Origin of the sequence: Bacillus cereus group sp. MYBK79-1, assembly GCF_051915365.1 — a bacterium.
In the GTDB taxonomy this organism is placed as follows: domain Bacteria; phylum Bacillota; class Bacilli; order Bacillales; family Bacillaceae_G; genus Bacillus_A.
The window spans coordinates 57,672-114,398 of the sequence record NZ_JBQAEO010000011.1 but is presented as its reverse complement, the minus strand read 5'-3'; the positions used below and the strand labels follow the sequence as shown (position 1 = coordinate 114,398).

Here is a 56,727-nt window from a genome sequence, read left to right as displayed (position 1 = left end):
GATAAATTACGAACTGAAATTATTGTGTACCCGTCTCCTAAAGAAGTAGCAGGTTTGCAAGAACTTCAGCAACTTTTAACAGGATCTTATCGAACAAATTTTTCTTTTTACAATGATGAAACATCTATTATTGGTATAAAACGCTATGAACGTGAGTCTTTCCGTTCTATTCATTGGAAAGCATCTGCTAAAATGCAGGAATTACAGGCGAAGCAATATGAACCTGTAAAAAATTATAGTTGGACGATTTGTCTTTCATTAGCTGCTGATCGCGGGTTTGGTTGGAAAGATAATATAGAAAATCTTATTTCATTTGCAACATACATTTGTCAATACGCAACGAAGCATCAAATACCGTTTGAATTATTTATTAGTGTATTAGCTGAAGGTGGTCCTCTGCACTTACCATTAAACGAAGGGCAAACACATTACGGAATATCTTTAGAGGAATTAGCGCGTATTTCAGATGATAGTACGTTACTTCCTAAACAAGGATTTATTCATTATGTAACGAGAAAAAGAGAACGATCATCTACAATGATATACATTGGTTTACAGAGAAATGAACTCCCTCTTCTCTCTCAGCCTATGTTTCTCATTAATAACGAAGGGATGGTGGAAAAGCTTGAAAACTTGGCTCTATCACGTTAATGACTTTTTTCTGTTGCTCCTCCTTTCGTTATTAACGGAAAGGGATGAACTTGTTTCTGTTGCTATATTTTTAGCAACAGGATATGTAGGGATACTTCTTATCCATAAATTAATGAAGAAAAAAACAACAGGTTTTGTCATACTATTACTTACTCAAATAATCGGTTGTTCTATCTTTCTCTCTTTCTCTCTATTTGGCACAATTATGTTACCGCTTTTCTTCTTTATCGTACATGTAGTTGGACCTGGGTATCCAGTTCAAAAATCGTTAGGCGGTATTATATGGTTTGGTGTTTCAGCTATATTTTATGCGCCCTTTCCATCTTTGTGGAAACTATTACTATTAGTCTTACACATTATGATTACATTTTGGTTAACTGGAGCAAATCGTAATCAACAGTTATTACGTTTCGCTTCTCTTATTACGATTGGAATAATTAGTGCTTTTCTCATTCCTATTTTCCCATACATTCGGCTTCTTTTTTCTTACGCCGTACAAGTAGTTGCTTTAGGATTTGGATACGCCATTAATCCGTTATTTTCCGCAGCTGAATCAAAAGAAACAGACGATTTTTGGTCGAATAAAGGCAATCTAAAAGACCCTCAAATTAAGGATGAGTTTGGACAACGTGATTTTGATCCAACTCTCATAAATAGCATTACCATATTAGTTTGTACAGTCATTGCTATTTACGTCGTTTGGAAAATAATAAAAAAACGAAAACAATTCAGTTTACCAAATATGCCTGTCTTCGAATCTACTATCATTACTGATAAAGAAGGCATGAGCCAAAAACGTTTGAAACGAAACAAACCGCCTCATAATGAAATTCGAAAAGAAATTTTCAAACTTGAGAGTAAGTTAACTCCTCCTTTAAATAGAAAACGAGGAGAAACTGTTGAAGCATGGTTAGGAAGAATAAATAATGAAGAAAATATATATATTCAGAGTCATATTATTATAAATGCTTATAATACAGTGCGTTATTCAAATGAGGAAAACACCGTACTGTTACATGAATTTAAGGAAGAAATCCATAAACTCTATGCATATCAGAAGAGTTTGAAGAAAAGAAAAAAATAACACAACAAAAAGACTCCTATTTTTTATAGGAGTCTTTTTGTACTTCTACGTTACTTTTTAAATTGAAGCATTCTTCCCTGCTTCAATCTCTAATGATTCTTCATGCCACCAAAGTGTTTCTTCAGGATCTTCTTTAGCAATTTGGTGTGCTTCTTTTTTCGATTCTACTGTAGGATATGAACCTTTTAGCGCACGTCCTGATGTTGTAACGAATAATACACTAAATGCGACTAATCCAATAATACTTACACCTGTTAAATAAAATGCTGGTGCTAGCGGGTTACCAGTTGCATGAACTAAGTATGAACATACGAGCGGCGTTGTACCACCGAATATCGATACAGAAATATTAAATGAGATCGAAAGTGCTCGATAACGTACATCGGTGAAAAATAGTGATGGTAATAATGAAGGTAGCGTTCCTTCATATACACTTAGGAAAAATCCTAAAATGAAAATACCTGCAAATATAGCTGCAATATGTCCATTACCTATTAGTAAAAATGCTGGAATTGCAAATACTGTTAAACCAAGTAAACCAATTTGCACGACGCGTTTATTACCAATTTTATCACTTAATTTACCGAAATAAAGTGCCAGTGGAATCATAAGTGCCATCGTAATAGAAATAATTAATAAGCCAGTTGTTTCTTTGACTTTAAGTACTTGAGTTAGATAAGAAGGAATATACGAAAGAATCATATAATTTGTAATGTTAAAGAAGGCGACAATTACTGTGCTTAATAAGAAGTCTTTTTTGTGATATTTTAATATTTCCATAAATGAAAATTGTTCGTTGTCTTCAGATTCCTCTTGTGCTTTTTCCATCTCTTCAAAGATGGGAGATTCATCTAGATGACGGCGTAAATATAAACCGACCAAGCCAATTGGTGCAGCTATTAAGAAAGGAATACGCCAGCCCCAGCTGAGCATTTGCTCATCTGTTAACAATAACGTCAAAATGGTAACAATTACCGATGCAGCAATGTAACCTGAGAGTGTTCCAATTTCAAGACCACTACCGAGTATACCACGCTTTTTATCTGGAGAAGATTCTGCGATATAAACCATTGCTCCTGAATATTCGCCGCCTGTAGAGAAGCCTTGAATCATTCGGGCAACTAAAAGTAGTATTGGTGCCCATACACCAATTTGTTCATAGGTTGGTAGTAATGCGATGAATAATGTAGAAAGTGCCATTAAAATAATAGTAGTACTTAACACGATTTTTCGGCCGTACTTATCTCCTATTCTACCAAAGAATACACCTCCGATTGGTCGAACGAGAAAGGCTGCTGCAAATGTACCAAATGTAAGTACAAGTTGCAATCCACTATTATCAACACCTGAGAAGAATAATTGACTTAAAATTACCGCTAAATACGCGTATAATCCAAAGTCAAACCACTCCATTGCATTCCCGATACCAGTAGCAACTACTGCTTTCCTGGCTTGTTTAGGATTGACAATATTAACGTCTTGAGGTTCAAAATTTAAATCATTATTTTGTTGCATATAATAAAACAGCTCCTTATTTAATTTAACTTCTTTAAGCACACCTTCTCTTATTGAATAAAATAAATTCGAAGCACTTAAGGAAAATCAGCGTCTCCTTATCTGTTATTATTGTTTCACATAATTAATTATTTGTCCAATGAGATGCTTCCAAGGTTAAGTAATTTATTAAAATAAAAAAGCTGAAGAAGGCGCTATACGAGTACCTTTTTCAGCTTTTTATTTTAATATAAAAATTTATTTTTTTACCCCTATTTTCTTCTTATTTGAATTAAAAATAAGTTTCTTTTTTAAATACTTGTAGCTGCTAAACTATGTATACAAGAGATAAATTCATTAACAAATGTATCAATTTCTTCTTTTGTAATTATATATGGAGGAAGTAAACGAATGATGTTCCCTTGTGTAACATCAACTAATATCCCATTCTCCATTAGCTCTACCTGTAATTTCTTCACATTTTCATTTGTATCATTCAAACTAATTCCAAACATCATGCCAGCATGACGTACTTCCTGAATATAATAAGAATTTTCTTTCTGAATTTCTTGCAATTTATCATTTAAATATAGTGACGTTCCATACGCTTCTTGCATTAAACCATCGTCAATTAATGTGTTTAATACCGTTAATCCTAAAGCCGTTCCCATTGATGAATGAGCAAATGTTGTGCCGTGATCTCCTGGTGCAAATACATCACATAACTTTTCACCAACAATAATTCCGCCAAGCGGTATCCCGCCTCCTGCTCCTTTACCAATTTGAATAATATCCGGTGTAATATTGAAATTTTGATAAGCAAATAGTTTACCAGTTCTCCCCATACCACTTTGTACTTCATCAACGATAAGTAGTACATTATATTTCTCACATAAGTTTTGAACACCATGTAAATATTCACTTGATAAAGGGTATATCCCCCCACTTCCTAAAACCGGCTCTAGCATAATCGCAATCGGATTTTCATGAATTATTGTTTCTTCTAATTGCTCTATATTCTCGCGGTCTACTTCATATACCGGAATCGATGTTTTAGGGAAATTTTGATATACACTTTCTTGTCTCGTAAAATGTAGTGCTCCTAATGTTCGCCCGTGGAAACTATTTTTCAGCACTACAATTCCTTCACGTTCTTCATGCGTATTAAATCTATATTTATCAATTAATTTTAACGTTGTTTCTGTCGCTTCCGTACCAGAGTTTGTAAAAAAGACTTTTCCTTTTTTTAATGAGCAGTCAACTAATTTCTTTGCATATTCAATCGCAACTGGATTTAAAAAATGAAATGGAAGATGCAACGATTTTGTAACTTGCTCCATCGTCGTTTGCACGATTTTCGGGTGATTGTATCCCAATACGTTCACTCCGACACCAGAAAATAAATCTACATACTCTTTACCATCCACATCATAAAGCTTGCACCCTTCTCCTCTTTCTATTGCAACCTTCGTACGACAATACGTAGGCATCATATATTCTTTATCTAATTGAAACCAATCCGACATGTTAAATTCCTCCTAGTTATTTTCCCTGTTTATTTCTGTTTATTCTCTATAAAGTCATGTATAAATTCATTTTTAAGATTGTAATTTTAATAGTAATTTTCTTCTCGATATCCATTTTTCCATAATTTCTTCTATTTCAACAGGTCCACTACATACGCGTTTTTTTCATATAGCGGTCTGTTACTATTTTGAACTTTGCGTGTCATACATAATCAAGGCTATGAAATCATATTTAGTAACAATGGACAAAAAAGATTTGGAGGCAATATCGATGAATGAAAACTATGATAAACAGGAGCAATCTTTACTAGGGAAAGGCTTTAATGCAAATGAAGAACGTAATGAACAAGCTACACTTCACTCTCAAACAGTTGGTTCACGTGGACCTGTTCTAGAGCAAGATAGTGTACTTCACGAGACGTTACAACAATTTATTCACGAAAAAATTTTAGAAAGACCTGTTCATGTAAAAGGATTTGGTGCGTTCGGTTATTTTCAAACGATCTATCCAATGTCTGAACATACGAAACTAAATTTTTTACAACATTCTAATGAGAAAGTTCCTGTTATGGTGCGATTTTCATTAGCTGTTAGTACGAAAGGCACTCCTGACACTTCTAGAAATGTACGCGGTTTTTCTACAAAGTTTTATACAAAGGAAGGCATTTTCGATCTTTTATGTAATCACATCCCTGTCTTTTCCGTTCGTGATCCAATGCGATTTCCTGAAACGATTCAAGCATTGTTACCTTCACCTATAAATAACTTAATAGACCCTAATAGATTTTGGAGCTTCGTCGCTAAAGCACCTGAATCCATTCATTTCGTTGTCCATTTATATTCTGATGCTGGTACGGCCAAAAGTCTGCGCCACATCCCAGGACATAGTGTTAATACATATGTTTGGAGAAATACAGAAGGCAACCGCAAATATGTAAAGTATCATTGGTACCCATTCGAAGGTGTACAATACATTACTAGTGAGGAAGCGAATAAATTGGCTGCCGAAAACCCTGATTATAGTGGGAGAGATTTATATGATGCAATTGCAAATGGTAAACCAGTAGAATACGGATTATATGTCCAGCTCATGGATCCGAAAGATGAAGAACATCTTCCTTATGACCCTTTAGATGATACAAAAGTATGGGATGAAAATGTGTATCCTCTTATACCAGTAGGCAAAATGGTGTTAAATAAAAATCCTGAAAACTATATGGAACAAGTAGAAAAAGTCGCCTTCTCCCCTTCTAATTTACTAGACGGTGCAGAACTATCAGATGATAAAATGTTGCAAGGACGCGCTAACATTTATAGTGATTCTCAAAGAAGAAGAATTGGTCCCGAATTTCGTAAATTAGCGATTAACCAGCAACAAGATTGGACACCTGCTAAGCAAATAACGAGCAGTGACGGAAGATATGTTGAAGGTAAACTTGAAAGAACTTCTATAACGAAACAGGATGACTTTACGCAGCCTAGTGAATTTTATGCGAAGTTAAAGCCGATAGAAAAAGAACATCTTGCTGAAAACTTGGCTAGTGATTTGAAAGTTATCTCCGATGATATTAGGAAGGTTGTTTTAGGGTATTTTCATAAAGTGTCTGCTGATTTGGTGAAGAGGATTGAAAGTGCGATGCAAAAGCTTTAAGTATATAAAAAAACGTCATTTCAAAAATAAAAAATGACGTTTTTTCATGGCGAAATTACTAGGAATTTCTACCACTTCATTTGCAATTATTAACGAATTTTTCCTCACTTAAAATTCCTTTATTTCATTTTAGATTATGATATTCATTTCTCTTTTTCATATAATCTTTTTCACATTGCAACGGCTTGAATTTCACTTTTTTCCCTTTCTTCTTTTTCGTCTTTACAACGAGCCATTCCCCTTTTTCAACATCTAGTTTTAGGCGTTTCATTACATTGATATTATCTTTTTCTTTATAAAGTAAAAATGCTTCTTGAGCCCTCACAAATAAGCTGGGCTGCTCGCTAAATCCACCACTATCATAAACTTTAGTTAGCGAATTATAATAAGAATCATTTTCCTTTCCACCATACATCAAATGGGCCGCATCCAGGTCTCTTTTACTTACTTCCAAAAAACTATATTCATCAATTTTTAAATTAAATGTGGATTTAATATCACTTATTATATTCTTCACATGCTTGTCATCTCGAATTTTCCTTTTTTCAAGACAATCCGAAGCTAACTCTGGTGCATCCGTTTGAGAATGTACAACTTGTTGAATAGATACACATAATACAAATACGCTTAAAATGTATAATATTTTTTTCATACTTACGTTTCACCTCAAATAATTTAGATACTATATTATTTGAGGCTTATAATATTCTTATGCTAACAATGTGAAAAGCCCTATAAATTAGACTTTTATAGGACCTTTCATATTAATATTGCTTTATCAAATTCACTGGTGAGTCTAGTACTTTACTACTTTTTACGTCATATAGTCCTATAGGCGTTACCCGTATAAAAGGCAAGTGCGTTGCAGAAAAGAACAAAATGGTAAATACCGGATCGTCATACCCGTAGCCACGCTCTTGCAATAATTTCACCAACTGTTTCTCTTCCTGTATTAATTCAGTCATTTTTAACTTAGACATAATCCCGAGCAATGGTAATGCGATTTCGTGTAATACTTCATTCTTTTCAGCTATTACCATTCCCCCGCCAAGCTCTTTTACTCTATGAAAAGCTGTAAGCATATCTTCTTTATTCTTTCCAATCAGAATGATGTCGCCGGTACCAGAATATGAGCTAGCAAGACCACCTAGTTCTTTCGCAAACCCCTTTACAACTGTATTCACTCGCCACGTACCGTCACGAGCAATCATCATAAGAAAACACTCATCATGATCTAGTGAAAGTTCATCACTGTTTAAATCAATATCAGTCGTGTATGGTTTTGTTATAACGTTATTTAATAATTGTATGCCCATTTTATTAGTAAAAATCATATCCTCTTTTTCTATAGACCAGTCTAATAATAATGGAGTTACTTTGAATTTACTCCAGTCTATAAGTAAGGATTCATTTTTATTTATTCCGTCACGCTTCACCCATTTCCCCTTTGCAATTACACTTATTGGAACCGGATTTTCTTTACTTTCCAAAATATTAATATTAGCTATTCTACCTGTCGCAATTGAGCCATGTACATGTTCCATATTGTAATAACGAGCGATATTATAGCTTGCCATATGATAAGCATCTATTACTGGCACTCCTTGTTTTATCGCGGTAGATATCATTACGTTTGTCATTCCATTTTCATAAAACGAAGGATGTGAGCCGTCTGTAGTAAGAATAAATCTATCAAACTGTTTTACTCCTAGTTCAAGCAATTCTTTCAGTAACACTTCTAAATCTGGGCGGATTGAAGAATTTCTTAAGGAAACCGTGTAACCTTGCATAAGACGAGTGAAAGCTTCCTGCCCTGTCATCGCTTCATGATCACAATCTGTACCTAACAATTTTAACTTCGCTAAAGTCATTTCAGATGCTCCTGGAAAATGTCCTTCAACTTTTTTATGTAATCGTTTCGTTTCCTGCACCCAATGTAACATTTCATCATCGCCATGTAATAACTTTGGCCACGCTGTTAGCTCGCCACCTTGAAGAACTGCTTTACGCTTAAGCCACTCTATTATTTCTTCACGATTAAATAAAGATTCCCCGTTTTGCAATTCAGTCTGTCCATCAAAACGACACCACCAATACATACTTGCTGGAATCTTTTCAAATTCATCTAATAAACGAAATGCTTCTTCACGTTGTAATGTGAAAAATAAAGTTAAATTATCATTAATAAAAGTCGTCGTCCCAAACTGCATCGCATAATTTGCTAGCGTTTCAGGATTATATAATTGATACGGATGTGCATGCGGTTCTATGTAACTAGGAACTACATACTTTCCACCACAATCAATGATTTCACATTCATGTAGTTGTGCTGGCAGTTTTTCTCCTACATATACAATACGGTCATCATAGATCCAAATATTTGCTTGCACCCAATCGCGCATATAGGAATTTAAATACGTTGCATTCTTACATAAAACGTGCGGACTTCTTTTGCCATCTATTACTTCAACATGTTCTCTTAGTTGCTTGTTACTCCATCTAAACTGATTTTCTCCCAATGAATTTCACTCCAAATCATTTTACTTTTATTTATTAAAATAAAAACAATTAACAAACTAAAGTATTATCCATTCATAATTCCCCTGTATAACCCCTATACCCTTCATTATATGGAATGAATGAAAAAATAACAATTTTCAGAATTAAAAGCACACCTCTTTGATCCTCCATAAAAAAGGATGTCGTGTAACTGACATCCTTTTTTATACTAAACTATAAGATTAAATTACAATCGATGTCATACTATGAATGCTAATACTGACCTTTACAGCAGAATGCTATTCGCTTTCTTTTCATCTATTTATTAAATTCAACTTGCATCATTTTATCAAACTGTGTAAGAATATCAACAGGACCTAAAGAGTTAACATTGACAGCAAATGTATGCTTACCTCCAATTACTCCGCCTGCAAAAGTCATAAACCCAGGGATTGCTCCTCCGTGACCCCAAACTGAAACACCTTTTGGAAGTTTAGTCTCATAGATTCCAAGGCCATATCCATCACCAACACCTTCTCCCTCTGTAGGAACTGTAGTAAGCATTTCTTTTAGCTCACGTTCCTTCAGTAACTTACCACCGAGTAATGATGAAAAGAACTTATTTAAATCGTCCGCATTAGAAATCATATCTCCAGCTGAACTACCTATACTCGGATTATAATACGTTACATCTTTCAACTCACTCGTTCCGTCAATTTTCAAATACCCTCGAGCATGATTATTGCCTGGAATAACGGTTGAATTCCCTGGTAAAAATGTGTTTGCCAAGTCCAAAGGTTCAATAATTCTCTTTTCAATTTCTTCCGCATAACTATTTCCAGTTATTTTTTCAATAAGCATTCCTAGTATTACGTATCCTGTATTTGAATATGACCAACCCTTGCCTGGTGGAAAATCTTGTGGATAAGAAAGTCCAATTTTCACTAATTCTTCAGCTGTATACGATTTTCTTGTATTCGTAAAGTCCGCGTCTTTTGACTTTAAATATTCAGCTATACCACTCGTATGATTCAAAAGTTGACGTATCGTAATTTGATTGCCATCATATCCATTTCCTTGTACGAGACCCGGTAACCATTTTTCAATTGAATCGTCAAGTTGCACGCGATTTTCTCCTACTAATTGAAGAACAGTCGTAGCAGTAAACGTCTTCGTCACACTAGCAATCCGAAAGCGATAATCTGATTTCATCGATTTCTTTGTACTTAAATCCGCGACGCCAGCATTATAACTACTAATTTTTCCGTTATTATACGTCTTAACTAATACCCCTGGCGCTCCAACTTGGATTGTTTCTTGCATGACTCGTTTCCAGCCATTCCGATTCTTTTGATCATGTGCTTCTGACGAACTAGAAATATTTTGAGTAGACTCTGCTTTCACAGTAAAACCTGGTGTGAATAAAGTAGTACCCGCTAATAAGACTGCCAAACTCGCTAACTTAATTGAAGAACATTTTTTCATAAGGCTTTCTCTCCTCTATTCATATCGTATTGATTCAAGCTATACTTTCATCCTATAGGATAAAACTCTCTTTTTTCTTATCCATTCCTTACGAAATACTTACTTTCAAAATTAGACGAACAGATGGGAAAAAGTAATGTATGAGAATAAAAAAAGAACGTGTTTTCAATTTATCAAAACACGTTCTCTTACATACTTAAAACCCTATATCAAATTTTTAATTCATTCACTTTTACCATCCTGCACTAGCGTTCATACCATTTCCTATAATATTTAGAAGTAGTGGCCACAGTACCGGTGCTAACGTAAGAAATAGATTGAGCAGTATAAGTATTCTATATCTCCCAGGAATATTATAATTTTTACGATTAACAAATACTACAAAAACTAATAATATTATGGTCGTTACAAATAAAAGTAACACTAACAACCAATACCAAACCATTAAACTGAGACTCCATGGCTGTAATAGCTCGTGTACAATACCAAAGGTGATTCCCAATACTGCAAAACTAAAAGTAGTAACTGTTGCTTTGATAAACAATTTACTCGTTTTTTTATCGTATGTATACTTACAATATAAATCTATTAACGTGTATAAAGATAAAAATGCCATTAATACACCTACCCAAGACAATAACCAGTCTCCGCCCCCTCTAACTACCATAAACAGAAACCAACACATCCCTGCTGCAGAAAAAATAAAGGAAAGAAGTATGTTTTTCAATACCGGTTTCATTCTATTTTCACACCCTTACAAAAATTTAAAAATAAATTATAATTTTTTATTTACATGCTACCCATTAATTCTTTAACTCTAGTACATCACTGTTTCATTCTATACTAATGAAACAAACATAATCTCATAAAAAATTTAACGAGCAATACTCTACTAAGGTAACCTTTTCCATTGGTAGAGATATAAAAAAGTAAGTATACATTACCACGTAATTAAGTATAAGTAAATAAAATTAATTTACAGTTAATTTTATTTACTTATATTAATGTCACCCTTTCCTGTTCCTGGTACATCCTCTAATAAAATATGCCCTCTTGCTATTAGAGCTATAGCTGCAAGTCCTATCGATTCGTCTTTTCCTATAATAACTTTCGAAACATTGTTAGTGATTTTCTTTAATGTACTCATATATTTATCTCCCACCTTATTATTCTGAAAAATAAGAATAATAAATTCCCAAATTATAACACATCACGTTAGAAGTAAATATATTCCTATCAATTTAAAAAAGATGACCCTAGCACTATAGGCTACAGTCATCTTTTTCACCATATTATTTTACTACCTCTCCATTATAAGCTTTTATATCAAGAGGAGCAGTTAAAAACTGTGCTGCTTTACTAACGAAAGATGTGAAGTGTTCACTCGTATTATGATTCGCAACTGCTGCTTCATCTTTCCATACTTCTACCATCGTATATACATTTTCTTTTTCTGTATCTTTATAAAGGTCATACGAAACATTTCCACTTTCTTCTCTTGAATTATGAATTAGCGGACGAATTTCTTCTAAAAATGATTGTTGTTTTGCTGGATCTACTTGAAATATTGCGTGAATAATAATCATGGTGTTTCTCCTCTCATATCTCACTTATTTCTGTTTTTATAAAATTACTTCCACTCAGCAACTTTTTCAACTGGAAGACGAACCGATTGGTAACCACTGTCAGCAGCTTTTCCGATTGAAATTAACATTACTGGTACGTGACGTTCTTTATCTAATCCGAATGCTTCTGCGATTTGGTCTTTTTCAAATCCGCCAATTGGACAAGTGTCATAACCGTGAGCACGCGCTGCTAGCATAAATTGCATTGCTACAAGACCACCGTCAATTAGTACTGTATCTTTCATTACGTCTGGTGTAACCATTGAGAAGTAACCTGAAAGTTTTTTCATTTGATCTTCTTTTACTTCTGCTGGCATTAAACCACGCTCTACTGCTGTACCATAAATTTCTTCTGCGTTATCAAAGTTGTTTAAATCACCAAATACAGCGATCATCGCTGAAGATGTTTCTACTTGAGATTGGTTGAATTTCGCAAGTGGCGCAAGTGTCGCTTTCGCTTCGTCACTTTCAATTACTAAAAATCTCCATGGTTGCATGTTCACAGATGATGGTGCAAGTGTTGCTTCTGTAAGAATTTCTGTCATTTCTTCTTTGCTAATTTTCACTGAAGGATCGTACTTACGAATTGAACGGCGTCCTGTTAAAATTTCGTTAAAATCATTTGTTTTTACTGAGTTAGTCATAGTTGAATTCTCCCTTTTTTATAGTTCTTTTATATTTTCTTGAATGTGATTTAACATAGTTAAAAGATTATCGCGCTGTTCTTCACTTAATCCTTTAAATGCTGAAGCTGCAAAACGTTCTTTCTCCTCTTGAAACGCCTGAATTTTATTTCGTCCCTCTTCAGTAAGAGAAACTAACGTAATTCTGTTATCATCTGGATTTTTACGTCTTACAATCATTTCATTAGCCTCAAGCTGCTTTAAATGCCTCGTTATCGCAGCATTATCAATATTCACTTCTTGCTGAAGTGCTTTTTGACTAATTTCACCTACTTCATATAACTGAAGTATAAGCTCTAATCGAGACTGGCTCATACCCGTACAACCTTCGAACTTCGAACTTACTTCTTTATTTAGAAAGTGTAATTTATATAAAATAATCGCTTCTTTTGAGCATGAACTTGTCAAATTAACCCTCCTTCACAATCAAAATAAAAATGTTTGATATATCAATAGTTGATATGTCAATTAATATAATCTATATCGATTTAGAATGCAAGCATTTTGTTTTCATTTATATTTTTCCAAATTAAGGCGCTTTGTCGCGTTACAAAAAATGTTAATTGCACTATAATAGTACTAATTTAAATGACTGGAGAGTGATTGGAATGCGGCAATACACAAATAGAAATGAGGAATTAAAAATGGAAAATGAAATGAGGATATTCACATATGACAACAATAAATATAGGGATTGTCGCGCACGTAGACGCTGGCAAGACGAGTTTGACTGAGCGTATTCTTTATGAAACAAATGTAATTAAAGAAGTTGGCCGAGTTGATAGCGGAAGTACGCAAACTGACTCAATGGAATTAGAAAGACAGCGCGGAATTACAATTAAAGCTTCTGTTGTTTCTTTCTATATAAATGACTTAAAAGTAAATGTCATTGATACACCTGGACACGCGGATTTTATCGCTGAAGTGGAGCGATCATTCCGCGTTTTAGACGGTGCGATTTTAGTTATTTCTGCTGTTGAAGGTGTGCAAGCACAAACAAAAATTTTAATGCGAACATTACAGAAACTAAACATACCAACAATAATATTTGTAAATAAAATTGATCGTAGCGGTGCAAATACTGAAAAAGTTATGAAGCAAATAAAAGATGTTCTTTCAAATGAAGCCTTCCCCTTCTATTCTGCCCTAAACGAAGGAACGAAAGAAGCCCGTATCATTGAATACAAATCATATGACGACTGTATGGAACTGTTAGTACCATATAATGAATCATTACTTGAATCATATGTAAATGACGAAATCGTACCGGACATATTATTAAGAGAAGAACTCGAAAAACAAATACAACAAGCTAATGTGTACCCGATTTTTTTCGGCACAGCCATGACAGGCATGGGTGTAACTAAACTGCTCGAAAATATTTCAGACTTAATTCCCGCTAATAAGTCGGCAGAAAATGAAATATTATCCGGTGTTGTTTTTAAAATTGAACGTGAATCTTCTGGGGAAAAGATTGCATATGTAAGAGTTTTTTCTGGTCGTTTACATGTTAGAAAATATGTTCATATACAACGTAGTGAAGCTCTAGCATATAAAGAAAAGATTAAGAAATTATGTGTATTTCATAACGGAGATGCCGTTCAAACTTCTACCGTTCCTAGCGGAGAATTTTGCAAAGTATGGGGACTGAGTGATATTAAAATTGGTGATATTATCGGTGAACGGACTGATTATATAAAAGATATTCACTTTGCCGAACCACAAATGGAAGCTGCTATTGAAGCATTATCAAAAGAACGAATTCATGATCTTTACGCTGCACTTATGGAGCTATGTGAAGAAGATCCGCTCATTAAAGTGTGGAAAGATGATATTCATAATGAACTATATATTCGCCTTTTCGGTGAAGTACAAAAAGAGGTTATTGAAACAACACTTTTTGAAAAATACAATTTGCAGGTTACTTTCTCAAATACGCGTGTCGTATGTATTGAGAAACCTATTGGCGTAGGGAATAGCGTTGAAGTAATGGGCGAAAAAGCGAATCCATTTTACGCAACAATTGGTTTTAAACTCGAACGTGGTGAACTTAATTCTGGCATAACGTATAACTTAGGTGTTGAGCTTGGATCACTTCCATTAGCATTTCATAAAGCAATTGAAGATACTGTATTTCAAACGTTAAAACAAGGATTATACGGATGGGAAGTTACGGACATTATCGTCACGTTAACCCATACAGGTTATGCTAGTCCTGTTACAACAGCGAGTGACTTTAGAAATTTAACACCGCTCGTTTTAATGGATGCTTTAAAGCAAGCTGAAACTTGTGTATATGAACCAGTAAACGAGTTTGAATTGACTGTACCAGAGCAAGCAATTAGTACCGCAATGTATAAATTAGCTGCTATTCCAGCAACTTTTAGCGAGCCTATATTAAATAATGATTCTTACCAATTAACAGGTTCATTACCTGTTGCGAAAACAGAGAAGTTTAAACGAATGCTTCATTCATTTACAGAAGGTGAAGGTATCTTTACAACAAAACCAGGTGGTTTTACAAAACTAAAGGAGCCCTTTCCTACTCGTAAACGTGTTGATTATAATCCGCTGAACCGGAAAGATTATTTGCTTCATGTTTTGAAGGCTTATTAAATAAAAAAAGAGGTGCAAATTGCATCTCTTTTTACATGTATTGATAGGTTAGTTTATCCTAACAACTTTTTTAAGTTTTTCTATTACTTTTGCTATCGCTTCAATTGAATTCTCTGTTTCATATTCCCCAACATTTACAGAATGATTTGCGTTTTTGACAACTTCAATTTGTAAATTCGTTTTATGTAACTGATCAATTTGATCTGCATTATATTGATGATCTTTATCTCCAATTACTAAAAGCCCTTCGTGATGACTATGTAGGATAGAATCAAAAATCGAATCAAAAGTTAGTAAAGGTGTAAGTAGTATCATTTTTGACTGTAAAAACTCTTCTCTCTTCATTACATCATTTGCAATCGGAATTGTTCCGAGTGACTTCCCAAAAAACATAGTATCGTTATATTGCTTACCTTTTAATACTTCCTTCATTATAGGATTAATATCATCCATCATTACTCTCGTTATTTCTTCCATTGGTTTATTCATTACTTGTTCGCCATAAGAATAATGAATATGTACTACATCTATTTTATGTTCAAGCATTAACATCGTCGCATAATAAAATAACGGTTTATCGTAATTATATCCTGAACCTGAGAACATAAAGCATATCCTATTAGAACCTTTTTCAATATGTGTATATGGAATTACTTTTCCGTCTATATGAATCACTTTTTTAGTTCCCTTCACCGTTTTCCCCTCCGCATGCATTTACTTTTGTAAAACGATATGTTCTGTATGAACTAATACATCCTTTACTTTCCCTTTTATAAATGCTGGCTGTAAGTTATATGTATCTAACTCTTCTACCGGCACCCACTTAAAGAAATACGTTCTACCTTCTTCTTCCAAAATATATTGATCCGCTCCATTCGCTGGTAATTCATGTAGCTCTACTTCATAATAAAAACTAATTTCATGAAACTTTCGCTCAGAAAGTGTAAAGAAATTTTCTACTGACCATATTAATCTCTTCCCTTTAATAGAAACACCTAATTCTTCTGCAAGCTCTCGTTTTAACGCGTCTTCACTATTTTCTAACATTTTCACTCGACCGCCTGGTACGTACCAATAATCTTCACCGTCACCTTGCAGAATAAGTATTTTATTATTGTGTTTACAAATTGCTCCGACTCGGTAATTAAAATATGTTTCCTCAACTTTAAACGTTAGGTCCACACCGATTGCCCCCTATATTTAATTTAAAAATTGCTATATAAATGTATGTGCTGTACAAATAAGATTACTAAATTTTTCTATTTCATTCAATGAGTTTTGAACTTTCTGGTAATTACACTTAATCTTTATCATTACAGGTATATATACATATGATACAATCACAGGGCACACTAGAAAAACATTATGGGGGGACGAATGGAAACATTATTAATCCAGCAAACTGAGAAATCAAATAAGTTTTGGAAAATTGTTGTGAAAGAAAAGGACTATGTTGTATTTTACGGAAAAATTGGCACAGCTGGTAGTGTGAAAGCGAAGGAGTTTGAAACAGAAGCAGAATGTATGAAAGAAGCTAACAAACTAATTGCTTCCAAACGTAAAAAGGGATATACAGACCCATGCCCTGGGGAAAATTACATAAAAGAAAAAACGATAACAGAAGAAGAATTTTGGGAACTACTTAATCGTGCAAAAACAAAAGGTGAAGATCAAGAAGAACAAATAGAATGGCTTACTTCTCATCTCGCTAAACGTACAGTACACGAAATTGTAGCTTTTGATACGCATATGCATCGCATACTAAAAGATTCCTATACGTCACGTTTATGGGCAGCAGCCTATATTATTTTTGGTGGGTGTTCAGATGATACTTTTGACTACTTCCGCGGATGGTTATTATATCAAGGAAAAGAGACATACGAAGCTTGTATTGAAGATCCAGAACGATTAATTCCTGTATTAGAAAATTTGAGTGAGTATGACGTTCCAGAAATAGAAGAACTTTCTTTATATTTCGGCTTCACTGTATACGCAGAAAAAACTGGTGACGAAGATGATACTTACTTTACACTTTACCATGTCTTATCTAATGAAGAATTCGACGATTTAGATTTTGAATTTGACTGGAATGAAGACGATGAAGAAGGTTTAAAAAAGATATTTCCTAAGCTATGGGAAATGTACGGAGAAGAACCAATTGAGTGGTAGGTTAATTATACGTAAAAAAGTGCCTTGTTTCTTTAGTAACAAGGCACTTTTTCTTGATACTATGTTTAAATTGTTATTTTTCCATTCTCCCACCACTCCATAAAAGTCTTTAAAGAAGGAGCAACCCACGTTCTACTATCATTTTCATGATTCCATACATATATATCATCTCTTTGCACGATTCCATTCAAAATGGAATAACCAAACAAATCACCATTTCCGCCATCAGCAATAAATAATAAACAGTCAAAAGGCATATATAAATCTTTGAAATCAACTATATTTCTCATATTCATATTTTCAGTTTTAATTTTTGAAGCAGACCATATAAAGTCCCCGTATTCACCTTCCACACCGTTTGTTTCCTGTAATAATTGATGTAAATCATTCGGCAACTCCACATGTAAACAGTTTTGTATATCAGTTAGTTCATCCGTCATAGCTGGTTTTTTCAAACTTAAGTTTGGTGAGATACTGTGAATGGTATTTTTCCACATCACCTTTACTCCTCCTTATGTGCAATCAATTATATTCAAAGGGCTCATCTAAATTTATTGATACCACTTTTCTAACAACTCTTTCTCCCTCTCGCCTGAAATACCTGCTTTTAATTCCCATTCACCCACACTCTTCATCCACTCATACACATCTGTAACTGTATGTTCTAACCTTCTAAAAATAAGTCCTTCTTTAACAGCACTTTCAATACTAATAGAAAAACCACCTTTCCACGGCTTTGTTTCACCTTCTAATGAAAATGTTTCTGGAAGCCATAAAGGCATCTCTGTCCAAGGCTGCACTTTATGTTCATTCATAAACGATTCATCTATCCAAACGAATGTAGCATCACTATTCGTAACCTTTTTACACGTATTTAATAGCTCTTCCATCGTTAATTCATAATTTGGGCCTGTAACATTGAATGTACCTGCTTTATTGTTTTCTGCCATGTTTAGTCCCCAGTTTGCAACGTCTTTTATATCAACTATCTGCACTGGACGGTCTTTTCTTCCTGGAACTAACACTTCTCCTCCCTTTGCTACACGCCCAATCCAGTATGGAAGCCGATCTGTATAATCAAACACTCCTGAAAGAAGTCCTGCTCTTACGTGTAATACGCGCCCTGGCCAATACTTCTCTACTTCTTTTTCACACAATACTTTCAGCGCACCGTAATACTCATAAGGAGAAACTTCACCATTCTCCACAGCCTTTATTTGATCACCCGTTGGTTCGGGTTGTAATATATAATCTTCTTTTATATGATGCGGAATCCAATCTTTGTATACGGAAAGACTTGAAATGAATATATAATGCTTTATATTATCCCGTAACACTTCTCCAACATTTCTAATGTGATGCGGAGAAAATCCACACGTGTCGACTACTGCGTCCCATTTGCGATTTACTAAACTTAAAACATCATCATTTCTGTCACCGATTAACTGCTCTACTTCAGGAAAAATTTCTTTATTCGTTCCGCGATTAAATAATGTAACTTCATGTCCTCTTTTTATAGCTTCTTCTACAAAAGCTCTTCCTAAAAATCTTGTACCACCTAGAATTAGAATCTTCATAGTTCTCCCCCATTCGTGATTAAAAATCCTTTCTTGTGTTAAACGATTTTTTGCTGTGAAAAGTTACGGGGTTAGTCTAACTTTTTCTACAAGTTCAACATATGTAATTTCCATTTCATATATAATTAAAATATCCGATATTTGATTAATCACTTATACATACTTAGGTAGGTGAACAATATGAATAGAAACATAATTTATCATTCAACATTATGTATTTATCTTCTCACATCACTTATTTATATCATCTTACTGAACATAGAAAATGGTCGTAATTATTTAGGGTTTACGATGGTTATTCCACTTTTAGCTGCTATTTTATATCAGAAATTATATAAAAAACAAAAAATAGTTCATACATTTGGAATTTCACGTCCAAAAATAAGAACTTTGATTTTCTCCATTTTATTCCCAATACTTCTAGGTCTATGTCTGCATTTCTATTTTTATATTTATAATATAAAATTCTTATTTAATCATTATAATGAATTGAGATTTCTCCTACTCATTGGTCTTACAATTGCTGCTTTGTCTGCATTTTTAGAAGAAATCATATGGCGTGGAAATTTTCATTACCATTTACGAAAAAAATATTCATTAAAACAAACAGCAATCATTACTGCATCGCTTTGGTCTTTATGGCATTTACCAGTATCAATCTTTTATAAAAATTATGAATTATGGTTTGTAGGAATATTAAGCTATCTCTCGTTATTATTTATAGTATCTATAATTTTGACGTATACGAGAGAGTATAGCCATTCTGTGATAACACCTGCAATTTTACATGGTATGTTTAATGTATTTTATTTAACAGATGGAGTAGAAACAAAATGGGATATTAGCCTAATGGAATTAATTAAATTTATCTTGCTGGTAATTGTCTTTGGCATGATGTATCTAATACATCGAAAAGTTAAAAGTACCTAAACAAATTATAAAGTACTTCAACACCTATTCAATAATCGTATAGGTGTTGAAGTTTTCTAATCTTAGTTAATACAACACTTTTTTCTATCATGAAGAACAAAAAAAGTTTAACTAAACCTTTCATTTTTGTTTTTATAAAAATAACTATATTAATCTTTTAAATAAGGAAGTATGCACTCTTTAATTAACTTCCATCTATCCTCTGCATTCGGTATGACTTCAGAAGCAATCACTACCACCAGTCCCTTCTCTGGTACGCAGCAAATCACATTCCCACCATCACCCATTGCACAGTATGAAAAGATTCCATCCTCTTCTCGTAACCACCATAAGTAACCATATTGATTTTGGTTCATTTCTGTCGATTCTTTTATCCATGATTTTGATAGTATTTGTTTTCCATTATGAATACCTTCATTCAAATACAACTGTCCAAACTTAGCCATTTCTCTAGCTGTTAACGTAAGTCCCCAGCCGCCTGTCGAAATACCATTTGGATCATGAACCCATCCCTTTACATCTTTTCCGAATAAGTCATCAAATCCAAATGCTTTCATATTGTAGTTTAGAATTCCTCTCATGCCGAGTGGCTGAAATAAGTATTCATTCGCAAATTCACGCGCACTTTTTCTTGTTGCGCTCGTTATGATCGCTGATAGTAAATGAGCTCCTGCAGATGAATATTTAAAAGATCCAATTTCTCCGCCGTTACCCATTCTATTAAGTGTATATTTTACCCAATCCTCTTGTGTACATAATTCTTCTAACGGTTCCTGCCAGTCTACGAAAGGATGTGGAGCTGTCATTGTCAACAGATGTCGTACCGTTATTTCAGATGAATGAACGTTATATTCCGAGAAAAATTCTATTATTTTTTGATCAACGCTTTTGATATAGCCTTTATCTACACATATCCCTATTAGCGCAGAGATTATCGTTTTTGTAACTGACGCTATATGAAATGCATCATTTGGACCGTGACCGTTATAATAGTTTTCAAAAATAACATTACCTTTCTGTACTACTAACATACCATTCATATTTTTATATTCTTCTTTTATAATCTGATCTAACTTTTCAGCAGTTTTCATTAATCATTCCCCTTTAACCCATGATTAAAAAGGTTCGATAGGTACATATATATCAACTATATGTTTATTTTCCAGGTGCTGCCTTGGGTCATTTTTATACATTTCAAAAGGATACGAATCTCTCGGGTTATATCCGCTATTTGGAAGCCACTCACCGTATAAGAAATCCCATGCTCCTTTATATTCATCTTGGAATATTTCAAAATGACCTACCGCATACTTTCCAGAAGGTATTACCATTAGTCCAATATCGTTCGTTTCTACTGCTGACTCATTCTGAATTGTTATACAAAGACTCGTTCTTAAATGATTGTCCTCAGTAAATTCATGATGATCGTGGTAAATGGTTAATACTTTCGTATCCTCGAATACATGGTAGTTTTGCTTTGATGCGTAATGAAATAGTTTCTCTATCATTTTTGGAAAAGCAATCGTTAACTCTTCATATGTACCGATATGCCTTATGTATGCGACGTGTATATCGTCTGCTGATACAATTTCAACATTTCCTCGAACCTTCTTACACTCATTGTATTGAGAAGTTCCGCTTACGTCTTTGCAATTCTTGCTATTGTCGTTTCGATATTGAGATGGATTTATTCCGTAATGACTTTTAAATGTGCGGGAGAAAACTGCTGAATCTGTAAAACCAAAATGGTAAGCGATATCCGTAATCGTCATATCTGTGCGATATGTAAGTAGATGTGTTGCTCTTTCTAATTTTAATCGGTTTACATACCGTGATAACGGCTCGTCTACTATTCCTTTAAAAATCCGATGAAAATGAAACTTTGAAAATCCTGCTACATTCGCTAATTCTTCAATTGAAAGTGAATCATTTATGTTTGCTTCTATATAATCTTGCACCTTATAAATGCGTCGTAAGTATTCATTTCTACTTTGTTTACTCTCCATATTTTTATCTCCTCACAACAAAAAGGCTAACGTTAAGCTAGCCTACTTTTACACATTTTTTAAAAATAATACTCTATTACTGCCGTTCCCATCATAATTTGTATGTACCGATACACCCTCTATCTCATCATCCCCAGCCTCAATTCGAAAACCAATTTCTTGATGAAACAGTATCGACTTTTTGTTAATTGGTGAAGTAATTGCTTTTACAACTTTTCGATTATTCGCACGAGCAACATCAAAGAAATAAGAATACAATGTCGATGCGACTCCTCTTCTTCTATACTTCGGATTTACACCGATAAAATGAACGTATGCTTCATCTTTATATGTTTGTGAAAAAAATCCGCATAAGAAGCCCAACGTTTCGCCACCCTCTTCAATGATAAAACTCGTTTCTTGAAAGTGAACGAAAAACAATTTTGGCAACATGGCAGCCATGTCTCTTCCGCCCCACCAATCATTTAAAACAGAATGAATCTTTACATAATCTTCCCCTTGGATGTTTCTAACTTGCATATGTTTCTCCCTCTCACTCACTTCATTTTTTCATATATTTTAATTACGGTTTCTACTAATAGAATGAATACCCAAATCCCGCAAAATATAAGAACAGACTGGAATAAAGAACCTAGCATAACAATACTTATTAGACCTAATTCTGGGCCTGAAATGGACATTTCATCAAATCCTATATTATGTATAAATGGACCGGTTGAAAAAGCCATTAAAATTGATCCTATTAAATAAATCACACTCATTATTTTTAATATTTTTATAGAAAGATACGAAGTTTGTTTTTCTTCCACTTGTGATAATTCGATTTCTCCGCTCGCAATTCCTTTTTGCAAACAGTCTTCACATAGAAATTCTTCCTTAATTTTTTTACCACCATGTATTGTACCCGTTATTTCTTTACATCTTGAACATTTTCGATTTATCATGTTGTTACCACTCCAATCTATTAAGATTATACCTATATCATTCTTCATTTACCTTAATATCCCTTTTATGTATTTTATAGAGAAAGGTCGTGTTTTATGATTTCGAAACTTACATTTGGCTCGAAAAAATCTACTGTTCATTATGTATTAAGACCTAGTTGTTATGCGATTATTTTCCATTCATCTTCTTCAATGATTGCTGTTATCCAAAATGGTGACCGTTACTTTTTACCCGGTGGCGGTATGGAAGGTAATGAAACAAAAGAAGAATGTTTGCACCGCGAACTACTAGAGGAATTAGGATGGACAATTGAAATTGATCAATATATCGGTAATGCAGCTCGATATTTTTATGCCGAAAAGGAAGATACATATTATTTAAACGATGGGTTCTTTTATATTGCAAACATGGTGCAGAAACAAACTGCAAACTGTGAGGATGATCACCTGCTAAGGTGGATGTCTCCTTCACTTGCTGTAGAACTTCTCCTTCACGATCATCAAAAATGGGCTGTTGAACGAGCGCTTTTATTACGAAATAAAAAATGATCTCCTTCTATATGAAAGAGATCATTTTTACTGTTAACTTACTTTTTTCAAATTGAGAGCTGGCTTTTTCATTCCGCCTTTTTTTACAACATATAAGCCAATGAAGATAATAAGCCCGCCAACGAGTTGCATCATATTTATTTGCTCTCCTATTGTAACTGCCGCAAAGATAACTGCGAACAATGGTACGAGATACATATAAACCATTACTTTCGTTGAGCCTATTCTACTAATACCGACATACCACATTGCTAGTCCGAAGATTGTCGCAAAGATGATTGAATATGCTAGTGATCCCCAGCTTGGCGTATCTACTGGCCATGTTAAAGAATTTACGTTGAATAAACAGTATATAACTAGCGGTACAATTCCAATTAAAGTAGACCATGATGTGACTCTCATTGCGGAGTATTTTGTAATAAGAGGTTGTGCTAATATTGGATACCATCCCCACGCAATTGCTGCGACTAATCCAATTATATTTCCGAGCCACGCATATTCATAAGTAGCTCCTCCTGTATGTCCTGTTAATAAAACGAATGCTGCACCAATAAACGCTACTATTGAACCAATTTGTACTTTCATCGAAAAGCGTTCTTGTTTGTGTAACACTGCTAATATCCCTGTAAATATAGGTGACATCGCAATTAATAATGAGGCGTTCGTTGCTGAAGTATATTTCACAGATAGCATAAACATCGTTTGATACATTGCCGTTCCAACTATACCGACTGCTACTAATCGTAACCAATCTTTTCTTTCAATACGTAATGAGCGTTCCATCATAAATGTAATAAGTAATAATACCGGTGATGCTACTAAAAATCGTAAACTATTAAATTGAATGGATGACATATATGCCACGCCATACTTTCCTATTGTATAATTTGCTCCCCATACTAATGCTACTGATACTAGGAGCCATTCCATTTGCCATCGTTTCATCCGAATCTCCCCTTCCATATTTAGCATAGTAAAATTGGCTGGATATAACACCGTCCAATTGGCTGTTTTTTTACCCAGCCAATTTGTTATACTAAATGTATATAAGAGATGCGGAGGCGTTTGTATGGAATGGAAGCTAGATAACGACAGTAAAATCCCAATTTATCAGCAAGTTGTTGACTTTATTGAGAAACGTATTACATACGGAGAACTTCCACCTGGTAGCTTCCTCCCTTCCGAACGGAAATTAGCTACGCAGTTAAATGTAAACCGAAGTACGGTTACTACTGCTTATAATGAATTACGTGCTATGGGGATTGTAGAAAGTACGACCGGTAAAGGGACACGTGTAAGTACACATATGTGGGGCGTCTCTCCAACATTAACGCCGAACTGGAGAAATTTCGTAGAAGGTGGTACTTTTTTACCAAACTTACCGTTACTTCGCCATATTCGTGCGGAAGTACAACAAAATGAAAACATCATTGATTTCGCAAACGGAGAGCTCGGTTGTAACCTCTACCCTCACGATCAACTACAAACGATTTTACGAGAACAGCCGTTAACACATTCATTAAGTTACGATCATCCGCAAGGCTATCTCCCGCTAAGACAAGCGGTCGTAAAATATATGAAGGAATATTTAAAAGTTGAAGCGACTGAGCAATCCATTATGATTACATCTGGCGCACAGCAAGCACTTCACCTTATCGTACAATGTTTATTAAATCCAGGTGATGCAGTCGCTTTCGAAAGTCCTTCACACTGTTATTCCTTACCGTTATTCCAATCAGCAGGTATTCGTATTTTCCCGTTACCTGTCGATGAACACGGTATTAATCCAGACGATGTGCAAGAATTATATAGAAAGCATCGGATTAAAATGATTTTCTTAAATCCAAACTTCCAAAATCCTACGGGAACGATGCTTCATCCAAACCGTAGAAAAAAACTGTTATCACTTTGCGCAGATTTACGCATTGCGATTGTGGAAGATGATCCGTCTAGTTTACTTACGTTAGAAAAAAAACAACCTTGTCCTACTTTAAAATCAATTGATGAAAACGGGACAGTCATTTATGTACATTCCTTATCAAAAATGATTGCACCAGGCTTACGAGTTGGCTGGCTTGTCGCTCCGCAGTCTGTAGTAGAAAGGTTATCCGACGCAAGGCACCAAATGGAATTAGGTATGAGTATTTTCCCGCAGTGGCTTATGCAACAATTTTTCGAGACTGTACCATTTCAGTCTCACATCGTACCGTTACGAAAACAACTAGCAGAAAAAAGAGACGTTATCGTTCATGCCCTAAATAAGCAACTTCACGATAAAATCTCTTTTTCAAACCCGACTGGCGGTATATACATATGGGGAAAACTAAAAGAACCGATAAACGAAAAACAACTTATTATGCAAAGTTTAAAACAAGAAATCGCCTTTATGCCAGGTAGTATTTTCGGCGCGAAAGATGGTTTTATACGTTTATCTTATGGAAAAGTGAATATCGATCAAATTGAGGAAGGTATTTCTCGTTTGCGTGAGGCTATTTTAGTTTGTGAAAAATAACTTTACATAAAGCTTTCTCGTTTGACAAAAGAAAAATCTACCATTATTATCAACACGAACCTAGTTTCCCCGCATTAACGGGCAGTAAAACTCCCACCTCAAAATTCAGCTGTAACAAAGAAGTTAGGTGGGAGATCAACTGCCCGTTAATGCCCGATTGGTTCAACTAATAATCAGTGGAGGATGACCCCCCACTGATTAAAGTTTCACTTTATAGGAGTGGTAAAAATGAAAATTTACGTTGATGCAGATGCTTGTCCTGTAAAAGATGTGATTATTTTAGAGGCTACGAATGCAGAAATCCCTGTTACCCTCGTTACTAGCTTTTCTCATTATTCTAATGCTCAGCAACCTAAAGGTGTGGAAACAATTTACGTTGATTCTGGAGCAGATGCTGCCGATTACCGGATTATGCAGTTAGCCAATAAAGAAGATTTAATCGTAACACAAGATTACGGTCTTGCTTCGCTTGCATTAGCAAAAGGCTGTATCGTTCTACACCATAAAGGCTATAAGTATACGAATGACAACATTGAACAATTGTTACAAACACGGTATTTAAGTGCAATGGTTCGAAAAAGCGGTAAGCGTACAAAGGGACCGAAACCATTTACAGCAGAAGATAAAGAGAAATTTAGAGTGCTCTTTAAAAGTATGATCGCACTTTAAAAATGAACCGTCTATTTGCAAGGAAAACTTCGCAAAAAAAGAAGAGAATATCGTAATGAACATTCTCTTCTTGAGGTTTACCCGTTTAAAATGAAGGTAAATTATCTAAGTTATTTTCTTTTATTCCATCAGGTTCACTACGTATAATATCTCTGCCATACTTATGAAATACGTCCACATGATTTAACTTCCCAGATTTCGCTTCACTAAGAGCAGTCATATAATCTAACTCTCTCCCGCTACTTGTTTTAAACGCTATTAAATCACCATCATCATTTTTACGAACGGCAACAATTTCTTCTGCTCCCGAATTGACTTCATGGTCTACTTCAAATTGAGCTTGCTCTTCTCCTTGATGCAAGTAATCATTATAAACTTTTTCAAAGTCTTTATTGTCCATAACATTCACCTCCAACACATTTTTTAGTATGGTTGGGAGGTGTTGGTTTTATGTACTTTTTACTAACTTAATAAGACTTCACTACTCCAATTAAAGAATACAGATCATTCTTTGTAACCTAATACAAATCTATTTATAGTTCCTGCCCTTTTTATTTTAAGCTAAATTTAAGTGTTAATATTTTCCTAACAACTTTATAATTTATTATATCGAAACGAAATTTGAAATGGAGAATGGTTAAGATGAATATAGATATTAATCGTTTAACTGATATTTGTTTAGAGTATCAGCAATCTAGATTTTATGTTACTAGAATCCCTAAAGATTTCTTATCAATTGCCCAAAAACGTTTTTCTATACCAACGGATGATCGAATTATTGCTTTTTTAAGTTGTAATTTATTTGGATCAGGCAAGTATGGTGTTTACTTTACGAGTTCGGGTTTATACTGGAAAAATTGGTTATTAGGTAAAGGAAATTTGAAATGGGAACAATTAAATGAAGTGCAACAAATTGAAATTGATAAAGATGGTTTCTTATCTTTTGATGCACAAAAAAGTTTCAATATTAACGGGAGTGATTATCCCCCACTGTTATTTAAAGAATTACTTATAACTCTTACGAATGCATTCCGAAATTCAAAACAACATGATATACATCCTGTTATAAAAATTAATGAGATAAAATCAATTTGCTCATTATTTGAAACGTACAATGAATTATTAGAACCTGATAACGGATTATTTGTAGACACTCATATTTCAAACAAAAAGTTAAAAGTAATTGAGGCACGATTTATCGTTCCAAAAGGAGAACAAATCATCGCTTTTTTAGATACATCTGTCCTTGGGAATATGGGGAAAGGATCTGATGGTGTATTAATTTGTGAATCAGGTATATATTTTAGAGAAACTTTTGTACACTTATATTTCCCGTGGCATGTCTTTAAAAATATCCCTATTACTTTAACTTCAGATGAATTTGAAATTGGGAAAGGAAATATATTTCATCTTCAACATGCTAGAATGCCTAGTCAAGATATTCTATTATTCATCAAGAATTTAAAACAGTATGTGAATAGTTTATATGAAGAGCATCCACAATTACATATTTAATACACTCATGTATAGTTAAGTCTAAAATTTTAATTCAACTAAAAAACCGATTATAATTGTAGAGGGCCTACAATTATAATCAGTTTTTTACTCTTATTCTTTTCTTATATTCCTCTTTTTTAATACCTACGCAAACCCTTCAAAGTCTCCAATATATCATCTGTAAAGGCTGTACTACCTTCTGTCTCTAAAACTCTGAAATAAAAACTTCTTAGGAAAGTTCTAATATTTTGTACTAAAATAGCATGCTGCGGATGTCGGATATCTTCAACCGTTGCTATGCTATGTAGCCAGTTGCTCCACTCTTCTTCAGTTAAAAGATTTTGGTTACGTAACGACATAATTGGCGCTACTAATCTCTCATCTTCAAAGTGGATATATACGTAGTCATGTAAGCGAACCTTCTGGCGAACAGCAGCTAATATTGCATATGAAAACTCACGATTTTGTATAGTACGTGCTAAAGCATCGAGTGCATCAGCAGCGTGTGCTGTAGAATGTGCCCATCCTTTTCCTTCTACGTAACCTCTTACATCTTCTTCTAAATATACATATTCCAGTACTTGTTCTGCCACACTGTACAGTTGTTCTTCAGATAACAGTGGTTCTCTTTCATGGACAGATAAAATAAGTGGCGGAATTAATACGGAGAATGCACGTTTAAATACAGAGTCTGTTCCCTTTTCACCAATTTTATAAAATAAATAATCAGGACTAATTGCTTGTAACATTAACCCTCGTAATTCTTTTTGTCTAAATACATCATTTGTAATCCATGTGTGAAGCGTACTATAAATTAAATCATCACGTAATTCAGCATCAGGTGAACCGATATAATCTAGCATCCACTGCGCATATGGATATGCATCTACGTCTTCTGGTACAGCATAATTATTATTTTTAATTTGTAGTAGTTCTTCTTTTAGTTCTAGTACTTCATTCATTATATTTCCTGTCCCCTTTTTACTTTATTAACATATTTTCGCCTTATTCCCTTTAATTTTTTTCATAAAATCAAGTCGATTTTTAGAATCGTTTTTTACCTATCTTTCTATGAACTTGATTCAATTATATAAAATTTATCCTGATAAATAAAAGGAAATACGTTAGAACATCGCAGTCTTTCACTTGTTTTACATGCATTTCCTGTCAGTTTAAGCTATAAAATACAGTATGTTTTTTCTTTTATATTCAAACGAAATTACAATTAAAAATTAAATCATTTTAGAACTTGTTTAATAAAATCTGTTTTAGCTTTTGTGTAGGCTTCTCTATCTTCTTTAAATCTTTTAGCTAAATCTTGTTTAAGGTTTGAATACTCATAAACTAATTGTGGATTCTCTCGTAAGCGGTTACGAAATAAAAGTTGTTGCTCCCATCGCTCAGTTCCTTTAACCATCAAATGCAGGTGCGCTACACGCCTATTATTCTTAACTTTCACAAAGAACCTTCTCCAAGGTCTTTCATCTAATTCTGGGCTTACATAATGCCAATTATATATGGCCAATTTCGCTGAAATATATTGTACTCTATCAAATGAGTCTATTTCAGCCATTAAATCAATGATAGGTTTTGCTGGTAAACCAGGTATGGATGTACTTCCTATATGTATTACTTTGCTTATACCGAGAGGAGCAAGCAGTTCATATAGTTGCTGTTCTTCACATCGGCCTTTATCTTGCCAATCAGGATTTGCATTAACTATCTCTACTGACTCATTTGCCCACACAGGCCAATCGTTCGGATTATCTTTTTTATCCATCCAAAACATCTCCTTTCACGATTTTTTGCTATATAAACGATTTTAAATTCCTTTAAATACAACTACGGGATTATGAAAATCACTATTCTGAAATACAACATCCGCACACTCTTTCGGATTATGCTCATCTATATACATCTTACAGGCCGCATGATATCTGTTTAAAAACATTTTCTCAGCTTCTTCATAACTTCCAAAAGCCTCAGTCTCGCGCTTTGCACCACGTTTTCTCGCAATCTCAAAATCTGTATCTACGAAAATTTTATAGTCAAATAAATGCTCTACGTCTTTTTTCAATAGAAACGTCCCATCTACTATTAGTACCATATTAGGTTGAGCCAATAGCTGCCCATTATGGACAGGTATATCCGTTATTAAGTTATGAGAAATTGTATCATATTGTAAATTCCCGTTAGGCCCTAAAGGCTTTAATAATCTTTCTTTGAAAGCTGTATAATCGTGTGCATCTTCATAATACCCTCTTGCAGATTCTTTTCCTTGCGCGTATCGAATTGCTCTCGGATTATGAAAATCGTCAATGCTGGCGCGTGTTACTCGTACTCCTTGTTCTTTTATTTCTTCCGCTATCTCGTTTGCAAATGTTGTTTTTCCTGAAGCTGTAATACCACTTACTCCAACTCTTGTTGGATGAGTTACATTTAATTTTAAAATATGATCTGCAATTTCTTTGATTCGTTGTTTTCGGTTCATGATATTTCCTCCTCACAATTAGTTTACATAACGTAATTACGAGCAACAATTCGTGTAACCTTTTGTCAATAACTCTATCCTTTGTCGAATCATTGATATGTTTGACTTACTTCCCCTTAAACCCTCGATATAAAGCAGTCCGTAATTCTTGTTTGTATTCTTCAATTTCTGGCATATCGAGTTCTTCTGCTAGTCTGATAGCTAATTCAATATCATACGGTACACGTACGAGTTGAATGGAAAAGCTTGTGGCTTCTTTTTCATTGTATGTCCCTTCAAATATTAAATAGGAAGCTTGTGTAATTTCAAGCGGGTTTCCAACACTACCAGCATTACATAACGTTTTTCCTCTGAAATTTTGAACGAATGCTTGATGAACGTCACCGTAGCAAACAACATCTGGTTTTCTTTCCCCTTCTATATTCTCTGTGAGCTCACTGTTCTCGAACATACTTATACGCTCTTCTCTTGCAGCGTGTGGTTGAATTCTTTCATATAAACTTCTAGGTGAAGCGTGGAACATACGAATTAGTTTGCCGCTCATAAAAAATTCGATTGAAAATGGTAAGCTTCTTAAATAGTCATTTTGTTCTTCCAACAATTGTTTTTGATGCCATTTTAACGCCTCAAATTCAGTCGGTTTTGTAATGAAATCATCCCAGTTCCCCATTACAACTCCTTCACATTCCTTACGAATGATTTCAATCACTTCGCTAGAATGCGGACCTTTTCCGACTAGATCTCCAAGACAAATGATGCGCTTGATTCCTCTTACTTTAATATCTTGCAGTACAGATTCTAATGCCGGAATATTACCATGTATATCTGAAATTACAGCTATTTTATCCAAATGAATCCCTCCATTACTTATTATTTATTATATCCGCATGTTGTGATTGATACCATTTTGGAATATAGGATGAAAAATGATTATGATCTTCTAAAATTCCGTTCAATCTTTCCTTCATATCATCTACTAAATGTGGCGTGCTTCGGTTTGTCCATACGATATCCGCTGGGAATGTCATTGCTGCATATAATGAATACAGTTTCCAAAAATGAAGCGATGGTTCGCCTCCGCAATAACCGTGAACTTGTCCCACCGCAAATGGTTTGCTTATTCTTGTAGTAAAAATCGCTACGTTATAGAAATCGTGTATTGGATCGCCAAAATCATATCCACCAAAATCGATAACGATAAATTCCTTATTATGGATCATACTATTTGCTGGATGGAAGTCATCGTGTAAAAAGGTAATAGGGCGATTTTCCAATAATTGTTTATGTTCCCCTACAAAGGTTAATACAGGCTTCAAATCCAGAAAGTTCACCTCATAATCTGCTAACGCTTCAACGTATCTTTCGTATTTATTCCATCGAAACGTTTCCCATTTATTACTTGCACTTTCTCTTTCTATTGAGTGGATTCTCTTTAATACTTCTCCTGCTTTTCTTCCTGCATGATACTGTTCTTCCACGGATAGCTTCTCTAAACCTTCTTCACCATTTACACCTTGGATCCATTCAAATACTTGAATACATTTATTTAATTCCTCAAGCTTTATGAAATGAATTAATTTAGGCGTTGGAATATGTAATGACTCTAATTGTTTCATATACGTATATTCTTCTTGTTTACGTTCAAAATGAACAGCATCACATACTTTCACAAAATATGTTACTCTGTTTTCTAATTCTATTTTATATTTCTCTTCATGTGAAAAACCTTTTGAAATAGCTGTACACTTTACAATACGAGGCCATTCTAGTTTTCTCTCTATCTCTCTAAGAATTTCCTTCACAACGTTCACCTCTATCAATATATGTACAAACTACCTAACACTTCATGCTCTCGTTTATTTTTCCCTTTAAACTCCGCCGCAAAAGGATATTCGCCATGATGATTCAAATGTTCTAGTACTAGCCCTTCTCCAATTGGTTCACAAAACTGTACATGAATGTCACCAAACGATACGCTTTGACACTCCGCATTCCATTCTTCATTTTTCACAACTGAGCTTGCAGTTAGCTCCATTACTTCTTTCCATTTCCTCACTGTTTCTCGAACATTTTTCACTGCGTAATGAATCGTTTCAATTTGTTGTACTTTGTTTTTATGTTCAGTGATTGTTCCTATGTTACGTAAATCGTTTCTTCTTGCTTCGTCCGTTTCATTCCACTGTATAAAGAAGGGTAATTTCGGTCTATTCTCTTCTTGCTTTACAAATAACATTTTCCATTCTAAAAGGCGGCCATCTTTCCTCATTCGTTTCCCTTCAAATGGCCCTATCGTATGTAATCCGCGTTTACTAAACTTAACTGCTAGTTCTTCAATTGCATCTGTTCGAATTGCGATTTGTAGCATTCCTTCTCCGTCTTGTAACTTCACCACTGTTTCTTGTACTAATGGATTGTCTGCTTTCTTCGCTTTTTCTTCATGCTGCACTGCTAAAAATTCGATATATGATAAATCAAAATAACATAAACTATTCCAAGTGCCCCAGTTCGCATGCTCTCCACCTAGTGCAGTATGAAATCCAAGCTCTTGCATTTGTTTTGCAGCTTCCTCCGGTGTACCATGTACTGCGTGTACGAGATGATCAAATCGTAACATGTCTTTCTCCCCTTTCTCTCCATCCTTTTATTGTATATTTTATTTTTCTTTCATTCAATTTAAAAAACTTTAAAACCTAGTTGATTTATACGATTAATATGTATTATAATGAAACAAATTTAATTATTGCTGATTGGAAAAACCAAAGGCACTTTTCTCATATGGGAAAAGTGCCTTTTTCATTTATTATTACAGGGGGATTATTTATGCAGAAATTAATTGTCTTTGCTATCATTGGATTTTTCGCTCAATTGATTGATGGGGCACTTGGAATGGCGTATGGGGTAACATCTACCTCGCTATTACTAATGTTTGGTATCGCACCAGCTGTAGCTTCCGCATCTGTTCATTTAGCTGAAGTTGTTACAACTGCCGCTTCTGGTGCATCACACATCAAATTTGGAAACGTCGATAAATATACCGTTTCCAGGCTTACATTACCAGGAGCAATAGGCGCATTTATTGGGGCATGTTTTTTAAGCAATTTACCTGGTGATGTAATTAAACCGTACATTTCCGTATTTTTATTTACTTTAGGGGTTTATATTTTATTACGATTCCTTATTCAAAAACAAATTGTCACTTCAAAAAAACGTATGTCTGCTAAACAGCTTGTTCCGCTTGGCTTATTCGCTGGATTCGTTGATTCAACTGGTGGCGGTGGCTGGGGTCCGATTACAACACCTGTGCTTTTGGCACGAGGAAATGAAGCTAGAAAAGTTATCGGATCTGTAGATACGAGTGAGTTTCCTGTTTCACTCGCTGCAACAATTGGATTTTTCATTTCACTTGGCTGGGAACAAGTAAGTTGGGTTTGGGTATTTTCTCTCATGCTCGGTGGTATCGTTGCGGCACCAATCGCTGCATGGCTAGTACGCATCGTTCCAGCACATTTACTTGGCGTATTAGTTGGTGGCCTTATTATCTTTACAAACATTCGTACACTGCTCACTACATTTAAAGTGGATCCAACTATTATTTCCCTTTCTTACGTGGCAGTTGGTCTTGTCGTTATTATTTCTATTTTCATTGCTGTTCGCAATCATTCCAATCGTTCTAACGCACCGACAGCTGGATATCCGAATGATCAAAAACAAATGCTACCATAACGATAAAAATACCGTCCGATATACTTCGAGCGGTATTTTTTATTTTTCTATTTTCCAATTAATCATCGTTTCTGTAGTGCCAATTCTCTTCATATGTAATTTCTCTAATACACGAATCGAACTATTATTTTTAGGGAGTGTCTCCGCAATAATCCTTTCTACCTCTCCTGTTTGAAAAGCCCAATTTATTAATTCTCTTACAGCTTCTGTCGCATATCCTTTATTCCAATATTTCTCAATAAATCCGTAACCAATTTCTACTGTATGTTCTTCATTTGGTTTCCCTTTAAACCCTATATCACCTAGAATGATGTCATCTTCTTTTCGAATGACATACCACGCCCCCCAAGGTAATAAAGCCTTATCTTTTTTTACATTTTCTACATGCCCTACAATATGTGGACCACTGTCATATCCTTGATCGCTAGCAACTTGCATAGTCTCTTCTGTACACGGCACTATATACAGTCTTTCTGTTTCTAATTTCATATTGATTTCCCCTTTTCAATTAAACAATACTTCAATTTTACCAAAAATAAAAAGAATATTCATTCTATTCGTTGGATTTATACTTATTCTTTGAAACGAATGTAAGGAATAATTCTCTTTTGATAGTTATGTCGAATTATATTTTCAGAATTTTCTTTTATTTTTAAAGGGTTTTTTATTATTTTTTGCGAAACATTTGTATAACAATTTCTTTCTTTATTTTTTGTTACATAACAGTAGGTTCAGGTGGAGTTTTGCAAGCGTTTCCTATACAATAACCGATATTTTTTGACTTTTCCTAACAAAATATCTTGCAATATATTCAGAAAGTCATTACAATTGCCATATATTAAAAATCTTAGCAATATATCAAATCCTCATCTATCCGATGAGGTAGAGGTTGCGACTTTTAAAAGTAACACGGGCGAGACACAGAGAATGTCACTGACTCCGTTTGAAAGGAAAAGTTGCCGAAGTTTATATTTCATCTCTGGAAATATGAGCTGGGGCTGTCTCCGAAAGGAACAGAACTGTCACGTTTACAAAATTACCGTGTAAGCGTGGGGTGCTATCTTAACGGAAGGGTATGATGGGGTGGTTATTTGTGAAACGTTCCGCCAAATTCCTTTGGCGGCTTTTTGTATTTTTCTCCCCCGTTCCTTCCTATCTTACAAGAAAAGGAGTGTTGAACATGAATAGCGCAACGAATCAAACTACCTCTGAAACGCAAACTACAAAAGGAAAAGGTGAACTAAAACGTAGTTTAAAATCAAGACACCTTACGATGATTTCTCTCGGTGGTACAATTGGTACTGGACTATTTCTTGCCAGCGGTGGTGTCATCCATTCAGCTGGTCCTGGCGGTGCACTAGTCGCATACGCCGCAATTGGAATTATGGTTTATTTCTTAATGACAAGCTTAGCTGAACTCGCAGCTTACATGCCTGTCACTGGATCTTTTAGCACGTATGCAACAAAATTTGTTGATCCATCCCTTGGCTTTGCACTTGGATGGAACTATTGGTATAACTGGGCCATTACAATTGCTGCTGAACTAGCTGCTGTAACATTAATTATGAAATTTTGGTTCCCAGATACCCCTTCCCTCATTTGGAGCGGATTATGTTTAGCTATTATTTTCCTTTTAAACTATTTATCTGTTAAAGGGTTTGGTGAATCTGAATATTGGTTTGCACTTATTAAAGTAGTTACTATTATTATCTTTTTAATTGTCGGCTTTATGATGATTTTCGGAATTATGGGCGGCGAAACTGTTGGCTTTAAAAACTTCACTGTTGCAGATGCACCATTTAATGGCGGCATTATGGCAATTATCGGTGTATTTATGGCTGCTGGGTTCTCCTTCCAAGGAACTGAATTATTAGGTGTAGCTGCTGGTGAAACTGCTGATCCAGAGCGTAATATTCCAAAAGCAATTCGTTCGATCTTTTGGCGTATTCTTTTATTCTATATCCTTGCGATTCTCGTTATCGGTTTATTAATTCCTTATACGACTGAAAGCCTTGCCGCAAGCGATGTAACAGTAAGTCCATTTACACTTATTTTTGAAAAAGCGGGCGTTGCCTTTGCTGCTTCCGTTATGAACGCTGTTATTTTAACGGCAGTACTGTCTGCTGGTAACTCTGGTATGTATGCATCAACTCGTATGCTTTGGGATTTAGCTCGCCAAGGAAAAGCACCGAAGTTTCTTGGTAAATTAGATAGCCGCGGTGTACCTGTTAACGCATTAATCGTAACGTCAATTGTCGGTAGTATCGCTTTCATTGCTTCTTTATTCGGTGACGGCGTTGTATACATTTGGTTATTAAACGCATCTGGAATGTCTGGCTTTATCGCATGGGTCGGAATCGCAATTAGTCATTACCGTTTCCGTAAAGCATATATCGCACAAGGAAAAGATTTAAAAGACTTACCATATAGAGCAAAATGGTTCCCATTCGGTCCAATCTTTGCATTTGCACTTTGCGTCATCGTAATTTTAGGACAAAACTACGGCGCATTTATGGGTGAAGCAATCGACTGGAACGGCGTACTCGTTTCTTACATCGGTTTACCACTCTTCTTAGTACTATGGTTAGGATATAAATTTACAAAGAAAACAAAAGTGATTCCACTCGATAAATGTGAATTGAAATAAAGTAGAACGAGCAAACAAATTTGTTTGCTCGTTTTTTTATTCAAATGCTTCTCCCTTCCCTATTGCTCCTGTTTTTGCAATAATAAAGGAAATATACATAAAGGTTGGGATACCATGAACATTCGCATTACTGATGAAGCAAAAGCAGCTATACATAGATTAGAGCGCGAAGACAAAAAGATCATTCGCATTAGGGGGACAATGACAAACTCTTGTAGCATTTTCGTTGATGTGGATTTAATTTTGGATACATATGATGCAAATGATGTTGTATATGATGATGCTGATTTTATCATACAAATGGATTTATTTACGAAAGACTACACTGGTAATACGGTGAAACTTGATTATAAGACGACAGGTTTTAGTATTACAACTCCGAGCGAGACTTTGGTTTACGGGTTGTCGATTAAAAAATAAAAATTGTTTTCAACTGACAATTGGGGTGAAAAAATGGGTAAATATGTTCCGTTAAAATTTTTATTTAATGAAGAATTAGCAGAAAGTATGGCTGATTCTATTTGTAAACACGATCCTACTTTCTCTAAAAGGTTGTTTGTAGATTCTGTAACATGTAAAGTTGAAAATTTAGAATTAAAGCAACGTATAGAAGTAATAGCAGATGAATTACATACTGCATTACAAAAGGATTTTAATGAAGCAATACATATTTTACTGAAAACATTGGGACCAGAAAATACAACAGAAGTAGGCACATTTACAAACGGATATATGTACATGCCTATTGCAAAATACGTTGAAAAATATGGACTTAACAATTTTGAAACCTCATGTAACGCCATGTATGAAATAACAAAAAGGAATACTGCTGAATATGCCATTCGTCCTTTTCTTGAGACATACCATGAAGACACACTACACATATTACAACAGTGGATTCATGACGAAAACAGCCACATTAGGAGATTAGTTTCCGAAGGTACAAGACCAAGACTTCCTTGGGCTAAAAAAATGGGAGCTCTAAAAGGTGATTTCAGAAATAATTTAAAGCTTCTGGAGCCATTAATGAATGACCCTTCTAAGTATGTTCAAAAATCTGTAGCCAATCACATTAATGATATTACGAAAGAAGATAATGAACTCGTTTTTAAATGGTTACGAGAATTGCTCAATAATAACCATCCTGTTAACCCTTGGATTATGAAACATGGGTTAAGAACGATGATAAAAAATGGCACTTTACCAAAAGATTTTTGTTTTTAAGTATTTTAAACAAAAACGCTTATGCTTCAAAAATGAAGTATAAGCGTTTTTTCTCTTTAAAACACTATCCCTGCCTTAATATATTTTGAAACATTTCTGGCTTACTTTGTTCAAAGCTTTCTATTAATTCTTTCCCAAATATCGTTATACTCTTCTCCCAAGGGTGGCCTAAATACCCCCACTTAAAGTCCTTCTGAATAAAGAAGTAGTAATCTCCATTCGGAAATACTGGTATAATCCACTCATCAAATTCATTTCTTTCAAACTCTAAATGTGGATTCACCCAATAACACTCATGTTGCCAATCCAATGCCATGATATATTCATTCGATGCTGTAATTTCTTGAAAAGCTTGTAGCGCTTTACTTTCCAGATCATCATATACATTTAACTGTACCGACTCTCCAAAGTAATGAGAAATATCATATGTCACAAAAGGACTTGGCACCTTAAATGATGGGAATATAGAACCACTTGGTGAAAACTCAAAATCACTATATACCCTATCCCATATTTGGTCGTACTCTTTGTCTGTAAACTCCATCCAATTTTTCATTAAACAACTGCCTTTCCTTATCATTTCGAAGGATTTCTACTCGATTATCCCGAATATATAAATAACCATTCTCACAAGGAGCGAATTTATTTGAATTTATTTGAACATGAAACGTAAAACCGTTCCACTTTAATAAGAGGTCCTCCTTTTTTCTTTTCTCATCATATCATTTACTTACAAAATAGGAGGGTACAATTATGAAACGTGATCCATTATTTTTAACTTTATTAAAAAGTGCTAATACAAATTTTAGCGGTTGGGATTTCTCTTTCATTTCAGAAACGGGTCGAATGAAGAGTGAGCCTTTATCGTGGTCGTACGGCAGCACCGCTTTCCAGCTTATGCAGCATGCAGAATCAATGGTAGATATGGGTACTGGCGGCGGAGAGTTTTTATCTATGTTACAACCGTTCCCGTCAACTATTTATGCTACTGAGGGCTATGCTCCGAATGTACCAATTGCTCGGAAGAAATTAGAAGCTTTAGGGGTTACAGTTGTAGAAGTGACCGATGATACTGCTTTACCATTTCAAGATGGTCAGTTTGATTTAATCATAAATCAACATGAATCATATGCTGCTTCTGAAGTAAAAAGAATACTTTCTACAAATGGAACATTTCTTACCCAACAAGTTGGCGGCCTTGATTGCGCGGAACTTAATGAGCAGTTTAACGCACCGCTAAATAGCGAATTTGCAAGTTGGTCGCTCGAAGCAGCATGCATTGAATTAAAGCAAAATGGATTTACTATTTTAGAAGAAAAAGAAGAGTTCCCTTTTCAACGCTTTTACGACATTGGCGCTATCGTCTATTATTTAAAAGCGATTCCGTGGCAAATCCCTGATTTTACTGTCGAAGGTTACTATGAGGAATTATATCGTATACATGAAATCATCTTACAAAAAGGATATTTTGATGTGAAGCAACATCGTTTTATGATTAAGGTGATTCGCAGTTAATCATGGAGCATATGGAAATAAAAAAGAGATGGATCTACCATCTCTTTTCCCCGTTTATTTTTAAAAATTTTGTGGTGGCTTCTAGATTGTTACGTACGTTCACGTCTTGCAATCGCATCAGCTAATGCGATAAATTGCTCATACGTTATCTTTCCTGTTACCTTCGCTTTAATAATCTTTTCCATTTCTTTTGTAATAATCCTACCCTCTATCGCTAGACTTGCTTTAGCTTCTTCGATAGCTTCATTTAGTTCTTCCTCACTTTTGAATGCCATAATTTAAGTTATCTCCTTCACATCGTTTTATTTACTCTTTCAATATGAGAAAAGTAATACCCCTTTTCATCCTTTGCGTTACTCATCATACTTTGGCCATCTATTTTACTAATCTCATTTCCTTTCTTATCATATGCATATATGTAACCACCGTCTTTCATTGCATTTAATCCAAAAGGTTATTTAAAGAAGATAAATTGAAACTTTAATAAGTGGGGTTTTGTATAACCCCACTTATTCTATGATCTTCATTTTTGAAAAAGGATAATATACAAATTCCACTTTGCCTATTATATTATCTTCTGCAATATACCCTAAGCCATTTCGACTATCTCTACTAAGTTCACGATTGTCTCCCATTACAAATAACTTATTTGGCGGGATTTTTGTCTTTTGAAAATTATAAAACACTTGCGTATTATTGAATAAATCTTTATTTGTATACGGTTCTTCTTGCTTTTTATCATTCACATATACTGATCCATTCGTTATGTTAATTACGTCACCAGGAAGTCCTATTACTCGTTTCACATAATATTTCGACTCATCCTCTTCCTTTATTATGACAATTTCTCCGTGCTCTAAATTAGAAAAATGTACTGCTGCTTTATTTACAAATACGTAGTCTTCTTCATATAAAGTCGGTTGCATCGATTTCCCTTCCACTTTACATAAAGTAAAAGAATGATAGGCTACTACCAAAACAAAAACAAAGAGTATGTATTTTCCCCATCCTCTTTTAATCTCCTCTTTCATATCCATTCCCACCTTATTTAAACGCTTTTTAACTCAAAAAATATATCACTGCACAATATGTCTCCATGCAGTGATACTATTTTTACTGGGTCTTGTTCGGTTGTTCTACTGGGACTGGATTTCCACCGGCTCTTTTCACTTTCAATTCAAAATACGCATCCAAAATCTCTTTACCAATCGCGGAATTAATTCCTGATTTGTCATCATTCACCCAAGGTACAACAACTGAAAAAGCTACTTCCGGATCAGCATCATATGGTGCATAACCGGCAAGAGTTAAATTATAACATTTTTTTCGGTTATAGTTTTCATCTCTTCCAATATCACTTTCTCCACCATATACAGTTTCAGCTGTTCCTGTTTTTCCAGCTGGTTTATACGGTAATCCTTTAAACGTTCCAGTACCTGTCCCGTCAGTCTCTTGAAAAACTCTTCTAAACCCTTCTTTTACATGATTTATGTATGAAGTGTCCATATCCACTCGATTTAATATAACTGGTTCAATAGACCTAACAACTTTTCCAATATCCTCTGGTTTATGTGGTTGCTCTCTCACTTCTTGTACAATTTGTGGTTTCATTCGGTAACCGCCGTTTGCAATTGTTGACATATATTGAGCAAGTTGAAGCGGCGTATATGTATCATACTGTCCAATCGCGTAATCAAGTAAAAAACCAGGTATGTCATCCGTTCTACCCATTTGACCAATCGATTCATTCGGCAAATCAATACCAGTCGGTACACCTAATCCGAACTGTCTAAAGTAGTAGCGCATTTTATTAAATGTCTCTTTTTTAATATCTAGTGGATTGTTTGGCACATAATTTATACCTGCCATTTTTAATGCTGTATTAAACATATAGACGTTTGATGAAACTTGTAAAGCTCTTAAATCATCAATATCTCCAAAGTCTTTCCACGATTTCTTTGGCTTAGTACTTCCTTTAAAATACATTGGTGCATCGAAGAAATGCGTATACGGCTTAATTGTTTCAGTTTGATATCCGGCTAATAACGTAGCCCCTTTCACAGTTGATCCTAACTCATAAGAACTTGTCATCGTTCCTAAAGCAAAGTCTTCTATTTGCATACCACCATCTTTATTTACAATTTTCTTTCCAGCCATTGATAAAATTTGTCCATTTTTCGGGTTCATCATTACAACGAACGCTCGATCCATCATCGGCTCTGCAGAATGAAATGCTCGTAAATTCTTTTCAAGACTTTCCTCTACTTTTTTCTGTAACTCCATATCAACTGTTAACATTAAGTTGTTACCACTTTTTCCTTCGGTCACTTTTTCAGTTCGAATAATATTTCCTGCTTTATCCGTAATATTTTTCGACTGTTCTTTCGTTCCATGTAAGGCATCTTCGTATTGTTTTTCGATGTAACTCTTACCAATGCGATCATTTCGGTTATAATCACGCACTAAATAATAATCTAACTGTTCTCTTGGCAAACCCTCATTTTCAGTAGAAACGCTACCAAGGATTGAGCGAAGTATTTTATCATTTGGGTATTCACGTTCCCAATCCACTGTCGTATCCACTCCTGGCAAACTTGCCAATCTTTCACTTACGACTGCGTATTCATTTTGACTTACATCTTTTTTAACGATTTGCGGCGTCATTTTATATCCCGCATTCATCCTACTTTTAATTGCTAGTACTTCTAAATCCTCTTTTGAAAGTTCACTTAATTCTTCTTGCGTAATTCTTTCCCTACGTAACTCTTCTACTTTTTTATCTAATTCTTTCCCTTCTATCTCTTGCTTCCTAAATGTATTCTCATCTTCTTTTGTCACTTTTGCTGCTGCTTGTTTTTCATTTAACTGCATCCAAAAATCTTTCTTATCTGTTTCCGTTAACTTAGCTATATCTTCTGGCGACATTTCTATTAGCTGAGCTAACTGTCTCGCTACTTGTAAAACTTCTTTCGAATCTACTCCTTTCATTTTCGTATATGTAACGGTTCGTAGTGGTTTGTTATTTACAATCACTTGACCTTGCCGATCAAACATTTTCCCTCTAGGGACAGGCGTGCTTACCGTTACATCTTCCTTTTTGTTCACTTCATTTCTATACGTTTCTCCATCAATGATTTGTACTTTACCTAATTGAATTATAATAGCTGAAAATAAAAGAAAGACAATAAAAAATAGTACATTTAATCGAAATGGAATATGAGTCTTTTTCTTTTTCGATTGTTTCTTCTGCTCCTTTTTCTGTCTCATTTCGCTCCCTCGCTTCATTCTATTAACATTTCTACAAAGAACCATTATGTATCAAATTTATTTATATGATATATATAGAATTTTATATTAATTACTAAAGAAATAAAAGATTTAATTTTCAGTATTTTAATTTCACAACCTATTTATTACCATTCCCTTATTAAGGAATAACATGAATTTTCTTCAAACGAAAAAACTGAGGTGTTCTCTTTACACCTCAGTTTTTTCAATAACTTATTTCATTGAAGATAACCCGTCAACAAATTCACCAATCTTATTTTGAAAAACAAAATCAAAGTTATATTCTTGCCTTGTTAACTCTTCATTTACTAAAATTGTCGTTGCCCCTATTTCCCTCTTTGCGATTTGCGGGAATGAAGCGACGGGTTGTACTTTTAATGACGTTCCCATAACGATAAGTACATCTGTTTCATATAAACGTGTTATCGCATTTTGATATTGCGGCAATGTATCTCCGTATAAAACAACGTCTGGATTTAAAATGAAATTACACTTCTGACAGCGAGGCACTTCATGATCAATCATATACTGCAAATCATATCCCTTTTTACACTTCGGACAATGTGCTGTTTGAAGTGTTCCATGTAAATCAATGACATGTTTACTACCACCTAATTGATGTAAGCCGTCAATATTTTGCGTTAAAATCGTAATATCTTTCCCTTGTTCTTCTAGTTCAGCTAAAAAGCGATGCCCACGATTTGGTTTATATTGATGAAACGTATTAATTTGAAAGATTTCCTTATAATGCTTCCAAAATTCTTTCGGACTTCTATTATAATATCCTCTTGATAAATACATCTCCACATTCGCATCAGCATACAATCCATTTGCTGAACGAAAATCTGGAATACCACTTTCCGTACTTGCACCAGCACCTGTTAACACTGTAATTTTCTTCGCTTTTTCTAAAATTGAACGCACTTCTTCAAATTGTTGCACAAAAATCACCTCTATGTATATTGCTATACTTATTATACCAGTTGTTTACAGGAGGTGTTGTACGATTCGTTTTCTTTAATGCGTCGTACCCCCAATTTCAACAATATCCACCTCAACTGTCGTCGTTACCTCAATCGCCAATTCTATCCCTTTACGAATAGTAGAAAGTGACATACTTGGTTGACCTGGATAGTTACTCGCTTGTTCTGGTAAAAACGGAATATGAACAAATCCGCCTTTTATTTTCTTATCCTGTTTCTCTAGTTCATGCATGAGACCGTAGAATAAGTGATTACAAACGAATGTACCTGCTGTTTGTGAAACGGAAGCTGGTATGCCTTCTACTTGTAGTTTTTTTACAATTGCTTTCATCGGAAGTGTAGACCAATAGGCAGCCGGCCCTTCTTCCACAACCGGTACATCTACCGGCTGATTCTCTTCATTGTCAGCAATTCTTGCATCATCGATATTAATTGCGACACGCTCTATCGTAATATCTGGTCTGCCCCCAGCTTGTCCAATACATATAATCATTTCAGGGTTTAGTTCTTCTATATACTCTTTTAATACTTTTATTGATTTATGAAATACCGTTGGGACTTGTTTACTAATAATCTTGTATTCTCCGATTGTTTTTTCATGCAAACTTTTTGCGACTTCCCAAGCTGGGTTGATGCTTTCTCCGCCGAACGGATCGAACCCTGTTAGTAATACTGTTTTCATAGTTTTCCCTCCTAATTAGAAACGATATACAAGGCCGTACATAATAAACATATTTATGATAAAGATTGAAAGAGCAATTGGTACTTGTGCTTTAATGACTGCATTTTTATCTTTTAGCTCTAAAAGCATTGCCGGAACGATATTAAAGTTTGCTGCCATTGGCGTAATGAGCGTTCCGCAATATCCAGCAAACATACCGAGCGCTGCCATAATCGCTGGATTCCCGCCGTGCATTTGAACAATTAAAGGTAAGCCAATTCCGCCAGTAATAACGGCAAATGCTGCGAATGCATTTCCCATTACGACTGTGAAGAGCATCATACCTAAACAATACGCCATAACAGCAACGAACGGATACTCTGTCGGTAATACTTGGCCGACTAAATCAGAAACAACTTGTCCAACGCCAGATTTTGCGAAAATACCACCAAGTGCTGCTAACATCTGTGGTAAAATAACAGCCCAGCCGACAGCTTGTAATAGTCTGCTACCTTCTTGAACAGGCGTTGTTATTTTCGATTTTGTAATACGCATCGCTGCAACGAATGCAAGTAATGCCCCTAGTGCTAATGCTACTAGCGTTACTTTATCTGGATCAACAAGAGATATATTCCCCCATTTGATTTTCCCTAACGTTAACGTACCGATAATTGTAAAAATAGGTATTAAAAGTGCAGGCATAAAAATTTTATTTTTTAATTTCTCAGCATGTTTCACACGTTCTTGTACTGGTACTTCTTTCTCCTCTGATTTTGTTACTTTGTTTAATGAAGCTAACACGACCATTGCGAGCACGATACAGCCAACGTAAAACGAAGAAATTACATTTCCGAATAAAAACGTAACTGCAAATAGCGCCCAAAATAAGCTAGAACCCCATCGATTTGGATGTTCACGATCAAATGCAATACGAACAGCGATAAAGGCAACGATTATACCTAATACGTAATAAATTGTATCCATTGTGATAATGTTCATTTTATATTGCCTCCTTCTCTTCTTTTTCTTTTGATGTCATCGTTTTCTCTATATATTTATCAAATCTTCTAAATCTAATCCAGCTTACAATAAGCGCCGCTATTGCCGTTGGAATACCCCAAAGTGCCATATCCCATACACCGACATGCATACCTACTGAATCGAAGAATCCTTTCATTAATAAAATAGCTCCAGTGGCGATAAATATATCCTCTCCGAAAAACCATGCTGTATTTTCCGCAGCTGCTGCGTTTGCTTTAATCTTTTCTCTTAACTTTTCAGGTAACTTACCATATTTACCTTGTGCAGCCCCTTCTGCCATCGGTGCAACGAGCGGTCTTACTGTTTGTGCATGACCACCAATATTCAGTCCAAGTGCTGCTGATGATTCTCTTATCGTAAAATATGACATTAATACTCTTCCAGTTGTTGCGCCTTTTGATTTCGTTATAAGTGCTTCTGCTCTTTCTTTTAAACCGTAACGCTCTAAAATTCCGATTACCGGTAAAGTTAGTATAATCGGCATAGACATATATCTATTTTCTATGAAAAATTTACCGAACATGCTGATCACATCATAAAAGCTTAATCCTGAAACCATACCAGTAACAATACCTGCTACCATAACTACTAAAAGTGTATTTAATCTAAATAAAAAGCCCACTGCAACAAGTAATATCCCGATTAATTTAATCATTCCAGCACTTCCCCTATTTTTTATTTCGGTGCACAAATAGAAATGTCATTAAGTTCGAATGTTCTGTATATTTTTCCCGCAAATTGCACTGCTTTCTCTCCATCACCATGCAAACAAATGGTTTGTGCGTGAACTACTACTTTCTCTCCGCTCACCGCGTTTACATACCCTTCTTTCACCATTTGTAGCACTTGCTTTATCGCTTCGTCTTCATTTTTTATGAGTGCATTTTCTTCTGTCCGGCTCGTCAACGTTCCATCTTGCTTATACGTTCGATCAGCAAAAGCCTCTTGTACGAGAGTGATATTGTATTTTTCCGCAGCCTGTATAAACGCCTCACTATTTGCTAATCCGTAAAGTAATAGATTTGAATTACTATCATAAATTGCCTTTGCAATTGCATCTGCAATTGCAGGATTAGTCGCCGCCATATTATATAGAGCCCCGTGTGGTTTCACATGATGCATCATCCCGCCAGCTGCTTTCACAAAAGCGTCTAATGCACCAATTTGATACAATACATAATCGTATACTTCACTTGCCGAAACGTTCATATTTCTTCTTCCAAATCCAATTAAATCAGGAAAACCAGGATGTGCTCCTATTGCTACGTTGTGCTGCAGTGCCTTTTCAACCGTTTTCCTCATTACAACTGGATCACCCGCATGAAAACCGCAAGCAACGTTTATAGAGGAAACGAACGGAAGAATTTCATCATCATTCCCCATTTTATAAGCTCCAAAACTTTCTCCTAAATCACAGTTTAAATCGATTGTCGTCACGATTTCCCCCTCCTATTGTCAGCTTCGTAAAGCGATGAATTTCTTTAATAGATTCATATTTACTTCTTGTTCTATGTACAATTGTTCCGCTTCTTCCAGCGTAATTTTCTCAAATGAAACATAGTCCCCTGGTTTTAGCTGGGCAAGAAGAGGTAAATCTACTGAAATGATATTTCCCATTCTCGGATAGCCACCTGTCGTTTGCCTATCTGCCATTAATATAATCGGCTGTCCACCGTTTGGCACTTGAATGGTTCCAAATGTAACGGGACTCGATAAAATCTCTTTTTCTTCCACTCTATTTAAAACTTCTCCCTCAACCCTATAACCCATACGGTCAGCGTAATTAGATACTTTATACTCTTTCGTAAAAAATGCCTTTCTACTTTCTTCTGTAAATTGATCATATTCAAAATTAGTTATGACACGCAGCTTAGGATATTTCTTATACTTTGGTAGTACACTGCTGCTAATTGCCCAGTTTGTTTTGATTTGCTCTCTCTTTTGTAAGTCTTGAATGAAACGACTCACTATTTCAGTGTGCGTACCAATTTGAAAATAATCTCCTTTTTTCAGCATCCTTCCTTCAATACCACCAATCGCAGCACGTATGTAAGTACTTTTACTTCCCATTGTACGATCAATATGTATACCACCCGCAAAAGTCACATACGCTCTGCAACCGCTTTTCACTTTTCCAAAGCAAAGCATGCTACCTTCTTTCGCTAAAATAGGACGCCATAATGGAATACGCTCCCCATTCAGTAACGGTTCCGTATTTGCTCCGCCAATCGCAAGTAAAGTCGTTTTCTTTATTAACAATTTAGGCCCCATAATCGTCATTTCGAGTCCTGCTTCATTCTCTTCATTACCGACTAACATATTGATCATCCGAAGTGCACTTTGATCCATTGCCCCGCCAACAGGTACACCGTATTGTTGATAGTGAAATCGCCCTAAATCTTGGACTGTTGTAAACATCCCTGCATGTAAAACCTCTACATCCATTCTTTAGCCCCCTCAAGTGATACGTACTCTTCCTTCGTTATTGGGATAAATCGTAAGTACATACCGCTTTGAATATATGTTGGTGTTTCTTCTTCTGGATTAAATAAAGAGATTGGTGTTCGGCCGATAATATTCCATCCACCCGGTGTTTCAAGCGGATATATACCTGTTTGATTCCCGCCAATACCTACCGAACCAGGAGGTATTTGTAACCGTGGTGTTTCTTTTCTAGGTGTTTCTAGTTCTTTTGATAGCCCTCCTAAATACGGGAACCCTGGTGTAAAACCTAACATATACACAAAATATGTTGTTTCACTATGTATACGAATGACATCTTCAGCTCGTAATCCTCTAGAATGTGCGACCTCTTCTAAATCAGGTCCATATTCTCCACCGTAGCAAACAGGTATAGAAATATGTTTCACATCTTGATTCACTTTTTCTTTATATGAATTACAAAGCTCCTGTATATACCAGCAAACGTAATGATATGATCCTTCACTTCTCTCATTTCGCTTCCACACTTCGTAAACATTGTAGTAGACCGCTAACGAAGTGAAAGACGGCACACATTCAACCATTCCTGTAAATGGATGCCGCCTCAACGCTTGAAACAATCGCTGCACTTTTTCGTATGTCTTCATTCCCATTTCTTCACCAAATGTAACAATAATTGCTTGATCCCCTAACGCAGAAAATTTCATCCCACTCCCTCTTTCTATGCCAAAAAGCCGAGTTCTTTCGAAATGCGATGTGCCGTTTCTTTCACTTTCGCAATAAAATATGCAATATTACTTTCGTTATACTCAATAGCTAATCCCGAAATACTAATACCTGCTATAACCGTTCCATCGCTTGCGAAAATGGGCGCTGCTATAGCGGCTGTATGATTTTCTAACTCAGAGTAGCTAATTGTGTGTCCTTCCTTTCTCGCCATTTGTAACACTTCTAGCAATTGTTCCTTATCCACGATTGTTCCATCTGAAAACTGTTTTAAATCCGTTTTCTCTACGTATTTCCATTGCTCTTCCTCAGAGAAATACGATAGTAAAATTCTCGGACATGCACCCGCATAAAGCGGTGCTCTTCTCCCAACCGCCGTATACACGCGTACAGGCTGAGCACCTTCCATCTTTTCCACATAAATCGCATCATTACCATCTTGAATAATTAAATTAACTGCCTGCCCTAAACTATCTCTAAGCTCTTTCATATAGGGAATCGCAATATTTCTTACGGATAATCTTTGTGAAACAAGTTGACCGAACCGTAAAAAAACGACTCCGAGACGATATTTCCCCTTCTCGTTTTTTTGTAAAAACTCCATTTCTTCTAACGAGCCAATTAAACGATAAACAGATGTTTTTGGCATATTCGTAAGCTGAACCATCTCTGTTAAACTTAACTCTTCATGCTCATAAAACAACTCTAAAATATCCATTGTCTTAACTGCTGTTTTATTTATACTCATTCTATCTCCCTCTTGTTCCGAATTTCGGAACTTAAATTCCGTTTTTCGAAACAAATATATAATTTAAAATTATAAAATATTCTTTCAATTCTTTCAATATTTTTTTAAGCGCATGACCCGATATATTTTGTCCGCTATAAAAAAACACAAATAATATGTGATTTATATAGAATGAAAGGCTCTTGGATGATTGACAGAACTTTAACACGTAAAGAACGAACTATTAGTGAATGTAATTTATATTGGAGTGATTCGCTTCCTGACAGTGAATATAAAATTAACTTTAGAAATCACGACGGTTCAATTTCCAAAGTTCACATTGCTACAAAACTATTAGAATAAAAGTTAAAATAAAAAGTACGGAAGTTTAGATTTGAAATAAAATTTGATCACCTTTCATTAATAACACTGATATAAAATAAAATATAAAGAGCATGTATTGATCAATACATGCTCTTCTCATAGCTATTCAAAGTATTCTTTTTTACATAATTGATGGTTCCTTCGTAGAACTAACAAGTCTATTAGTTACATATTATTTATTTTTCAAAATCGTTCTTTTAGCTTTTTTAATAATTCTACTAGTTGATTTTATGTCAGTATCCTTTGCCCATTCTTCACACAGGTTCATTACCCAATCCGGTTTAGTTTTACTCGCATCATTTAACCAGTTTCCAACCGAATCTTGTACATATTTTGATGGATCTGATTTAAGTAAATTAAGAATGGGAAGTGCTTTTTCAGGTTCTTGTTTTAATATTTCAATGTGTTTACTCCATACACCTCGAGGACGAATAGATTCTACAGAGAACCTGCGAATATTCTCATCTTCACTTTTTGCCCATTCTACTAACAATTCCACACTTTCTTCTATATTCTGTGAAAGATCTTCTCTAATAGACATCCAAGCAATTTCTCGAACACCAAAATGATGATCCGCCGCAAAAGGTCGAATGTACGTTAATGTATCTTTTAATGTGTTATTTGATTTTTTATTCATAAACGCTGCCCAACATCGTACACTATCTGAAATATGATCAGATAATTTTAACAGTATATCTTCCTTGTTTCCTTCATTCTCTTTGCTTATAATTTCATCCAATAAAGTTCCTGTTATTCGTATGACTTTCATTCCCGTTCCAACGTTCTGTTTTTCTAATTCAGCTACTATATATTCCAAGCTATTCTTGAGTCCTATTGAAGGTAAGACATTTTTAAGTAGTTCAATATGATTTATAGCTAGCCATTCTGTTAGATTAACACTCTCTACTTTCCCTTGCTGTAGTAATTGTAAGACCTCTTTAGGAATTTCGTTTACTTTCCTGGCTCCTTTCCTGTTTAAGATAACTTCTGCGTCTTTCATTATCATTTAAATTCCCTCCTTGCAATACTATCTTCAAATAAATAGAGGCCATTTTGAAAAATAATAATCAAAATGACCTCTGTCTTTCTTAAATGAACATTCAGTTTTACAAAAAATGTGATTTAAATCCACCGGAAGAATATTTCTCTCATATTTGTTTTATAACGCTCTTACTTGTTTCAACGGCCAGAAAACAGCTTGTCCTTTTCCGACAATCTCATCTTCTGAAATAAACCCGAACATACGACCGTCTTTAGAAACTTCTCGATTATCTCCTAAAACAAACACTTGGCCTTCTGGCACTTTCGTTTTTCCTGTAATTTGTTCTAACGTAAAGTCTGGAGTTAATACACGGCCTGCTGCTTTTTCTTTAAACTCTTTTAAATATGGTTCTTCCATCGCTTTTCCGTTTACATATAACACATCGTTTTTATACTCCACTGTATCGCCTGGTACACCAATTACTCGTTTTACTAAATCGTATCCTTCTTTACCGTGGAAGACGATAATATCAAAGCGGTCTAATCCACTTATACTATAACCGATCTTATTCACAAGAACTCGTTCGTTATTTTCTAAAGTAGGCATCATCGATTCACCTTGTACTAATGAAGGTGTAAATAAAACACCGCGAATAATAGCAATTAATACAAGAGTAAATCCTATCGTTTTAGCCCATGAGAATAATTCTTTCTTCGTATTTTCCTTCATCGTTTCTCCTCTTTCTTACGTGTTTATTGTATGATTTGAACTAATTCTTGCACTAAATTAAGATCAATTTCAGAAAAACATGATTTCCCTTCTCTTACCGCTGTACCGACATGAGCTTGCGAAATTCCAGTTTCATCTAGCAATTGCTTTATATTTTCTTTCGTCACGCCAGCTCCAGCAACAAGTTGAATTTGACCATCGCTTACCTTTTGCATTTCTGCAAGCACCGGAATATTCTCTACTATATTTCCTTGTCCACCTGAAGTTAAAACGTGAGTCACTTTATGAAATTTCTTTAAAGTTTTCATCGCTTCTACTGGATTTTCTATATCATCTATTGCACGGTGGTACGTTACGTTTATCCCATCTACCACAGATAGTAAATCCACTAATTTCTCTTCATCCACTTCATTTTGTTCGTTTAATACGCCTAATACAACACCCGCTGCACCTAACTTTTGCGCAACGATAATGTCTTCTTTCATCATTTCAATTTCTTCTTCCGTATATGTAAAAGACTTCGCATGCGGACGAATCATAACGTGAATCGGTATATGTACTGCTTCTACCGCTTTTTTAATAAATGCATAGCTCGGCGTTAAACCGCCTTCTGTATAAGATGAAATTAATTCAATTCGCTTCCCGCCAGCTCGTTCAATTCGTTTTACATCTTCTAAACATGTTGCAATAACCTCTAGCATGAGATGACCTCTTTTCGCGCTTTTTTCTTATTATAACATTAGTAAAAATAAGAAACCTAGCTTTCTCCTATAAAACTATAAAAAGAAGAATGAAAAGAAAGATTTTTTTAATTGATAACAATTATCGGCAATGGTATATTTTTCATATATTATACAATAAAAAGGAGAACACGTTATGCTTCTTACAAAAAAACAGTTCATGATTTCTAGTTCATTTATTCTCATCGCATCACTTTGCACAATTACTTTATTAACAAAGCCAAATACACAACTAGATTCCACTCCTTCTAAAGTAGAAGCAAAAGAAACGATCACTCCCTCATCAAGTGAAACAAATGAACTCCAAACATTTCGTTCGTCATCAGTTAATGATACACATACATTCCGTGGGTCAGTTGGTACCGGATTTGACTTTAGTGGTCTTGGTGATCTAAAAGTCACAGTTAAAAATATCGGTACAAATGCATTTACATATGCAATCAAATCACCAGATGAAGAGCCACTAGTAAAACATACAATACAACAAAATGAAAGTAAAACACTTACTTTGCGTTCATTAATTTCCTCTCCTCGGCCAGGAACATATTATTTATCCGCTTATAATGAAGATGGATCTGAGAGTAGCTTTGGACTTGAGGTACAGCCTGAATAACAATAAAAAAGGAGTAATCCCCTAGCACTTCTGACTAGGTATCACTCCTTTTTATTTTAATTATTTTTCTTAGTTACTTCATTATAATAGTGGCTAAACGCTTCTACTAATGCGTCAACGGAAGCGTATAATTCTTCTGGTGTATTATCTACCCCTCCCATTTCAATAAGTAATGCATTTGGAGATAGATCTTGATTATATACTCCGTTTCCGCTTTTACGATCTTTAATAAAAATCCCTCGGCTTAAACCGTAATACTTTTCATCTAAATATGAGTTTATTGCCGTTACTATTTTTTTATTTTTTTCAAAGTTAGGATTTTCTCGTCCTAAAATGAAATAAAGCCGAGCATAATTCTTTCCGCTAATATTTTTTGTTGTAATATTCTTTCGTGCATCATCTCTATGAAGGTCCATTGGAAACATAATATTTTTATCTTGCGCTAATTTATCTTGTAATATTTGACGGGACCCTTTGTAAGATTGGGCCCAATTTAAATTTTTATTTCGCAGAAAATCTCTCATATTTGTCGTATCATGTGAAACCCCTATTCCTTTTTCTTCTAGCTTTTGTTTTAAATAATTTCCAACAAACGTAATATTCACTTCATTATTTGTACTAGAGGCATCATTAGGTTTAGTAGCACCTGGAATGAGAGGAATAAACGCCTCCCAACTATGTGTATGATAAATAAAAACTTTATTTTCACCGTTATTTTGTGTATTTGAATTGTTTTCTTTCTCACTCTTTGGGTGCTCAATAGCAGTACCTTTATCTTTAATATTCTCTAGAGGAATACTGGATTCTTCAGGAATGTTCGTATAATCTGTTCCTTCCCCAGCAATTAATATTTCTGAATAAAATTGATTCATATTTGGAAGTTCCCTGGTTAATAAACTTCGAAGGTCATTTACATTAATATTTGTAGAAAGTGAAAGTAAAAAAGATTCCAAAGACGCCTGTCCTTTTTCTTTATGAAATTCTTCTGCAAAATAACGATTTTCACTTCCTATCATATACATAAGGCCTTTAGTAGAATTCGTTCCTAATAATTGATTCATATAATATGATTTAAATACGCTAGAATTACTAGAAATGAAGAATGAAGTGAGGATACATATAATCGTGAATAAAATACATATCACTACATATCTTACATTTAATACTTTCAGTTTCACTTTATTCATTTTATATCTCCCTTCATTTACTATATTCTTACGCATCATTTTTGAGTAATATGATTAATAATTTAATAGAACTGACTCAACTACTATTTTTTCATTTAACCTCTTCCTATAAAGCCAATGAGGTTAAAGTTTCCTTGCGCAAATATCATCAAAGATTTTAAAAGAAATTAAATAACCTGAGTCTATATAAATATAGAACTCAGGTTATTTAATACCGCTTACTCGACAGGAGGCACTGTATTGTGATGGACTTTTTTATTTATCCATGTCAATACCTAATTGATCTTTCAATAATTTCATACCTTTTTGTGTAAGATGGACAGCCCGACTCTTATCCGTTTTTGTAATCCATTCCTGTTCCAAAAATAATTTTGCGATTGCAGATCCTAACCAACCAGAAATATGGTAGCGTCGTTCACTCCAATCGAGACAAGGTTTTGCAAATATTCTCCTCTTTATATTTGCCGTTTCAATATTTATCCCAAAATTCAGAAACCACTGCTTACCTTGTTCCGTTACAATGTATTCTCCTTCCTCTAAAATTATAAATTCCTTATGTAGTAATTTTTCAGTTATCTCTACACCGAGTTTGCCTGCAAGATGATCATAGCAAGTTCGAGCATAACGAACTTGTTTTAGTTGATCCGATTGTTTTAAAGAACGAACTTGGACTGTTGGTGCGATTGTTCCTAACTTCTCAAGAACTTCTGCTACCTCTTGATTAGCAAGTCGATAATACCGATGTCTACCATGTTGTTCAACTACAAGTAGATTCCCCTCTACTAATTTAGAAAGATGAGAACTAATCGTTGGATGTGACACCTTTGCCATATAAGCCAATTCGCTAGCAGGTAGTGCTTGATTATTCATTAAACAATCTAAGATAATTGCTCTTGTAGGTTCAGCAATTAGTTTAGCTATATATGAGATATTCGGATATACATTCATATTTCGATGATACCCTAACTGTTAAATTGATACAATTATTTTAAGTTTAATAGTAAAGGAGAATGTATTATGAATGCAATTGATCTTAGTATCTTAAATTTGAAAGAAACGAGAAGGCGCTCAGAAAAATTATGGAATTCTCTTCCTGATAATTTCCTTAATTGGAAGCCTGATGATGAGGCTATGTCCTTCGGTGAGATGATTCGTCATGTTTGGACCTCAACTTTTTACTATCATATGATTTTAAAAAACAACGGCTCAATACATGATATACATATGCCGTATGATGACGAGCCAATTACTTGTGTAAAAAAAGAAATTGAGTTGGCTCAATCATACTTTACTGACTTCATAGCATATGTTCAATCCATAAGCATAGCCGAGCTAGATTCAAGACTTATTGATCGAAGTGATGTTGGCTATCAACGATATTTAGGCGATATGCTATTACGAATTGCCTATCATGATGCGGTCCATGCAGGGCAATTTTTACAATATTTACGAATGATAAACTTGGAAAGACCTTTAATTTGGGATTAAAAGTTTTCAAACTGTCACTGCAATAAATATTCTTTCAACCAGTAACAATCCAAAATCATGATAATCATTTATATTAAAAACCTACATCTCAACCAAATACGTCGTACACATAAAAAGCACGGGTTTGATTACTAATCAAACCCGTGCTTTCAAAACAACTATGTTGTCCATACATAATAAAATGTAAGTTTAAAAAAACTACGACCGAAACGCCGCATCCGCCAGCATAGACAGTGTTGCATCATCCATCGGCGGATTGTGTAATCCTGCTCTGACGTTTAAATAGTAACGATGAAGCGGATTTTTTTCTGATAAACTTCTTGCTCCTACGATGCGCATTGCTTTATCTACAATAGATATTGCCGCATTCGTTACCGCATATTTCACTGCCGCTAATTCTGCCTGCAGTGATAGTTTATCCTCTGCTTCATCGTACTTTTTCGCAATTTGATATAAAAAGACGCGAGCTTGCATAAGCTCAAGTTCTAATTCTCCAACTAATCTTCTAACATTCGGCAATAAACTAATAGAATGATTTAAACTATTTGGCTTGTATGATCCCGCAAACTGAACTGCATAATTTCTTGCTGCTTGTGCAATCCCTAAATAACATGCTGGTATATGTAGCAACCAGCCAATACCCTTTTGTTTCACTTTCCCGCCCAATACATCTGTAAAAAAGCGATTGTCTATCTCTACATTTTGTAAGATAAGGTCGTGACTAGCAGTCCCTCGCATCGCAACGCTATCCCACGTTTCTTCAATGGATACACCGAGTGTATTTCTTGGAATGACAAACTCACCAACTTCTTCTCGGCCTTCCATACTTGCTGAAATAATAAAATAATCAAGTATTGGCGCCATCGTTGTAAAAGTTTTTCTTCCATTTATAACCCACTTCTCGCCTTGTTGAACTGCTATTGTTTCTGGTTTTCCGCCACGCGTCGGACTTCCTGTTTTTGGTTCTGT

At 34.9% G+C, this 56,727-nt stretch carries 63 protein-coding genes, 1 pseudogene and 1 riboswitch (2 of these 65 running past the window's edge); of the genes and pseudogenes, 18 read left to right on the top strand and 46 right to left on the bottom strand.

From position 1 onward, the window contains the following. Nucleotides 1–651, top strand: partial view of a DUF58 domain-containing protein gene (locus ACTFOB_RS18170; RefSeq protein ID WP_440027957.1) — the 3' portion only. 513 nt of this gene lie to the left of the window's left edge; the window shows 651 of its 1,164 coding nt (coding positions 514–1,164); its start codon lies beyond the left edge, outside the window; the stop codon is at nucleotides 649–651. Beyond that, entirely contained in the window at nucleotides 626–1,735 is a 1,110-nt protein-coding gene (locus ACTFOB_RS18165) for a DUF4018 domain-containing protein (protein ID WP_440027960.1), read from the top strand. The genes ACTFOB_RS18170 and ACTFOB_RS18165 overlap by 26 nt, the downstream gene beginning before the upstream one ends. A gap of 57 nt (nucleotides 1,736–1,792) precedes the next feature. On the opposite strand, the gene ACTFOB_RS18160 is transcribed toward ACTFOB_RS18165, so the two are convergent. Together ACTFOB_RS18160 and ACTFOB_RS18155 are read right to left on the bottom strand one after the other, a co-directional pair. Next, nucleotides 1,793–3,250: an MFS transporter gene (locus ACTFOB_RS18160; RefSeq protein WP_440027962.1), complete on the bottom strand. Its 1,458-nt coding sequence runs from the start codon at nucleotides 3,248–3,250 to the stop codon at nucleotides 1,793–1,795. A gap of 290 nt (nucleotides 3,251–3,540) precedes the next feature. Next, entirely contained in the window at nucleotides 3,541–4,755 is a 1,215-nt protein-coding gene (locus ACTFOB_RS18155; RefSeq protein WP_440027965.1) for an aspartate aminotransferase family protein, read from the bottom strand. A gap of 241 nt (nucleotides 4,756–4,996) precedes the next feature. Here ACTFOB_RS18155 and ACTFOB_RS18150 point away from each other — a divergent pair, with 241 nt between their 5' ends. Beyond that, nucleotides 4,997–6,406, top strand: a complete 1,410-nt coding sequence (locus tag ACTFOB_RS18150) for a catalase (protein ID WP_440028249.1) — start codon at nucleotides 4,997–4,999, stop codon at nucleotides 6,404–6,406. 124 nt (nucleotides 6,407–6,530) lie between these two features. Here the strand turns inward: ACTFOB_RS18150 and ACTFOB_RS18145 are convergent, their stop codons facing one another. The 8 genes and pseudogenes from ACTFOB_RS18145 to ACTFOB_RS18110 form a co-directional block, all read right to left on the bottom strand. Then, nucleotides 6,531–7,058, bottom strand: coding sequence for a hypothetical protein (locus ACTFOB_RS18145; RefSeq protein ID WP_440027968.1), 528 nt, complete (start codon nucleotides 7,056–7,058; stop codon nucleotides 6,531–6,533). A 112-nt stretch (nucleotides 7,059–7,170) separates the two neighbouring features. Then, nucleotides 7,171–8,925: an adenine deaminase C-terminal domain-containing protein gene (locus ACTFOB_RS18140; protein ID WP_440027971.1), complete on the bottom strand. Its 1,755-nt coding sequence runs from the start codon at nucleotides 8,923–8,925 to the stop codon at nucleotides 7,171–7,173. Nucleotides 8,926–9,223: 298 nt separating this feature from the next. Beyond that, on the bottom strand, nucleotides 9,224–10,390 hold the full coding sequence (locus tag ACTFOB_RS18135) for a serine hydrolase domain-containing protein (RefSeq protein ID WP_440027974.1): 1,167 nt from the start codon (nucleotides 10,388–10,390) through the stop codon (nucleotides 9,224–9,226). A gap of 232 nt (nucleotides 10,391–10,622) precedes the next feature. Further along, a complete protein-coding gene (locus ACTFOB_RS18130) occupies nucleotides 10,623–11,129 on the bottom strand; it encodes a DUF3902 family protein (RefSeq protein ID WP_440027977.1) in 507 nt (168 codons plus the stop codon). A 273-nt stretch (nucleotides 11,130–11,402) separates the two neighbouring features. Beyond that, nucleotides 11,403–11,537 (bottom strand): annotated as a pseudogene (locus tag ACTFOB_RS18125) (AAA family ATPase); the annotation flags it as partial. Between the two features lie 145 nt (nucleotides 11,538–11,682). Beyond that, on the bottom strand, nucleotides 11,683–11,976 hold the full coding sequence (locus ACTFOB_RS18120) for a putative quinol monooxygenase (protein ID WP_440027979.1): 294 nt from the start codon (nucleotides 11,974–11,976) through the stop codon (nucleotides 11,683–11,685). 44 nt (nucleotides 11,977–12,020) lie between these two features. After that, entirely contained in the window at nucleotides 12,021–12,659 is a 639-nt protein-coding gene (locus ACTFOB_RS18115) for a nitroreductase family protein (RefSeq protein ID WP_440027983.1), read from the bottom strand. 18 nt (nucleotides 12,660–12,677) lie between these two features. Beyond that, entirely contained in the window at nucleotides 12,678–13,106 is a 429-nt protein-coding gene (locus ACTFOB_RS18110) for a MarR family winged helix-turn-helix transcriptional regulator (RefSeq protein ID WP_100910167.1), read from the bottom strand. Between the two features lie 264 nt (nucleotides 13,107–13,370). On the opposite strand from ACTFOB_RS18110, the gene ACTFOB_RS18105 reads away from it, so the two are divergent. After that, the gene (locus ACTFOB_RS18105; RefSeq protein WP_440027987.1) at nucleotides 13,371–15,314 is read left to right on the top strand and encodes a GTP-binding protein; all 1,944 of its coding nucleotides are present in this window, start codon (nucleotides 13,371–13,373) and stop codon (nucleotides 15,312–15,314) included. Nucleotides 15,315–15,362: 48 nt separating this feature from the next. On the opposite strand, the gene ACTFOB_RS18100 is transcribed toward ACTFOB_RS18105, so the two are convergent. Together ACTFOB_RS18100 and ACTFOB_RS18095 are read right to left on the bottom strand one after the other, a co-directional pair. Next, nucleotides 15,363–16,028, bottom strand: coding sequence for an alpha/beta hydrolase (locus tag ACTFOB_RS18100; protein WP_440027990.1), 666 nt, complete (start codon nucleotides 16,026–16,028; stop codon nucleotides 15,363–15,365). Next, nucleotides 16,029–16,496 carry an NUDIX hydrolase gene (locus tag ACTFOB_RS18095; protein WP_440027993.1) on the bottom strand — a complete coding sequence of 156 codons (468 nt, stop codon included), beginning with the start codon at nucleotides 16,494–16,496 and terminating at the stop codon, nucleotides 16,029–16,031. Nucleotides 16,497–16,691: 195 nt separating this feature from the next. Here ACTFOB_RS18095 and ACTFOB_RS18090 point away from each other — a divergent pair, with 195 nt between their 5' ends. Then, nucleotides 16,692–17,483 (top strand): DUF4240 domain-containing protein, encoded by a 792-nt coding sequence (locus tag ACTFOB_RS18090; RefSeq protein WP_061676920.1) that lies wholly within the window; start codon nucleotides 16,692–16,694, stop codon nucleotides 17,481–17,483. A 65-nt stretch (nucleotides 17,484–17,548) separates the two neighbouring features. Here ACTFOB_RS18090 and ACTFOB_RS18085 read toward each other — a convergent pair whose 3' ends face one another. Continuing rightward, nucleotides 17,549–17,980 carry an SMI1/KNR4 family protein gene (locus tag ACTFOB_RS18085; RefSeq protein WP_440028251.1) on the bottom strand — a complete coding sequence of 144 codons (432 nt, stop codon included), beginning with the start codon at nucleotides 17,978–17,980 and terminating at the stop codon, nucleotides 17,549–17,551. Nucleotides 17,981–18,034: 54 nt separating this feature from the next. After that, a complete protein-coding gene (locus ACTFOB_RS18080) occupies nucleotides 18,035–19,060 on the bottom strand; it encodes an SDR family oxidoreductase (protein WP_440027997.1) in 1,026 nt (341 codons plus the stop codon). Between the two features lie 171 nt (nucleotides 19,061–19,231). On the opposite strand from ACTFOB_RS18080, the gene ACTFOB_RS18075 reads away from it, so the two are divergent. After that, nucleotides 19,232–19,990 (top strand): CPBP family intramembrane glutamic endopeptidase, encoded by a 759-nt coding sequence (locus ACTFOB_RS18075; RefSeq protein WP_440032729.1) that lies wholly within the window; start codon nucleotides 19,232–19,234, stop codon nucleotides 19,988–19,990. 149 nt (nucleotides 19,991–20,139) lie between these two features. Here the strand turns inward: ACTFOB_RS18075 and ACTFOB_RS18070 are convergent, their stop codons facing one another. Genes ACTFOB_RS18070 through ACTFOB_RS18055 form a run of 4 tightly spaced genes read right to left on the bottom strand, consistent with a single transcriptional unit; the run spans nucleotide 20,140 to nucleotide 22,940 of the window. After that, on the bottom strand, nucleotides 20,140–21,081 hold the full coding sequence (locus ACTFOB_RS18070) for a serine hydrolase domain-containing protein (RefSeq protein ID WP_440028000.1): 942 nt from the start codon (nucleotides 21,079–21,081) through the stop codon (nucleotides 20,140–20,142). A gap of 24 nt (nucleotides 21,082–21,105) precedes the next feature. Continuing rightward, nucleotides 21,106–21,996, bottom strand: a complete 891-nt coding sequence (locus tag ACTFOB_RS18065; protein WP_440028003.1) for an AraC family transcriptional regulator — start codon at nucleotides 21,994–21,996, stop codon at nucleotides 21,106–21,108. 48 nt (nucleotides 21,997–22,044) lie between these two features. Then, nucleotides 22,045–22,515, bottom strand: coding sequence for a GNAT family N-acetyltransferase (locus tag ACTFOB_RS18060; protein ID WP_440028006.1), 471 nt, complete (start codon nucleotides 22,513–22,515; stop codon nucleotides 22,045–22,047). Between the two features lie 17 nt (nucleotides 22,516–22,532). Then, complete coding sequence (locus tag ACTFOB_RS18055; protein WP_440028010.1) at nucleotides 22,533–22,940, bottom strand: DUF3980 domain-containing protein; 408 nt, start codon at nucleotides 22,938–22,940, stop codon at nucleotides 22,533–22,535. Between the two features lie 96 nt (nucleotides 22,941–23,036). Between ACTFOB_RS18055 and ACTFOB_RS18050 the strand changes: the two genes are divergently transcribed. Next, a complete protein-coding gene (locus tag ACTFOB_RS18050) occupies nucleotides 23,037–23,489 on the top strand; it encodes an NUDIX hydrolase (protein ID WP_440028013.1) in 453 nt (150 codons plus the stop codon). A 33-nt stretch (nucleotides 23,490–23,522) separates the two neighbouring features. Here the strand turns inward: ACTFOB_RS18050 and ACTFOB_RS18045 are convergent, their stop codons facing one another. Further along, nucleotides 23,523–24,434: a DMT family transporter gene (locus tag ACTFOB_RS18045; RefSeq protein WP_440028017.1), complete on the bottom strand. Its 912-nt coding sequence runs from the start codon at nucleotides 24,432–24,434 to the stop codon at nucleotides 23,523–23,525. 124 nt (nucleotides 24,435–24,558) lie between these two features. On the opposite strand from ACTFOB_RS18045, the gene pdxR reads away from it, so the two are divergent. Next, nucleotides 24,559–26,001 carry a MocR-like pyridoxine biosynthesis transcription factor PdxR gene (gene pdxR / locus ACTFOB_RS18040; protein WP_440028020.1) on the top strand — a complete coding sequence of 481 codons (1,443 nt, stop codon included), beginning with the start codon at nucleotides 24,559–24,561 and terminating at the stop codon, nucleotides 25,999–26,001. 228 nt (nucleotides 26,002–26,229) lie between these two features. Next, complete coding sequence (locus ACTFOB_RS18035; RefSeq protein WP_440028023.1) at nucleotides 26,230–26,670, top strand: YaiI/YqxD family protein; 441 nt, start codon at nucleotides 26,230–26,232, stop codon at nucleotides 26,668–26,670. 85 nt (nucleotides 26,671–26,755) lie between these two features. Here the strand turns inward: ACTFOB_RS18035 and ACTFOB_RS18030 are convergent, their stop codons facing one another. Continuing rightward, a complete protein-coding gene (locus ACTFOB_RS18030; RefSeq protein ID WP_440028026.1) occupies nucleotides 26,756–27,070 on the bottom strand; it encodes a DUF3892 domain-containing protein in 315 nt (104 codons plus the stop codon). 242 nt (nucleotides 27,071–27,312) lie between these two features. Here ACTFOB_RS18030 and ACTFOB_RS18025 point away from each other — a divergent pair, with 242 nt between their 5' ends. Next, nucleotides 27,313–28,185, top strand: coding sequence for a hypothetical protein (locus tag ACTFOB_RS18025; RefSeq protein WP_440028028.1), 873 nt, complete (start codon nucleotides 27,313–27,315; stop codon nucleotides 28,183–28,185). 119 nt (nucleotides 28,186–28,304) lie between these two features. On the opposite strand, the gene ACTFOB_RS18020 is transcribed toward ACTFOB_RS18025, so the two are convergent. The 6 genes from ACTFOB_RS18020 to ACTFOB_RS17995 all read right to left on the bottom strand — a co-directional run bounded on the left by ACTFOB_RS18020 (nucleotide 28,305) and on the right by ACTFOB_RS17995 (nucleotide 33,272). Further along, on the bottom strand, nucleotides 28,305–29,129 hold the full coding sequence (locus tag ACTFOB_RS18020) for a DUF2785 domain-containing protein (RefSeq protein WP_098721187.1): 825 nt from the start codon (nucleotides 29,127–29,129) through the stop codon (nucleotides 28,305–28,307). A 275-nt stretch (nucleotides 29,130–29,404) separates the two neighbouring features. Further along, the gene (locus ACTFOB_RS18015; protein ID WP_440028031.1) at nucleotides 29,405–29,947 is read right to left on the bottom strand and encodes a GrpB family protein; all 543 of its coding nucleotides are present in this window, start codon (nucleotides 29,945–29,947) and stop codon (nucleotides 29,405–29,407) included. 42 nt (nucleotides 29,948–29,989) lie between these two features. Further along, on the bottom strand, nucleotides 29,990–30,658 hold the full coding sequence (locus ACTFOB_RS18010) for a hypothetical protein (RefSeq protein ID WP_440028034.1): 669 nt from the start codon (nucleotides 30,656–30,658) through the stop codon (nucleotides 29,990–29,992). A 106-nt stretch (nucleotides 30,659–30,764) separates the two neighbouring features. Then, nucleotides 30,765–31,508 carry a metallophosphoesterase family protein gene (locus ACTFOB_RS18005; RefSeq protein WP_440028035.1) on the bottom strand — a complete coding sequence of 248 codons (744 nt, stop codon included), beginning with the start codon at nucleotides 31,506–31,508 and terminating at the stop codon, nucleotides 30,765–30,767. A 13-nt stretch (nucleotides 31,509–31,521) separates the two neighbouring features. Then, the gene (locus ACTFOB_RS18000) at nucleotides 31,522–32,460 is read right to left on the bottom strand and encodes an aminoglycoside phosphotransferase family protein (RefSeq protein ID WP_440028038.1); all 939 of its coding nucleotides are present in this window, start codon (nucleotides 32,458–32,460) and stop codon (nucleotides 31,522–31,524) included. 14 nt (nucleotides 32,461–32,474) lie between these two features. Next, nucleotides 32,475–33,272, bottom strand: a complete 798-nt coding sequence (locus ACTFOB_RS17995) for a VOC family protein (protein WP_440028042.1) — start codon at nucleotides 33,270–33,272, stop codon at nucleotides 32,475–32,477. Between the two features lie 98 nt (nucleotides 33,273–33,370). Between ACTFOB_RS17995 and ACTFOB_RS17990 the strand changes: the two genes are divergently transcribed. Continuing rightward, complete coding sequence (locus ACTFOB_RS17990) at nucleotides 33,371–34,381, top strand: sulfite exporter TauE/SafE family protein (protein ID WP_440028046.1); 1,011 nt, start codon at nucleotides 33,371–33,373, stop codon at nucleotides 34,379–34,381. Between the two features lie 39 nt (nucleotides 34,382–34,420). Here ACTFOB_RS17990 and ACTFOB_RS17985 read toward each other — a convergent pair whose 3' ends face one another. Then, complete coding sequence (locus ACTFOB_RS17985) at nucleotides 34,421–34,870, bottom strand: GNAT family N-acetyltransferase (RefSeq protein ID WP_440028048.1); 450 nt, start codon at nucleotides 34,868–34,870, stop codon at nucleotides 34,421–34,423. Between the two features lie 386 nt (nucleotides 34,871–35,256). Then, nucleotides 35,257–35,449: riboswitch (Lysine riboswitch) on the top strand. A gap of 112 nt (nucleotides 35,450–35,561) precedes the next feature. On the opposite strand from ACTFOB_RS17985, the gene ACTFOB_RS17980 reads away from it, so the two are divergent. The 3 genes from ACTFOB_RS17980 (at nucleotide 35,562) to ACTFOB_RS17970 (ending at nucleotide 38,252) form a co-directional block, all read left to right on the top strand. Then, nucleotides 35,562–37,028, top strand: coding sequence for an amino acid permease (locus ACTFOB_RS17980; protein WP_262742529.1), 1,467 nt, complete (start codon nucleotides 35,562–35,564; stop codon nucleotides 37,026–37,028). 114 nt (nucleotides 37,029–37,142) lie between these two features. After that, entirely contained in the window at nucleotides 37,143–37,448 is a 306-nt protein-coding gene (locus tag ACTFOB_RS17975) for an iron-sulfur cluster biosynthesis family protein (RefSeq protein WP_440028052.1), read from the top strand. Nucleotides 37,449–37,481: 33 nt separating this feature from the next. Beyond that, nucleotides 37,482–38,252, top strand: a complete 771-nt coding sequence (locus ACTFOB_RS17970) for a DNA alkylation repair protein (protein WP_440028055.1) — start codon at nucleotides 37,482–37,484, stop codon at nucleotides 38,250–38,252. A gap of 64 nt (nucleotides 38,253–38,316) precedes the next feature. Here ACTFOB_RS17970 and ACTFOB_RS17965 read toward each other — a convergent pair whose 3' ends face one another. Further along, entirely contained in the window at nucleotides 38,317–38,808 is a 492-nt protein-coding gene (locus ACTFOB_RS17965) for a DUF2716 domain-containing protein (RefSeq protein ID WP_440028058.1), read from the bottom strand. A 197-nt stretch (nucleotides 38,809–39,005) separates the two neighbouring features. On the opposite strand from ACTFOB_RS17965, the gene ACTFOB_RS17960 reads away from it, so the two are divergent. Continuing rightward, a complete protein-coding gene (locus ACTFOB_RS17960) occupies nucleotides 39,006–39,767 on the top strand; it encodes a class I SAM-dependent methyltransferase (protein ID WP_440028060.1) in 762 nt (253 codons plus the stop codon). A gap of 89 nt (nucleotides 39,768–39,856) precedes the next feature. Here the strand turns inward: ACTFOB_RS17960 and ACTFOB_RS17955 are convergent, their stop codons facing one another. The 12 genes from ACTFOB_RS17955 to ACTFOB_RS17900 form a co-directional block, all read right to left on the bottom strand. Beyond that, nucleotides 39,857–40,042: a hypothetical protein gene (locus ACTFOB_RS17955; RefSeq protein ID WP_440028063.1), complete on the bottom strand. Its 186-nt coding sequence runs from the start codon at nucleotides 40,040–40,042 to the stop codon at nucleotides 39,857–39,859. A gap of 17 nt (nucleotides 40,043–40,059) precedes the next feature. Beyond that, nucleotides 40,060–40,203 (bottom strand): hypothetical protein, encoded by a 144-nt coding sequence (locus tag ACTFOB_RS17950; RefSeq protein ID WP_440028066.1) that lies wholly within the window; start codon nucleotides 40,201–40,203, stop codon nucleotides 40,060–40,062. A 73-nt stretch (nucleotides 40,204–40,276) separates the two neighbouring features. Next, complete coding sequence (lepB, locus tag ACTFOB_RS17945) at nucleotides 40,277–40,798, bottom strand: signal peptidase I (RefSeq protein WP_440028068.1); 522 nt, start codon at nucleotides 40,796–40,798, stop codon at nucleotides 40,277–40,279. Between the two features lie 82 nt (nucleotides 40,799–40,880). Further along, nucleotides 40,881–43,034, bottom strand: a complete 2,154-nt coding sequence (locus tag ACTFOB_RS17940) for a peptidoglycan D,D-transpeptidase FtsI family protein (RefSeq protein ID WP_440028071.1) — start codon at nucleotides 43,032–43,034, stop codon at nucleotides 40,881–40,883. Between the two features lie 234 nt (nucleotides 43,035–43,268). Next, nucleotides 43,269–43,997 (bottom strand): NAD-dependent protein deacylase, encoded by a 729-nt coding sequence (locus tag ACTFOB_RS17935; protein ID WP_440028074.1) that lies wholly within the window; start codon nucleotides 43,995–43,997, stop codon nucleotides 43,269–43,271. Nucleotides 43,998–44,072: 75 nt separating this feature from the next. Further along, complete coding sequence (pcp, locus tag ACTFOB_RS17930) at nucleotides 44,073–44,720, bottom strand: pyroglutamyl-peptidase I (protein ID WP_440028077.1); 648 nt, start codon at nucleotides 44,718–44,720, stop codon at nucleotides 44,073–44,075. 15 nt (nucleotides 44,721–44,735) lie between these two features. Further along, complete coding sequence (locus tag ACTFOB_RS17925) at nucleotides 44,736–45,698, bottom strand: DUF979 domain-containing protein (RefSeq protein ID WP_440028080.1); 963 nt, start codon at nucleotides 45,696–45,698, stop codon at nucleotides 44,736–44,738. 1 nt (nucleotide 45,699) lies between these two features. Next, nucleotides 45,700–46,395: a DUF969 domain-containing protein gene (locus ACTFOB_RS17920; RefSeq protein ID WP_440028082.1), complete on the bottom strand. Its 696-nt coding sequence runs from the start codon at nucleotides 46,393–46,395 to the stop codon at nucleotides 45,700–45,702. 20 nt (nucleotides 46,396–46,415) lie between these two features. After that, nucleotides 46,416–47,177, bottom strand: a complete 762-nt coding sequence (gene pxpA / locus ACTFOB_RS17915; RefSeq protein WP_440028085.1) for a 5-oxoprolinase subunit PxpA — start codon at nucleotides 47,175–47,177, stop codon at nucleotides 46,416–46,418. A gap of 18 nt (nucleotides 47,178–47,195) precedes the next feature. After that, nucleotides 47,196–48,185 (bottom strand): biotin-dependent carboxyltransferase family protein, encoded by a 990-nt coding sequence (locus tag ACTFOB_RS17910; RefSeq protein WP_440028088.1) that lies wholly within the window; start codon nucleotides 48,183–48,185, stop codon nucleotides 47,196–47,198. Beyond that, nucleotides 48,176–48,889, bottom strand: coding sequence for a 5-oxoprolinase subunit PxpB (gene pxpB / locus ACTFOB_RS17905; RefSeq protein WP_440028091.1), 714 nt, complete (start codon nucleotides 48,887–48,889; stop codon nucleotides 48,176–48,178). Before pxpB ends, ACTFOB_RS17910 begins: the two co-directional genes overlap by 10 nt. Before the next feature lie 14 nt (nucleotides 48,890–48,903). Beyond that, nucleotides 48,904–49,656 (bottom strand): IclR family transcriptional regulator, encoded by a 753-nt coding sequence (locus tag ACTFOB_RS17900; protein ID WP_440028093.1) that lies wholly within the window; start codon nucleotides 49,654–49,656, stop codon nucleotides 48,904–48,906. 186 nt (nucleotides 49,657–49,842) lie between these two features. Between ACTFOB_RS17900 and ACTFOB_RS17895 the strand changes: the two genes are divergently transcribed. Continuing rightward, on the top strand, nucleotides 49,843–49,998 hold the full coding sequence (locus ACTFOB_RS17895; protein WP_440028096.1) for a hypothetical protein: 156 nt from the start codon (nucleotides 49,843–49,845) through the stop codon (nucleotides 49,996–49,998). Nucleotides 49,999–50,191: 193 nt separating this feature from the next. Here ACTFOB_RS17895 and ACTFOB_RS17890 read toward each other — a convergent pair whose 3' ends face one another. The 3 genes from ACTFOB_RS17890 to ACTFOB_RS17880 form a co-directional block, all read right to left on the bottom strand. Further along, nucleotides 50,192–51,025 (bottom strand): DNA alkylation repair protein, encoded by an 834-nt coding sequence (locus ACTFOB_RS17890; protein ID WP_440028099.1) that lies wholly within the window; start codon nucleotides 51,023–51,025, stop codon nucleotides 50,192–50,194. A gap of 153 nt (nucleotides 51,026–51,178) precedes the next feature. Further along, complete coding sequence (gene lepB, locus ACTFOB_RS17885; protein WP_000662492.1) at nucleotides 51,179–51,730, bottom strand: signal peptidase I; 552 nt, start codon at nucleotides 51,728–51,730, stop codon at nucleotides 51,179–51,181. Between the two features lie 23 nt (nucleotides 51,731–51,753). After that, nucleotides 51,754–52,431, bottom strand: coding sequence for a copper homeostasis protein CutC (locus ACTFOB_RS17880; RefSeq protein WP_440028102.1), 678 nt, complete (start codon nucleotides 52,429–52,431; stop codon nucleotides 51,754–51,756). A 175-nt stretch (nucleotides 52,432–52,606) separates the two neighbouring features. Between ACTFOB_RS17880 and ACTFOB_RS17875 the strand changes: the two genes are divergently transcribed. Further along, a complete protein-coding gene (locus tag ACTFOB_RS17875) occupies nucleotides 52,607–53,083 on the top strand; it encodes a hypothetical protein (protein WP_440028104.1) in 477 nt (158 codons plus the stop codon). A gap of 56 nt (nucleotides 53,084–53,139) precedes the next feature. Here ACTFOB_RS17875 and ACTFOB_RS17870 read toward each other — a convergent pair whose 3' ends face one another. After that, nucleotides 53,140–54,270, bottom strand: coding sequence for a stage II sporulation protein P (locus ACTFOB_RS17870; RefSeq protein ID WP_440028107.1), 1,131 nt, complete (start codon nucleotides 54,268–54,270; stop codon nucleotides 53,140–53,142). A 255-nt stretch (nucleotides 54,271–54,525) separates the two neighbouring features. Then, nucleotides 54,526–55,218 carry an ArsR/SmtB family transcription factor gene (locus ACTFOB_RS17865; protein ID WP_440028110.1) on the bottom strand — a complete coding sequence of 231 codons (693 nt, stop codon included), beginning with the start codon at nucleotides 55,216–55,218 and terminating at the stop codon, nucleotides 54,526–54,528. A gap of 69 nt (nucleotides 55,219–55,287) precedes the next feature. Here ACTFOB_RS17865 and ACTFOB_RS17860 point away from each other — a divergent pair, with 69 nt between their 5' ends. Beyond that, nucleotides 55,288–55,758, top strand: a complete 471-nt coding sequence (locus ACTFOB_RS17860) for a DinB family protein (RefSeq protein WP_440028113.1) — start codon at nucleotides 55,288–55,290, stop codon at nucleotides 55,756–55,758. A gap of 198 nt (nucleotides 55,759–55,956) precedes the next feature. Here the strand turns inward: ACTFOB_RS17860 and ACTFOB_RS17855 are convergent, their stop codons facing one another. Continuing rightward, on the bottom strand, nucleotides 55,957–56,727 hold the 3' portion of the coding sequence (locus tag ACTFOB_RS17855; RefSeq protein ID WP_440028116.1) for an acyl-CoA dehydrogenase family protein. It continues 378 nt past the right edge of the window; 771 of the gene's 1,149 nt are visible here — the last part of the coding sequence; its start codon lies off the right edge, out of view; its stop codon occupies nucleotides 55,957–55,959.

Excerpts from the sequence above, each read along its gene's own strand:
- ACTFOB_RS18025 (WP_440028028.1), top strand. The coding sequence starts at position 27,313 with ATGAATATAGATATTAATCGTTTAACTGATATTTGTTTAGAGTATCAG.
- ACTFOB_RS17985 (WP_440028048.1), bottom strand. The coding sequence starts at position 34,870 with ATGAAATTAGAAACAGAAAGACTGTATATAGTGCCGTGTACAGAAGAG.
- ACTFOB_RS18015 (WP_440028031.1), bottom strand. The coding sequence starts at position 29,947 with ATGGATAAAAAAGATAATCCGAACGATTGGCCTGTGTGGGCAAATGAG.
- ACTFOB_RS18065 (WP_440028003.1), bottom strand. The coding sequence starts at position 21,996 with ATGGAGAGTAAACAAAGTAGAAATGAATACTTACGACGCATTTATAAG.
- ACTFOB_RS18135 (WP_440027974.1), bottom strand. The coding sequence starts at position 10,390 with ATGAAAAAATGTTCTTCAATTAAGTTAGCGAGTTTGGCAGTCTTATTA.
- ACTFOB_RS18150 (WP_440028249.1), top strand. The coding sequence starts at position 4,997 with ATGGACAAAAAAGATTTGGAGGCAATATCGATGAATGAAAACTATGAT.
- ACTFOB_RS17965 (WP_440028058.1), bottom strand. The coding sequence starts at position 38,808 with ATGAAAAATTGGATGGAGTTTACAGACAAAGAGTACGACCAAATATGG.
- ACTFOB_RS18100 (WP_440027990.1), bottom strand. The coding sequence starts at position 16,028 with ATGCATGCGGAGGGGAAAACGGTGAAGGGAACTAAAAAAGTGATTCAT.
- ACTFOB_RS18160 (WP_440027962.1), bottom strand. The coding sequence starts at position 3,250 with ATGCAACAAAATAATGATTTAAATTTTGAACCTCAAGACGTTAATATT.
- ACTFOB_RS17880 (WP_440028102.1), bottom strand. The coding sequence starts at position 52,431 with ATGCTAGAGGTTATTGCAACATGTTTAGAAGATGTAAAACGAATTGAA.
- ACTFOB_RS18055 (WP_440028010.1), bottom strand. The coding sequence starts at position 22,940 with ATGATAAATCGAAAATGTTCAAGATGTAAAGAAATAACGGGTACAATA.
- ACTFOB_RS18145 (WP_440027968.1), bottom strand. The coding sequence starts at position 7,058 with ATGAAAAAAATATTATACATTTTAAGCGTATTTGTATTATGTGTATCT.
- ACTFOB_RS17995 (WP_440028042.1), bottom strand. The coding sequence starts at position 33,272 with ATGTTACGATTTGATCATCTCGTACACGCAGTACATGGTACACCGGAG.
- ACTFOB_RS18010 (WP_440028034.1), bottom strand. The coding sequence starts at position 30,658 with ATGAACCGAAAACAACGAATCAAAGAAATTGCAGATCATATTTTAAAA.
- ACTFOB_RS18045 (WP_440028017.1), bottom strand. The coding sequence starts at position 24,434 with ATGAAACGATGGCAAATGGAATGGCTCCTAGTATCAGTAGCATTAGTA.
- ACTFOB_RS17960 (WP_440028060.1), top strand. The coding sequence starts at position 39,006 with ATGAAACGTGATCCATTATTTTTAACTTTATTAAAAAGTGCTAATACA.
- ACTFOB_RS17990 (WP_440028046.1), top strand. The coding sequence starts at position 33,371 with ATGTATTATAATGAAACAAATTTAATTATTGCTGATTGGAAAAACCAA.
- ACTFOB_RS17865 (WP_440028110.1), bottom strand. The coding sequence starts at position 55,218 with ATGAATGTATATCCGAATATCTCATATATAGCTAAACTAATTGCTGAA.
- ACTFOB_RS17920 (WP_440028082.1), bottom strand. The coding sequence starts at position 46,395 with ATGATTAAATTAATCGGGATATTACTTGTTGCAGTGGGCTTTTTATTT.
- ACTFOB_RS18085 (WP_440028251.1), bottom strand. The coding sequence starts at position 17,980 with ATGTGGAAAAATACCATTCACAGTATCTCACCAAACTTAAGTTTGAAA.
- ACTFOB_RS18060 (WP_440028006.1), bottom strand. The coding sequence starts at position 22,515 with ATGCAAGTTAGAAACATCCAAGGGGAAGATTATGTAAAGATTCATTCT.
- ACTFOB_RS18050 (WP_440028013.1), top strand. The coding sequence starts at position 23,037 with ATGATTTCGAAACTTACATTTGGCTCGAAAAAATCTACTGTTCATTAT.
- ACTFOB_RS17895 (WP_440028096.1), top strand. The coding sequence starts at position 49,843 with ATGATTGACAGAACTTTAACACGTAAAGAACGAACTATTAGTGAATGT.
- ACTFOB_RS18115 (WP_440027983.1), bottom strand. The coding sequence starts at position 12,659 with ATGACTAACTCAGTAAAAACAAATGATTTTAACGAAATTTTAACAGGA.
- ACTFOB_RS18120 (WP_440027979.1), bottom strand. The coding sequence starts at position 11,976 with ATGATTATTATTCACGCAATATTTCAAGTAGATCCAGCAAAACAACAA.
- ACTFOB_RS18035 (WP_440028023.1), top strand. The coding sequence starts at position 26,230 with ATGAAAATTTACGTTGATGCAGATGCTTGTCCTGTAAAAGATGTGATT.
- ACTFOB_RS17970 (WP_440028055.1), top strand. The coding sequence starts at position 37,482 with ATGGGTAAATATGTTCCGTTAAAATTTTTATTTAATGAAGAATTAGCA.
- ACTFOB_RS17955 (WP_440028063.1), bottom strand. The coding sequence starts at position 40,042 with ATGGCATTCAAAAGTGAGGAAGAACTAAATGAAGCTATCGAAGAAGCT.
- ACTFOB_RS17875 (WP_440028104.1), top strand. The coding sequence starts at position 52,607 with ATGCTTCTTACAAAAAAACAGTTCATGATTTCTAGTTCATTTATTCTC.
- pcp (WP_440028077.1), bottom strand. The coding sequence starts at position 44,720 with ATGAAAACAGTATTACTAACAGGGTTCGATCCGTTCGGCGGAGAAAGC.
- ACTFOB_RS17940 (WP_440028071.1), bottom strand. The coding sequence starts at position 43,034 with ATGAGACAGAAAAAGGAGCAGAAGAAACAATCGAAAAAGAAAAAGACT.
- ACTFOB_RS18155 (WP_440027965.1), bottom strand. The coding sequence starts at position 4,755 with ATGTCGGATTGGTTTCAATTAGATAAAGAATATATGATGCCTACGTAT.
- ACTFOB_RS18030 (WP_440028026.1), bottom strand. The coding sequence starts at position 27,070 with ATGGACAATAAAGACTTTGAAAAAGTTTATAATGATTACTTGCATCAA.
- lepB (WP_440028068.1), bottom strand. The coding sequence starts at position 40,798 with ATGAAAGAGGAGATTAAAAGAGGATGGGGAAAATACATACTCTTTGTT.
- ACTFOB_RS18080 (WP_440027997.1), bottom strand. The coding sequence starts at position 19,060 with ATGAAGATTCTAATTCTAGGTGGTACAAGATTTTTAGGAAGAGCTTTT.
- ACTFOB_RS17860 (WP_440028113.1), top strand. The coding sequence starts at position 55,288 with ATGAATGCAATTGATCTTAGTATCTTAAATTTGAAAGAAACGAGAAGG.
- ACTFOB_RS17910 (WP_440028088.1), bottom strand. The coding sequence starts at position 48,185 with ATGGATGTAGAGGTTTTACATGCAGGGATGTTTACAACAGTCCAAGAT.
- pdxR (WP_440028020.1), top strand. The coding sequence starts at position 24,559 with ATGGAATGGAAGCTAGATAACGACAGTAAAATCCCAATTTATCAGCAA.
- ACTFOB_RS17950 (WP_440028066.1), bottom strand. The coding sequence starts at position 40,203 with ATGAAAGACGGTGGTTACATATATGCATATGATAAGAAAGGAAATGAG.
- ACTFOB_RS18130 (WP_440027977.1), bottom strand. The coding sequence starts at position 11,129 with ATGAAACCGGTATTGAAAAACATACTTCTTTCCTTTATTTTTTCTGCA.
- ACTFOB_RS17975 (WP_440028052.1), top strand. The coding sequence starts at position 37,143 with ATGAACATTCGCATTACTGATGAAGCAAAAGCAGCTATACATAGATTA.
- pxpB (WP_440028091.1), bottom strand. The coding sequence starts at position 48,889 with ATGAAATTTTCTGCGTTAGGGGATCAAGCAATTATTGTTACATTTGGT.
- ACTFOB_RS17925 (WP_440028080.1), bottom strand. The coding sequence starts at position 45,698 with ATGAACATTATCACAATGGATACAATTTATTACGTATTAGGTATAATC.
- ACTFOB_RS18090 (WP_061676920.1), top strand. The coding sequence starts at position 16,692 with ATGGAAACATTATTAATCCAGCAAACTGAGAAATCAAATAAGTTTTGG.
- ACTFOB_RS17980 (WP_262742529.1), top strand. The coding sequence starts at position 35,562 with ATGAATAGCGCAACGAATCAAACTACCTCTGAAACGCAAACTACAAAA.
- ACTFOB_RS17900 (WP_440028093.1), bottom strand. The coding sequence starts at position 49,656 with ATGAGTATAAATAAAACAGCAGTTAAGACAATGGATATTTTAGAGTTG.
- lepB (WP_000662492.1), bottom strand. The coding sequence starts at position 51,730 with ATGAAGGAAAATACGAAGAAAGAATTATTCTCATGGGCTAAAACGATA.
- ACTFOB_RS17870 (WP_440028107.1), bottom strand. The coding sequence starts at position 54,270 with ATGAATAAAGTGAAACTGAAAGTATTAAATGTAAGATATGTAGTGATA.
- ACTFOB_RS18070 (WP_440028000.1), bottom strand. The coding sequence starts at position 21,081 with ATGAAAACTGCTGAAAAGTTAGATCAGATTATAAAAGAAGAATATAAA.
- ACTFOB_RS18020 (WP_098721187.1), bottom strand. The coding sequence starts at position 29,129 with ATGAATGAAGTACTAGAACTAAAAGAAGAACTACTACAAATTAAAAAT.
- ACTFOB_RS18105 (WP_440027987.1), top strand. The coding sequence starts at position 13,371 with ATGACAACAATAAATATAGGGATTGTCGCGCACGTAGACGCTGGCAAG.
- ACTFOB_RS17890 (WP_440028099.1), bottom strand. The coding sequence starts at position 51,025 with ATGATAATGAAAGACGCAGAAGTTATCTTAAACAGGAAAGGAGCCAGG.